The organism is Martinezella miluonensis (assembly GCF_900094545.1).
Taxonomy (GTDB): Bacteria; Pseudomonadota; Alphaproteobacteria; order Rhizobiales; family Rhizobiaceae; genus Rhizobium; species Rhizobium miluonense.
Map to the genome: position 1 here is coordinate 56310 of NZ_FMAH01000021.1, position 47576 is coordinate 103885.

Consider the following 47576-nt stretch of genomic DNA (forward strand, 5'->3'; position numbering starts at 1 on the left):
TGACGGAATCCATCAGCGCCTGGAACGACGCATCGATGATGTTTTCGGACACGCCGACCGTCCACCAGCGCACGCCGTCGCTATCGGTGGACTCGATAAGGACGCGGGTTATGGCCTCGGTGCCGCCGTTGAGGATGCGCACCTTGAAGTCGGCCAGTTCCAGATCGTCGATCTCGTGCTGGTACTTGCCGAAATTCTTGCGCAGCGCCAGGTCGAGCGCGTTGACCGGGCCATCCCCTTCGGCAACCGACATGATGGTCTGGCCGTCGATGATGATCTTGACCACCGCTTCCGAGACGATCTTCACCCGGCCATGGGAATCGAAGCGGCGCTCGACCATGACGCGGAAGCCGTCGATCGCAAAGAATTCGGGGATGGTGCCGAGCGTGCGGCGCGCCAGCAGCTCGAAGCTCGCATCCGCGCCTTCATAGGCATAGCCCGTCGCTTCGCGCTCCTTGACGATCTGGATGAGCTGATCGAGCTTGGGATCGTCCTTGCCGACCTCGATGCCGCGCCGCTTCAGCGCGTTGATGAAGTTCGACTTTCCGCCTTGGTCGGAAACCATGACCTTACGGAAATTACCGACGCTTTCCGGCGTCACATGCTCGTATGTGCGGGGGTCCTTGAGCAGCGCAGACGCATGAATGCCGGCCTTGGTCGCGAAGGCGGATGCGCCGACATAGGGCGCCTGGTGGTCGGGCGAGCGGTTCAGCAACTCGTCAAAGGCGTGCGAAAGGCCGGTCAAGCCCACCAGCCGCTCGGTATCGATCGTCGTTTCGAAGCGTTCGCTATAGGCCCGCTTCAACGCCAGCGTCGGGATCAGCGTGATCAGGTTGGCATTGCCGCAGCGTTCGCCGATGCCGTTCAGCGTGCCCTGGATCTGCCGCACGCCGGCTTCGACTGCGGCAAGCGAATTGGCAACCGCTTGGCCGGTGTCGTTATGGGCGTGGATGCCAAGACAGTGGCCGGGAACGCCGCAGGCGATGACGGCCTCGACGATGGCGCGGATTTCCGGCGGCTGCGTACCGCCATTGGTGTCGCAGAGCACGACCCAGCGCGCGCCCGCATCATAGGCCGTCTTGGCGCAGGCAAGCGCATAGGCCGGATTGGCCTTGTAGCCGTCGAAGAAGTGTTCGCAGTCGACCAGGGCTTCCTTGCCGGCGCCCACAGCCGCCTTGACGCTCTCGGCGATGCTTTCGAGATTCTCCTCGTTGGAGCAGCCGAGGGCGACCTTGACATGATAGTCCCAGCTTTTGGCCACGAAACAGATCGCGTCGGCCTTTGCCTGCAGCAGGCTGGCTAGACCGGGATCGTTGGAGGCAGAGACACCGGCGCGCTTGGTCATGCCGAAGGCGACGAAAGAGGCCGATTTCGTGCGCTTCTGTTCGAAGAAGGCCGTATCGGTCGGGTTGGCGCCGGGATAGCCGCCTTCGACGTAATCCAGGCCGAACTCGTCCAGCATGGTGGCGATGGCAATCTTGTCCTCGACCGAAAAATCGATGCCGGGCGTCTGCTGGCCGTCGCGGAGCGTCGTGTCGAAGAGATAGATTTTTTCGCGTGTCATACTGTTTCCTCCGGCGAACCGGCTTTTGATATTGAGGTGCCCGGCTCTAGGCTTTTCCTGCAAACTTGTAGGTCGCGCCGATGAGCCGATCCAGAATGCGGGGCTCCGAGTAGGCGTACTCCGCGCCTTCGATCAGGCGGCACTCCGTCTTCGGCCAGGCCCTGTGCAGTCCCCGGTCATATTTTCAGACCACCCGCCGGCCAGGCATCCGTGTCGTGATCGGGATGCTGGAAGGAAATGACCTGCTCCTGCCGGGCATAGAAATCCGGATCCTGAAGGACGGGCTTTTCGAAGATGGTCTCCACCCAGGGCAGGCGATTGGCATGGTTGACCTGGATCTGCGGGGCAAGATCGTCGCGCACGTCGAAGGCGCCGATGGCGATTTCAACGCCGCCCGGATGACGGTAGGTCAGCGGCGTGCCGCAATTCCTGCAGAAGCCGCGGTCGATATTGGCGGAGGATTGGAAATAGGTCGGCTCGCCGCGCGTCCATTCCAGGCCTTCATCCGGCGCGGTCACCAGCGCGGAGAAGAAGCTGCCGAACTGTTTCTGGCACATGCGGCAATGGCAGATCGACGGACGTCCGAGTTGACCACGAATGCGGAACCGCACCGCGCCGCATTGGCATCCTCCGCTTCTGGTGATTTCACTCATGGCGCTTCTCCTCTGGCCAGCTTGAGGTATCGTGATCCGGATGCTGATACGACACAACTTCGAGCACGAAGGGTGCCTGCTCCGCATCTTCTTCCGTCCTGTGTCCCGGCAGCAGATGCAGTCGGTCGACGAAATCGATCTTGGCTTCCGTGCCATATTGCACGACGGGCGGCAGCTTCGAAGGGTCGTCGAAGGCGCCTGCCGCCACGGCAATGCCATCCGGCGCTTCATAGGTCAGCGGCGTTCCGCAATCTGCGCAAAAGCCGCGCTTCACATGGTTGGACGATTGAAACGTCTTCCTCTCGCCGCGTGTCCATGCAAGCGCGGCGCCGCGCGTCGAGACCAGCGGCGCATAATAGGCGCCGAAGGCCTTCTGGCACATGCGGCAATGACAGATCGACGCATCCTTCAATTCGCCCTGCACTTGGAAGCGAACCGCGCCGCACTGGCAGCCGCCGGTGTAAGTCAGGCTCACCGCTTGATCTCCCAGCTCGTCGTTCGCTCGCCCGTAGCCGGATCCTTGCCATCCTTCAACTGAATGCCTTCAGCCAAAAGTGCATCGCGAAGCTTGTCGGCTTCAGCGAAGTTCTTGGCTTTGAGTAACTCCAGACGTTGGCGCACCTTGGCATCGATCTCATTGACAACAGCTTCGTCGACCTCCGCCTTCTTCGGCAGCAGGCCGAGAAGGTTGGCGCTGGCGGCGAAGGTGGGAAGGAGGCTGGCGTCGGCGTTGGCCGCTTGCGCCAGTGCATGCAGTGCCTGAATGGCGGCAACGGTGTTCAGATCGTCCCCGAGGGCGGAAAGAACCGTCGGATCCGGCGAGGCATCGCTAACGTCAGCCGCGGGCCATTTGGCAATCAGCCGCTCCGCTTCCTCGAGGCGCTTCACCGAGAAGTCGATCGGCTCGCGATAATGCGTCATCAGCATGGCAAGCCGCAGCACTTCGCCCGGCCATGTTCGGCCACCGAGTTTGTCCGTCTGCAGCAGCTCGTAGATGGTGACGAAATTGCCTTCCGATTTCGACATCTTGCGGCCTTCGACCTGCACGAAGCCGTTATGCATCCAGATATTCGCCATCGCATGCGTACCATATGCGCAACGTGACTGGGCGATTTCATTTTCATGGTGCGGGAAGATCAGATCCAGCCCGCCGCCATGAATATCGAAGACATCGCCGAGGTAGCGGCCGCTCATGGCCGAGCATTCTATATGCCAGCCCGGACGGCCGCGGCCCCAGGGGCTTTCCCAGCCGGGTTCGTTCTCGTCGGACAGCTTCCACAGCACGAAATCGCCAGGGCTCTTCTTGTGCTCGTCGACCGCAACGCGGGCGCCCGCCTGCTGCTCATCGAGATTGCGCTTCGATAGCTGGCCGTAATCGGCCATCGACTTCGTATCGAACAGCACTTCGCCGGCCGCCCGATAGGCATGGCCCTTGGCGATCAGCGTCTCGATGATCACAATCATCTCAGCGATACTGTCGGTCGCCCGCGGCTGCACCGTCGGCTCCAGGCAGCCGAGAGCTGTGGTGTCCTCGCGATACTGCCGCTCGGTCTTTTCCGTCACCAGCCGGATCGCCTCGTTCAGTGGCAGGTCAGGTTGATCACGCAGCGCACGCGCGTTGATCTTGTCATCGAGATCGGTGATGTTGCGGACATAGGTGACTTGGCTTTCGCCATAGGTCTGCCGCAGCAGCCGGAACAGAACGTCGAAGACGATGGCCGGGCGGGCATTGCCGATATGAGCGAAGTCATAGACCGTGGGGCCGCAGACATACATGCGGACATTGTTGCGGTCGATCGGCTGGAATTCGACCTTTTCGCGCGTCAGCGTGTTGTAGAACTTCAGTTGCGGCTCGGCGGCCATGTCACTCTCCCAAGGCATAAATCCGAAAAAATACCGTCACCGGCAGGCCGGACGTTTGTCATCTTGGATTTTGGGAGACGAAAACGGCCAGGCCAGCGAAACGCTAGCGAATAATCTTCCGGCAGTTAATGCAGATAACCGTTTTCATGGGCGGCTTTATCGCGCGCCGAAAGAATTTGGTCAAGTGGGGAGGAGGCCTCTCCCGTATGGGGAGAGGGTGTTTTTTATTCCGGCATCCGATAGTCGACGAGCCTGTTCTCGCGCACGACGAAGAGCTTGCCGGTTTCGGTGACATCGGGGCCGACGAGCGGCAGGATTGCCTGGGCGACCTCGCGGGGGTGCGGCAGCGTCTCCGGATCTTCGCCGGGCATGGCCTGGGCGCGCATGGCGGTGCGGGTGGCGCCCGGATCGACGCTGGTGATGCGCAGCGGCGTGCTCTGCGTCTCCCCGGCCCAGGTGCGGGCCAGCGCCTCGACGGCGGCCTTGGATGCGGAGTAAGGCCCCCAGAAAGGCCGGCAGCGATGGGCGGCGGCCGAAGAAAGGATGACGGCGCGTCCCGCATCGGAGCGCATCAGCAGCGGCTCGACGGAGCGGATCAACCGCCAGGTGGCGGTGACGTTGATGGTCATCACCTTTTCGAAGACCTTGGCCTCGACATGGCCGATCGGCGAGATCACGCCGAGCACGCCGGCATTGGCAACGAGGATATCGAGCTTGCCCCAGCGTTCGAAGATCGAACCGCCGAGCGCATCGATGGCGTTCATGTCGGCAAGGTCGAAGGGCACGAGCGTTGCAGACCCACCGGCGGCCTTGATGGCGTCGTCCAGCTCCTCAAGTCCGCCGACCGTGCGGGCGCAAGCGATCACATGCGCGCCGGCCTTGGCGAGTTCCAGTGCCGTGAAATGGCCGATACCGCGCGACGCGCCGGTGACGAGGGCGATCTTGTCCTTGAGGTTGACGCTCATGCTGTCTTGATCCGAATGCTATGGGGAGGAAAGGGGCGAAAAAGCGCCCCCTTGTCAGCCGTTACCGCGGGTCAGCCGTTGCTGGCAAGCATGGAGAGCTTGCGCACGTTGCTGGTGCTTTCCCGGTCGAGCAGACGCGTCGGGTAATCGCCGGTGAAGTAGTGATCGGTGAATTGCGGCTGCGCATTGTCGCGTGGCTCGCCGCCGACAGCCCTGTAGAGCCCGTCGATCGACAGGAACTCGAGGGAATCGGCGCCGATGAAATCGCACATGGCCTTCAGGCTGTTGTACTGGTTGGCGAGCAGCTTGTCGGCATCCGGCGTGTCGATGCCGTAGAAGTCCGGATGGAAGATCATCGGGCTGGCGACGCGGATATGCACTTCGCTGGCGCCGGCATCGCGGATCATCTGCACGATCTTCACGGAGGTCGTGCCGCGCACGATGGAATCATCAACAAGCACGACACGCTTGCCCTCTATGATGGCGCGGTTGGCGGAATGCTTGAGCTTCACGCCGAAAGCGCGGATCTGCTGCGTCGGCTCGATGAAGGTGCGGCCGACATAATGGTTGCGGATAATGCCGAGCTCGAAGGGAATGCCGCTCGCCTGCGCATAGCCGATGGCAGCGGGCGTGCCGCCATCCGGCACCGGCACGACCAGATCGGCTGCGATAGGCGCTTCCTTGGCGAGGTTGATCCCCATGTTCTTGCGGGCGGCATAGACGTTGCGGCCGCCGACGACGGAATCGGGGCGGGCGAAATAGACATATTCGAACAGGCAGAGGCGCTCGGGCTGGGAAACTTCCGGTTTGCGGGCGTCGATGGTGATTGAGCCGTCCGGCTGGATCTCGCAGATGATGACCTCGCCGTTTTCGACGTCGCGGATGTATTTCGCGCCGATGATATCGAGAGCACAGGTCTCCGAGCAGAAGATCGGCTTGCCGTCGAGTTCGCCCATGACCAAAGGCCGGATGCCGATCGGGTCGCGGGCGGCGATCAGCTTCGTGCGCGTCATGGCGAGCATCGAATAGCCGCCTTCCATCTGCCTGATCGCATCGATGAAGCGATCGGAAGAAGACGCTTGCTTGGAGCGGGCGATGAGATGCAGGACGACTTCGGTATCCGACGTCGACTGACAGATGGCGCCGTCGGCGATCAGCTGCCGGCGCATGGTCAGGCCGTTGGTGAAGTTGCCGTTGTGAGCGATGGCGATGCCGCCGACTTCCAGCTCGGCAAACAGCGGCTGGACGTTGCGCAGGATGGTTTCGCCTGTCGTCGAATAGCGTACATGGCCGATAGAGCGATCGCCGGGCAGGCGGGCGAGGGTGGCCGGATCGGTATAGTGATCGCCGACAAGGCCCATGCGCCGTTCGGAATGGAAGCGCTGACCATCGAAGGAGACGATGCCGGCCGCTTCCTGGCCGCGATGCTGCAGGGCGTGCAGGCCGAGTGCCGTCAGCGTTGCCGCATCGGGGTGCCCCAGAATGCCGAAGACGCCACATTCCTCGTGCAGAGTGTCGCCGTCGATATCATTCTCGATGGAGAGGGAATGGTTCATGGCTGCTGGCCTTTGCTCTCAACGTGGGCGGAACGGGCGGCGTCACGACTGACTATTAAAATAGCTGAAAATCCGGCCGGAAAATATATCGGGCCGGATTTTCGTTTTTCATGCCGCTCACATGGCGATTATCGCGCGGCGGGTCAAGCCTGTAAACGCCTTGTCAGTGGTTTGTCTGCGGCGCCGGTGCGTCGTCGGAGGGCGCTGTATCGTTCGGCGTGGCGTTGTCGCCGCCTTCCTGAGGCTGCGCATGTTGCTGCTGATTGGGTGCGATCTTGTTGATGATCTCGGGCGGCAGCATCGCCTGGACGTTGTCGGGAAGCGCCGATTTCAGCTTCTCGACCATCGAATCGAGGAATGGCTTCGACTTGGCGTTGTTGACCCAGCCCGGCCGGGCGGCGGGTGCCACGAGCCAGTTCCAGAAGGCGACCACGACAACCATCAGCAGCAGGCCGCGAGCCGCGCCGAACAGGAAGCCCAGCGTCCGGTCGAGCGCACCGATACGGCTGTCGATGATGAAATCGGCGATCCGGATGGTGATAAAGGAAATGATGATCAGCGCCAGCAGGAAGATGACGCCGGCCGAAGCGATCGTCGCGATCTTGGTATCGGCCTTGTACTGCAGCGCATAGGGAAGAAGCAGAGGGTAGAGATAGTAAGCAGCGACGGCGGAGCCGCCCCAGCTGACGATCGAGAGAATTTCGCGGGAAAAGCCGCGAACCATGGCCAGAACGGCGGAAAACAGTAGAACGCCGATAACAATACCGTCGAAAATCGTAATGGGCATGTATAATCCACTTCAAGACTTGCCGCGCCATGTGGCGGGCATCGGCCTCAGTATGAGCCTCTTCTACGTCAAGGACGGCTGAAGTATGGCTCAGTCTTCATCTTCCGCGCGCTTGAGCGCGCCCTTCGATCCGGCTATGCGCGCCACCAAATCCGGCAGGCTTTCGATCTCGCTCCAGCGTCCGCCATTGACCTTCGGCAGGTCGGCGGAAGCGGCAGGCAGAAGGGCCGCGGAAAATCCCAGCTTCTCGGCTTCCTTGAGACGCTGGCCGGTGTGCGCAACCGGCCGGACGGCGCCCGACAGGCTGACTTCGCCGAAATAGACGCAATCGGCGGGAAGGGCAAGACCGGCCAAAGAGGAAACCAGTGCAGAGGCAACGGCGAGGTCTGCAGCCGGCTCAGAAATGCGGTAGCCCCCGGCGACATTAAGGTAGACATCGTGCTGGCCGAGGCGAACGCCGCAATGCGCTTCGAGCACCGCGAGAATCATTGACAGCCGCGCCGAATCCCAGCCGATCACGGCGCGTCGTGGCGTGCCGAGCGATGTCGCTGCTACCAATGCCTGCACCTCGACCAGGATCGGTCGGGTGCCTTCCATGCCCGCAAACACGGCAGCACCCGGCGATTTGGAGTTGCGTTCGCCGAGAAAAAGCTCCGACGGATTGGCCACGTCGCGCAGGCCCATGTCGGACATTTCGAAGACGCCGATTTCATCGGTCGGGCCGAAACGATTCTTCACCGTGCGCAGGATGCGATAGTGATGGCCGCGATCGCCTTCGAAATAGAGGACTGCGTCGACCATGTGCTCGACGACACGCGGGCCGGCGATCTGGCCATCCTTGGTGACGTGGCCGACCAGCACCATCGCTGCGCCGGTCTGCTTGGCAAAGCGGATCATTGCCTGCACGCCGGTGCGAACCTGCGTGACGGTGCCGGGTGCCGATTCGGCGAGTTCGCTCCACAAAGTCTGGATGGAGTCGATGATCACGAGGTCAGGCCGCTTGCCCTCGGCAAGAGTCGCCAGAATGTCCTCGACATTGGTTTCCGCTGCCAGCATGACATCTGTATCGGCGGCCTGCAGGCGTTGCGCGCGCAGGCGAACCTGCGCCACAGCTTCTTCGCCGGAGACATAGACGATCTTGTGCCCGCGGCGGGCAAGCGCCGCTGCCGCCTGCATCAGCAGCGTCGATTTGCCGATGCCCGGATCGCCGCCGACGAGAACGGCCGAGCCGCGCACGAAACCGCCGCCTGTGGCTCGGTCAAGTTCGGATATGCCGGTATGGATGCGCGGCGCTTCCTCGATCTCGCCCGAAAGCGAGGTCAGCGTTACGGGCTTGCCCTTCCTCGGCGTCCTGGCCGGGCCGCCGCCGATCCCGCCCATGGGATCTTCCTCGACGATGGTGTTCCATGCGCCGCAGCTGTCGCACTTGCCCGCCCATCGGTTGTGGACCGTGCCGCAGTTCTGGCAGATGAATTGTGTACGGGCTTTAGCCATCGAATGCTGTTCTCAAAGTTCAATTGCTCCGCTTTTCGCAGCGAATCGCGTCGGCCGCCAGATAATGTCTTTCGCGGCCTATCAAAACTAATGATTTCCGTATCAGCGGCGATCGTGCGAACCTTTATGCTGGCCTTTTTACGGATGATGACGGATGTTCGACTACTCGCTTGCCCACTGGATCGCTTTTCTGACCGCCGCGACGCTGCTCAATCTGTCGCCGGGTCCGGACATCGCCTTTATTCTAGGTCACACGATCCGAAGCGGCATGCGCTCCGGTTTCGCGGCTCTGTTCGGCATATGGAGCGGCGCATGCCTGCATGTGCTGATGGCGGCTGCCGGCCTGTCGGCGATCCTGGCCGCTTCGGCGCTTGCGTTCTCGACGGTCAAATGGGTCGGTGCCGCCTATCTCATCTGGCTCGGCATACAGGCGCTGCGCTCGAAGGGTGAGGGGCCCTGGATCAAGGAGGCCGGCAAGGCCTTATCCTTTGGCCGCATCTATCGCCAAGGCATCATGGTTTCGTTGCTCAACCCGAAGGTCGCAATCTTCTTTCTCGCGTTCCTGCCGCAGTTTGTCGTCGAAGGCGCCGGCCCGGTCTGGGCGCAGCTTTTGCTGCATGGCAGCCTGATCATCGTCGTTGCTGCCTTCATCGAGCCGCCGCTCATCCTTCTCGGCGGTCGCCTGACCGAGGCCCTCAGGCGCAATCGCAGCCTCGGGCTTTGGCTCGACCGCGGCCTTGGCACGTTGTTCGTCGCGCTCGGCGTCCGCTTGGCAATCAGCGCTCGCTAGAGCGCTGACCACGAAGTGGGTAGCGGTTTCCGCCTCGGCGGAAATGCTTCAATAACAGGGCTATTCCTCGATTTCTTCCGAGATATACCGCCGCTCGTGCCGCAGTCCCATGCTCGTCAGCATCTCGTAGCCGATCGTGCCGGCTGCTCGAGCTGCATCGTCAACCAGAACGTTGCTGCCGAAGAGTTCGATATAGTCGCCGGCACGGACCAGGTTTTCCGGCAGGTCAGTCACATCGAAGATGGTGAGGTCCATGGTGATACGGCCAGCAACCGGCACCTTGTGCCCGGCAACGAAGCCGTGACCGGCAGCGACGTCGGTTTGCCGCAGCGGAACGCCGGCGCTTGACAGGCTGCGCATGTAGCCGTCCGCATAACCGGCAGAGACGATCGCCAACCGGCTATCGCGCGTCAACCGAAGCGCACGGCCATAGCCCACCGTCTCACCCGCCTTGACGGAGCGGGTCTGGATGATCCGAGCCTCGGCCGTTGCCACCGGGCGCATCGGATTGGCGATACCGGGGACGGCTTCGCCGCCATAGGTGGCGATACCGGGGCGCGTGAGATCGAAATGATATTCCGGCCCAAGAAAGATGCCGGCTGAATTGGCAAGGCTTGCCTCGATCCCCTCGAACGCGGCGCTCACCTTGCGGAAGGCCTCGAGCTGCTGCCGGTTCATCGGATTGGAGGGATCGTCGCCGCACGCAAGGTGGCTCATGACAAGCACCGGCGCGAAGCTTGCCGGGCGGGAAACGTCATCGGCAAGCGCGATCGCATCCTCCATCGGCAGGCCGAGCCGATTGAAGCCGGTGTCGACCTGCAATGCGCAGGGATAGTCGCCATACTCTGATAGCACCGACATCCAGAAGGTCAGCTGCTCTTCCGAGGCGATGACGGGAACCAGATCGTTTTCGAAGAACGTCCGTTCCATCCCCGGCCAGATGCCGCAAAGCACGAAGATCCGTGCTTCCGGCGCGTAGAGCCGCAAGGTCGCGCCTTCATCGGCGGTGGCGACGAAGAAATCGCGGGCGCCGACCGAGTAGAGGGTTTCGCCGACGTCCTCGATCCCGAGCCCGTAGGCGTCGGCCTTGACGACGGCGGCGGTGCGGGCTCTTCCCGATCGGTAGGCCATGTCGCGCCAGTTTTCGACGAGAGCGCCGAGATCCACCGTCAGTCGCAGGCCCGCGGAAGCGAAAGCGTCATAGTCATCGAAATTGTCTGTCATGGAGCCGCCTTAACGAAGAAATGGCCGGAGGTGATGTCGCTCCGGCCAGGATAATGATCATCGATGAAAAGAAAAAGTACTGCGGCGCACATATGCGCCGCCAAGCGCCTTTGTCAGTGCTCTTCGTATTGAATGAACGAAGAATCGGCGAGATCGGCAAAGCGGGTGAATTCCGACTGGAACGCGAGCCTCACGGTGCCCGTGGGTCCATGGCGCTGCTTGGCGATGATCACGTCGGCCGTACCCTTCACGCGCTCGAACTGGGCTTCCCATTCGGCATATTTAGGATCGTTGATATCGCGTGGCTCGGCATTCTTGACGTAGTACTCCTCGCGGAACACGAAGAGTACGACGTCGGCGTCCTGCTCGATGGAACCGGATTCACGAAGGTCGGAAAGCTGCGGGCGCTTGTCTTCGCGGCTTTCGACAGCACGTGAGAGCTGGGAGAGCGCGATGATCGGAACGTTCAGCTCCTTGCCGAGCGCCTTCAGGCCGGTGGTGATCTGGGTGATTTCCTGGACGCGGTTCTCGTTCGACTTCCCCGAGCCGGTCATCAGCTGAACGTAGTCGACCACCAGAACATCGAGGCCGCGCTGCCGCTTCAGACGGCGCGCGCGCGCGGACAATTGTGCGATCGAGATACCGCCGGTCTGGTCGATATAAAGCGGCACCTTCTGCATCATCATCGAGCATGCCACCAGCTTCTCGAAATCCGCATCGTTGATGTCGCCGCGGCGGATTTTCGACGAGGAGACTTCCGTCTGCTCGGAGATGATACGGGTGGCGAGCTGTTCAGAAGACATTTCCAGCGAGTAGAAGCCGACGACACCGCCGTTCTTAGCCTTGGTGGAACCATCCGCCTGTACTTCGCCTTCAAAGGAGGCGGCGATATTATAGGCGATGTTGGTGGCGAGCGAGGTCTTGCCCATGCCGGGACGGCCCGCAAGGACGATCAAGTCGGAGCGCTGCAGGCCACCCATTTTGCTGTCCAGCGAGTGGATGCCGGTGGAGATACCCGATAGACCGCCGTCTCGCTCCTTGGCGACTGCCGCCATGTCGATCGCCAGCGCCACGGCATCGTTGAAGGCCTGGAAGCCGCCGTCGTAGCGGCCGTTTTCGGCAAGTTCGAACAGCCGTCGCTCGGTGTCTTCGATCTGCGTCTGCGGCGGCATGTCGAGCGGTGCATCGAAGGCGATGTTGACCATATCCTCGCCGATGGTGATCAGCGCCCGGCGCAGCGCCAGGTCGTAGATGGCGCGGCCATAATCCTCGGCATTGATGATCGACACGGCTTCGACGGCGAGACGCGCCAGATATTGCGCGACCGTCATGTCGCCGACCTTTTCGTCCGCAGGCACGAAGCTCTTGATGGTCACCGGATTGGCCGTCTTGCCCATGCGGATGATGTCGCCGGCGACCTCGAAGATCTTCCGGTGCAGCGGCTCATAGAGATGGATTGGCTTCAGGAAGTCGGAGACGCGGTAATAGGCATCGTTATTGACGAGGATGGCACCGAGCAGAGCCTGCTCCGCCTCGATATTGTTGGGCGCTTCGCGATAATGCTGTTCGGCGGGAGCAATGGCGGCGAGCTTGCGCGCAGCTTCGTTCATTTTCCATCTCTTCGTGCTTTAGGGTATAGACTGGTTTGCGATGATCCGGTGTCATGGTCAACCGTGCAAATGTGCGGTCATGCCAAGCGGGATGGATAGGCCCGGCCTATCAACGTTGTTCCACTCGTCCACAGGGACAAGCTTTCGTCACGTAAAAAATCCCTTGTGACCACTTTGCAACGCAAAGACCGACACACGAATCACTTATGCAAATCGTCCGTGGGGAATATTTTAGCCGGGTCTTTCGCTGCACGCATCAACTGTTGCAGCTATCATGCTTGAAAAACTACGAAAATCCGGGTATTTCCTATAAATAGGGTAGGATGCTAATAGTATAAAGTTGCAATAATGCCAGGTGCGCCATCAAGACAAGAACTTTTCGACGATCTTTTTGCATTCAATCGCAAGCTGAGGGCCGCGTTTGATGCGCTTGTTCGCGAACAGGGCATGACGCTGTCGCGCGCCAGGGTTTTTCGCAAGCTCTCCCGCAGGGATGGGATCAACCAAAGGGAGCTCGCCGACGAGCTGGAGCTCGAGACGCCGACGCTCGTGCGCATCCTCGATGCCATGGAAGCGCAGAATTTCATCGAGCGTCGCGCTGCACAGTCGGATCGTCGCGCCAAGCAGATCTTCATGACGGAATCGGGAAAAGTCGTAGCCGCAGAGGTCGAGGCTCTTGCCACCGGTGTGCGTGCGGATATCTTGGAGGGAATTTCGGACGAGGATATCGGCGTGGCGCTCAAGGTGATCCGCGCTATGACGGCCAACGTCCAAAACGTGGGCAAATCATGAGGTAGTGCATGAGCGGTGATTCGGGCCCGGTCGCCAACGCGGAAGCCAACGCCGTCCCACCCGCACCACCGCCTATGCCAGGCTGGAAAGTGCCGCTCTATATTGCGGCATCCGTCATGTTTTTTCTGACCCAGGGGCTGGGTCTCAATCTCGCCTTCGCCAATCTCACGCAGATCCAGGGAAGCATCGCGGCAACGACCACCGAGTCCGTCTGGCTCTCGGCCGCCTACATGGCGCCCAATGTCAGCCTCGCCATCGCGCTGGTGAAGATCCGCCTGCAATACGGCGTGCGCAACTTCGCTGAAGTCAGCATTCTCGGCTTCGTGCTCGCTTCGCTGCTCAATCTCTTCGTCTCCGATCTGCATTCGGCGATCGTCGTCCGCTTCCTGAGCGGCATCGCGGGCGCACCGCTCTCGACGCTCGGCTTCCTCTATATGCTGGAGGCTTTCGAGCCGGCGAAGAAGCTTACGGTTGGCGTCAGCCTGGCGATGACGAATACGCTGCTTGCCGCTCCCATCACTCGTCTCGTCTCGCCATCGCTGCTGGATTACGGCGAGTGGCGCGGCCTTTATACGCTCGAGATGGCGCTGGCGCTGCTGGTCATGCCGATCATCTATCTCCTGCCGCTGACGCCGCCGCCGCGGGTCAAGGTGATCGTTCTCGGCGATATCTTCAGCTACCTGCTTGTGGCGATCGGGTTCGGCTGTCTGGCCGTCGCCCTTTCGGTCGGGCGACTTTATTGGTGGCTGGAGGTGCCCTGGCTCGGCGTCGTGCTGGCGGTCGGCATCGCTTCGATCACCGCGGCAATCGTCGTCGATCTGAGGCGGGCAACGCCGCTGATAGACGTCCGCTGGCTGCTGCGGCCGGAAATCCTGCATCTGACGGCGATCCTTCTGATCTTCCGCCTGATCGCGGCCGAACAGACCTACGTCGTCATGACGCTCTATCAGAATGCGGTCGGCCTTCTCTACGATCAGCTAGCCATGCTCTATTGGATCATCCTGGCCTTCTCGGTCATTGGCGGGCTCATTTGCACAGTATTCATGAATTATGGATTCGGCTGGCAGATCCAGTTCGTCGCGCTCATCCTGATGGGCGCGGGCTCGCTGATGGATGCGCAGGTGACGAACCTCACCCGGCCCGAGCAGATGTATCTCAGCCAGGCGCTGGTTGCGGCCGGCGCGGCTCTCTTCCTGCCGCCATCCATGTCGGAGGGCTTCAAGGCGGCGCTGAGCAAGGGGCCGCCCTATCTGGTGACCTTCTTCGTCGTCTTCACCTTCACGCAGAGCATCGGTGGGCTCATCGGCTCCGCCTTCTATGGCACGTTGATCATCATTCGCGAGAAGTTCCATTCCGCTGTATTGGTCGAGCGCGTGCTTCTGACGGACCCGCACGTGGCTCAACGCGCCAGCCAGCTTTCGTCCGCCTATGGCAAGGTGATCGGGGATAGCGCGCTCCTGAAGGGGGAGGGGCTGGCGCTGCTCGGCTCGCAGGTGAGCCACGAGGCCAACATGCTCGCCTATGGGGACGCATTCTTCGTCGCCGCTGCAATCGCTTTCCTGTCGCTTGCCGGCCTCTTAATCCATGTCTTCTTCCGCTTCATCAGATCACGTCTGGCTGAAGAGCAGACGCAGGTCGCGACATCCAACCCATGAGGATATGAAATAGCTCCATGCCGAGGCTCGTTCGCTCCCCAATCGAAGTCATCGCCGTTCTCGCCGGCATCGGCGGCGTCATGCTGGTACTCTATGCCTGGCACCTGCCGCCGTTCAAAACCTCCGTCGAGACCACTGACGACGCCTATGTCAAAGGCTATGTCACGACGATCAGCCCGCAGGTCAGCGGCTATATTACCGACGTGCCGATCAAGGACTACAAGCTCGTCAAGGAGGGCGAGGTGCTCGCCCAGATCGATGATCGCATCTACAAGCAGAAGGTGGCGCAGGCGCGGGCGACGCTTGCCGGACAGAAGGCGGCGCTCGCCAATTCACAACAGCAGGAGCAGGCGGCGAAGGCTGGCATCGCCTCCAGCCAGGCGCAGATCGACAGCGCCAATGCCGCGCTCAAACGTGCCCAGCTCGCCGCCGATCGTGTGACGACGCTGGTCTCCAGAGGTGTCTCGACGACAAGCGATTCCGAACAGGCGCAGGCGACGCTGCAGCAGGCGCAGGCATCAGTCAATCAAGCCAAAGCCGGCCTCGACGTATCCCAGCAGAACCTGACGACGATCATCGTCAACCGCGCTTCGCTAGAGGCCGGCGTCAGCGGTGCGGAGGCTGCTGTGCAGCTTGCCGATATCGATCTGGACAATACGACGATCAGGGCGCCGCGCGATGGCCGGGTCGGCGAAGTCGGCGTGCGTCTTGGCCAATATGTGACGCCCGGCACACAGCTCATGGGGCTCGTGCCGAAGGACATCTGGGTTATCGCCAATTTCAAGGAGACCCAGCTTGACGGCATGAAGCTCGATCAGCCTGCGACGATCTCCGTGGATGCGTTCGGGCATCGCGATATCAAGGGCCGTATCCAGCGCTTTTCTCCGGCTGCCGGCTCCGAATTCGCCGTCATCAGGCCCGACAACGCCACGGGTAATTTCACCAAAGTCGCCCAGCGCATCGGCGTCAGGGTCAAGATCGAAGATGATCAGCCCGAGGCAAATGGGCTGGCGCCCGGCATGTCCGTGGTCGTTTCGATCGACAAGGATTCGGCTCCGCTGCCGGAGGCCAAGGCCGGCGACTGAAGTAAGAGTTCGCTTTATTCCCTGCAGGCAAACAAAAAAGCCTGGGTCGAAAGACCCAGGCTTCTTCATTCGCAATGCTGCGAAGGCTTGAAGATCAAGCTTCGTCTTCGGCGTCGCGTTCAGCTTCCGGATCGAAGAAGTCTTCCGGACGCAGGGCGTCTTCGTCGATGCCGTAGATGGCGTCGGCAGAGGTGAGGGTCTCACCCTTGGACTGACGCTCGGCTTCTTCAGCGGAACGGGCAACGTTGAGCTCGACGTTGATTTCGACTTCGGCATGAAGAGCGATGGCAACGTCGTGCAGGCCAATAGCCTTGATCGGCGTGTTCAGGTGAACCTGGCTGCGGCCGATGTTGAAGCCTTCGGCTGCGAGGATTTCAACGACGTCACGAGCAGCGACCGAACCGTAGAGCTGGCCGGTTTCGCCAGCCGAGCGAACGACGATGAAGGACTTGCCGGCGAGAACGTCGGCAACCTTCTGGGCTTCGCTCTTGCGCTCGAGGTTACGTGCTTCGAGCGTTGCGCGCTCGGATTCGAAGCGGGCCTTGTTGGCGGCGTTGGCGCGGAGTGCCTTGCCGAGCGGCAGCAGGTAGTTACGGGCAAAGCCGTCGCGAACCTTTACGGTTTCGCCCATCTGGCCGAGCTTGGAGATGCGCTCGAGAAGAATGACTTCCATTTTCTTGTTCCTTTCGATGTCAGATTTTCGTGTCGGTTGGTTTGGATGTTTCGGCATTCTTGTTCGGGGTCAGCGATATCGCCTTGCGCGTATCGTAAAGGCCAAGAACAAGGATGATGAAGAGCGGCAGCGTCAGCAGGAAGGACGTCAGGTAGCAGAGGACAAGCACGGGGATGCGCCAATCCTTGCCACGCGTGCGATAATGCAGCGACGCGAAGCCGGAAACGATGAAGCCCGCGCCGAAGGCGCCGAGCACGGCGGCGGCGATAAGGGCCGGTATGCCGCCGAAGAAGATGACGACGATCGCCCCGAGAAAGACGAAGATCGCATTGCGGTTCATACGTAGCGATGAGGGGATATCCTCGCGCGGACGCAGATTGTGCTTCGAGGCCGTGACAATCCGTGTCGCCACATAATAGGCGGCGAGCATCATCATGACCCAGATCATGCCCCAGGCGATCGGGATCGCATAGAGCATAAGAAGTTTGGTCTTCGCAATCGCGGCCTGATCGAGCTGCAGCGCCGGCTGCTGCTGATTCATGACCTTGACGTATAGGTCGATCACCTGGCCAACAAGATCGGCGCTGTAGCCCATGATCGCGCCGACGATGACGATGACGACGGCTGCAAGGCCGCAAAGATGCAGCATGATGTCAGAGAGCGGATACCATGCCATCAGGTGATCCGGTCCGCCGAGTTCGGAGGCAGGACGCGCCAGATTGGCGAGATGGCTGAGCCATGCCGGGATCAGCGCCAGCAGAATGACGAACAGGCCGAAATAGGCCGATTGCGAGATCGTACCGACGATACCTGCGGCCACAACGGCAACGATGACGGCTACGTTGCCCCAGCCGAGGCCGACGATCAGGATAGGAAGAGCAGAAAGTGCGCCAAAAAGGATGAATAGCAATGGCTGAAGCGTCGCGCCATACACGAGTAGGGCGGCGGTCAGACCGGCGAGCGCGCCGATGCCAAGCTCTTTTGCGTTCAACTTCTTCACGTCGCTGTCCTGCTTCGTATCGAGCAGTTAGAGGATGCTTCCGAAACTCGGTTCTGAAAGCCGTCCCCAACATGGGGTTTCAAGGTTCCGATCCGCGCCCATCGCGAAAGGGAGAAGGGAAGGCATTGCTGCCTTCCCTCTATTCATTCGGCGTCGATTAAGCGACGACGTAAGGCAGCAGGCCGAGGAAGCGGGCGCGCTTGATCGCCTGGGCGAGTTCGCGCTGCTTCTTCTGGGAAACGGCCGTGATGCGGGACGGAACAATCTTGCCGCGCTCGGAAATGTAGCGCTGCAGGAGACGGACGTCCTTGTAGTCGATGCGCGGCGCATTCGCGCCCGAGAACGGGCAGGTCTTGCGGCGGCGATGGAACGGACGGCGGACCGGTGCGGAAGAAACTTCAGACATCTCTCAAATCTCCTTATACGCGGTCTTCGCGCGGACGGCGCGGACGGTCTTCGCGGTCACCACGATCCGGACGCGGACCACGGTCACGGTCGCCGAAGCTACGCTCCGGACGGTCGCCATCGCGGCGCGGACGGTCGTCACGGTCGCGCTTCTGCATCATGGCAGACGGGCCTTCTTCGTGCTTTTCAACAGCGATAGTCATGTAACGCAGGACGTCTTCGCTGATGCGCATCTGACGTTCCATTTCCTGGATCGCAGCGGCCGGAGCATCAATGTCCATCAGGGCATAATGAGCCTTGCGGTTCTTCTTGATGCGGTAGGTGAGGGACTTGAGGCCCCAGTTTTCGATACGCCCGACTTTACCGCCGTTAGCTTCGATAACACCCTTGTACTGTTCTACGAGGGCATCGACCTGCTGAGCGGAAATATCCTGTCGAGCAAGGAATACATGTTCATAAAGAGCCATGGATAGCTTTGCCTTTCTTGCGTTGATCTGACCCGATATTCGGCGGCTAAGCCTCAACGACTGCTCCTGAGAGGGGTAAACCCAAGCAAGAAAAGCGTTTCCGAGACGGTCGAGAGCGGAGACACGGGAGGCTGGAACGCTTCCGTTCCGAACGATTCCCCTCACGGAAAACCGGCCCTCCGTTCAGCCACCAGCCAGAAGACCGGGTTGCGAACAGGGCGGCTTATACGGATTTTTGCGGAAAAGGCAAGGGGAGCGACGAAATTCGAAGAACGCCGCCATTGAGGCCCGATGGCGAACGTCGCTCACTTACTCGACAACAAGTCGCCGCAGCAGACTTCCCGGACATAGGTATTGCCGTAGGTGACGAAAGCGCTTTTCGGGATCGTATTGTTCGTACTCAATATCTGGAGCAGGGAGCTTTGGATGTCGCGGCTTCCTGTCGCGTTGACTGTAACGGCAAACCTACCATTCGCCGTAAGATGCACCGCCAAGGGAATTTTCGAATCTAAAACGAAAGACCGTGCCGTCTCCAAATCATCGACGCTCTTGATCTGAATGTAGCTCTTGCCGAACTGCCTTTCTTCGAACTCTCGAACCCACACCCAGGCTTGGTGCATATATCCTCTCTGCCCGGCGATCGACACCTGATACCATTCGCCGTCACTGGCTTTGATGTCCAGTCCGCTTCCATTTGCAAAATCGGCAATTGTTTTTGAATTTGCGCTGGCATTGGCCTTCAGTGGCGCAGTGCCCTTCAGATGTTGGACAATTCCGCTTTGCGCCACGGGAATTTGAAGATCGGGGGATTTGCTTTCGGGTGCTTGCGACTCCGTTATCGGCTCATCCGCATCAGGCGTCGTCACGCGATACAGCTTCATCTCGCTTGCCGACAGGTAGCGCATATCATCGGAGTCATATTGCAGGGAGAGTTTTAACAGTCCGGGATCGGCGCCCATATCAGTCATGTAGGATATGACGTCGGCTGTTATCGTCTGGACCGCTGCGACGGCCTCTTCAACGCGCATGCCCTTCGTGTCGCTAAACGAGGTCTTATGGACACCGATTGATCCGGCGTCCGCCAAACGAACGACGCCGCCAAGGAATGCCAAGGAGCAAGCGGATGCGCATTCTTGCACACGTACGGCGACCGTGCTCAAACCCAGCGACCTGATCAATCTTCCGAGCTCGATCGCCTTTTGGACATTTCCGCCAGGGCTATCGAAGGTAACTGAGTTCGCCCGGTACGAATTCACCGCCTTGCGAAATTTGCTCAAATCGTCGTCTGCCTCAAACGAGCCGTTCACGATGACGTAACGTCGCCCATCATCTGTCACGAGATTGCTGTAGCTGAGACGCGCAGCCGCATCGCTTGCGAAAAAGGTGACGCCCAAAACGAAAGCGCAGCCTATTTGAAATGCCCCCACCACGCTCACTCCCCAATGGAAGAGAATGAATTTCACAGGTTTTGAATTTCCACAAGGCCGGCGTTTATCTTTGAATTCCATTAGTGTTTAGATTGCAGGAAGCGGCTGCAACTTAGGGCCCATGTATTCTGCCGCACACATTATTTCGGCCCTGCTTTCAACGCTCTTGGCACGAATATGGTCCGCCATTTCACGTCGAATTGGAAGAACTCACCCACGCATGTATTCGCCGCCTCATTGCGTGTGGCCCGCTCTGCGGTCATGATGTCTTGGTATCAATAGCGGCAGCACGGACTGTTCATGCGTATCTTCCTCGTCCGGCACGGCGAATCCCTCGGCAATATCGATGACCAGGCCTATCGGCAATTCGGCGATCACAATGTTCCGCTGACCGAGTGGGGGTATCGCCAGGTGCTGGAGGCCGGGCAGGCCATCGCCACTCATCTCAAAGGACTGCCGACCGCTGAGTTGCGCAGGCTGAGCGTCTGGTATTCGCCGTTCTTGAGGACGCGGCAGAGCAAGGATGCCTTGCTGGAGGTTCTGCCGGCCGATTTGATTGAGGATGTGAAAGAAGATTATCTGCTGCGCGAGCAGGATTTCGGGCTCTTCACCGAAATTTACGACCATGCCGAGCAGAAGCGGAAATTCCCCGACGAATTCGAGAAATGGGCGAGGCTGCGCAACAATAACGGCAAATTCTATGCGCGGCCGCCGGACGGCGAGAGCCGCGCCGACGTCGCCCAGCGCGTGCGCCTGTTCCTGCAGACCGTCATGCACGATGCCGAAAACGGGAAAAACAATGTCCTTATCGTCGGCCATGGTGTGACCAACCGAGCCTTCGAGATGAATTTTCTGCATCATCCCGTCGATTGGTTCGAACGCTCGGACAATCCGGGGAATGCTGATGTGACCTTGATCGAGGGCCGGCATTCCGAAGGTTACAGATCGATCCTGCTCCACAAGTCTGTGGACCGTGTGCAAGGGCAGGAGGAGTTGAAGGAGGCTTATGGCACCGAGCTGACGACTGCGCCCAAGGCGGTCCAATAGAGCATCTGCGGACCGCTTTCCGCTCCGCATGCATATGCTGGGGTATCCGTGAGCTAGATGCACTTTTCCAGAATCTCATCCACGACGCGTTCGATCGGCGCAGTCGCGTCGATGACGACGCCACCCTTCGGAACATCTTCCTTGGTGGCATGCAACCGCTCGATGAGTTGCCGCTCGGCAGCTCTTCCGCCCCATTCGGTTTCCGGCCGCTCGTCAAGCCGTCGGGTCAGCGTGTCCAGATCGACCTCGAGAACAAAGACCTGATCGAACAGATCAATGAAGCTGGAGAAATTCCTGGAGCCGCCGCAGAAGAATGATGCAGGGTGGCTCTGGTCGGCCACCAGCGCTCTGACCCTATCCACGTCCCAAATATGATGCTCATGGGCAAGCCCATCCAAGGGTTCTCCCGTCTTTGGATCGCCCTGATAAGCCAACTCAGTATCACCATTGATGGCATGGCAACCGCGCTGCCGCAGCTCGCGGCAGACGGATGTCTTGCCGGTGCCGGAAACACCTTCGATCAAATAGTTTCTGACGCCCATCCTATTGCTCTTGGTTAGAAAAACCATCGCCGAAGCGGGCGGTGTGTCCACAGTCAAGCACTATACCAGCTCGCTCGATTGCGACAATTTACAGAAGTGATAGCAGCGATCTTCATCATGAAGATCGCTGCTAGGGGCGCAACGTTATAGTCACGATTGGCGGCATCCGTTGCCGAGTCCGGCGCGTTCCGGCCTTACATCGGCATCGGATACTTCCGGTGCACCTGCTCGATCTCCGCCAAGGCCTCGGGTGGCAACGTCACATAAGCGGCGGCCACATCAGTTTCGAGCTGCGCCATCGTCGTTGCACCGATGATGACCGAGGTCATGAAGGGCTTGGTGAGGCAATAGGCGAGCGCAAGCTTCGATGGGTCGATGCCGTATTTGGCTGCGATTTCCAGATAGACCTTTACCGGCGGTTCCTGCAGCGGCTGCAGGCGGCCGCCGATATCGGTGTTGATCGAGCCGCGTGAGCCGGCCGGACGCGCTCCGCCGACATATTTGCCGCTGAGGATGCCGCCGGCAAGCGGCGAATAGGCGAGCAGCCCGACATCTTCGTGATGCGACAGTTCCGCCAGATCGAGGTCGAAATGCCGGTAGAGCAGATTGTATTCGTTCTGCGTGGTCGCAACGCGCGGCAGGCCATGCTGCTCGGAAATCGTCAGATACTTCTGGATGCCCCAGGTCGTCTCGTTCGACAGGCCGATGGCGCGGATCTTGCCGGCCTTCACCAGCTCGCCCATCGTCTCCAGGATCTCGGTGATATCGGCGACGGCTTTCTCGCGGTCCTGCGTGAAGGGGTTGTAATGCCAGTTCTGGCGGAAATGAAAATGGCCGCGGTTCGGCCAGTGGACCTGATAGAGATCGATATAGTCGGTCTTCAGCCGCTTCAAACTGGCGTCGATCGCTGCATTGATATTGGCGGCATCCGGACCCTGGCCGCCGCGAAGATACTCGCGGCCGGGGCCGGCGACCTTCGTGGCAAGCACGATATCCTTGCGCTTGCCGGTCTTCTCGAACCAGGTGCCGATATATTCTTCCGTGCGCCCTTGCGTCTCCGGTCCCACAGGTGTTGTCGGGTACATTTCGGCAGTGTCGAAGAAATTGATACCCTTATGGACCGAATAATCCATCTGCTCATGCGCTTCGGCTTCGCTGTTCTGCGTGCCCCAGGTCATCGTGCCCAGGCAAATCTGCGAAACGGAAATATCAGTGCGGCCTAAATTCTTATATTTCATAGGAAAACCTTGGGGGATGGGAGAAAGTAAAAATGAATGAGGTCGTGCAAATTTAGGCCCGATCTGAGCAAGCGCAAGAAAAAAATCATTGCGTCTTGCAGGCGCAAAAGCCTGTGGCTGCGGGGCTTGCGCTATTGACTCCGGCGCAAACAATGTCATTGGGAAGCAAAACGACCCCTAAAAGGACGCTTTATAATGACTGTTGCTTTCACATTTCCCGGCCAGGGCAGCCAGGCCGTCGGCATGGGCAAGGACCTTGCCGACAATTTCGCCGAGGCGCGTGCCGTCTTCGAGGAAGTCGATGAAGCGCTCGGTGAAAAGCTCTCCGACGTCATCTTCAACGGCCCGGAAGACAAGCTGACATTGACGGCCAATGCGCAGCCGGCGTTGATGGCCGTGTCGCTCGCCGTCATCCGTGTGCTGCAGGCTCGTGGCCTGGACTTGAAGAGCAAGGTCGCCTATGTCGCCGGCCACTCGCTCGGCGAATATTCCGCGCTTTGTGCCGCCGGCACCTTCTCGCTTGGCGACACGGCACGGCTGCTGCGCATCCGCGGCAACGCCATGCAGGCAGCAGTTCCCGTCGGCGTCGGCGCCATGGCTGCGATCATCGGGCTTGAACATGCCGATGTCATCGCAGTCTGTGCGGAAGCGTCCGCTCTCGGCGCCTGCCAGATCGCAAATGACAATGGCGGCGGCCAGATCGTCATTTCCGGCGAGAAAGCTCCGGTCGAGAAGGCTGCTGAGCTTGCGACCGCCAAGGGCGCCAAGCGAGCCATCCTGCTGCCGGTCTCCGCACCTTTCCATTCCGCGCTGATGGCCCCGGCTGCCGAAGCGATGCGCGAAGCGCTCGCCGGCGTCGCCAAGAACAATCCGGTCGTGCCTGTTATTGCCAACGTCAAGGCGGCTCCGGTCACGGATGCCGACGAGATTGCCGGGCTGCTGGTCGAACAGGTCACCGGCCAGGTGCGTTGGCGCGAGACGGTGGAATGGTTTGCCGCCAACAATGTCACGACATTGTATGAGATCGGCGCCGGCAAGGTGCTGACGGGCCTGGCTCGCCGCATTGACAAATCGGTCAACGGCATTGCCGTCAACAATGCCGCTGATATCGACACGGCGCTTGCCGCACTGCTCGGCTGAAAAAATTAGAAGCGAGGGACACACATGCTTGATTTGACCGGCCGTAAGGCCCTGGTAACCGGCGCATCCGGCGGCATCGGCGAAGAAATCGCCCGGCTCCTGCACAAGCAGGGCGCGATCGTCGGCCTGCACGGCACGCGCGTCGAAAGGCTGGAGACGCTGGCGTCCGAACTCGGCGATCGCGTCAAGATCTTCCCGGCCAACCTGTCGGATCGCGACGAGGTAAAGGCGCTTGGCGCCAAGGCCGAAGAAGAGCTCGGCGGCGTCGATATCCTCGTCAACAATGCCGGCATCACCAAGGACGGCCTCTTCGTGCGCATGAGCGACGACGACTGGGATGCCGTGCTGGAAGTCAACCTCACGGCCGTCTTCCGCCTGACGCGCGAGCTGACCCATCCGATGATGCGCCGCCGCTATGGCCGCATCATCAACATCACCTCGGTCGTCGGTGTCACCGGCAATCCCGGCCAGGCGAACTACTGCGCCTCCAAGGCCGGCATGATCGGCTTTACCAAGTCGCTGGCGCAGGAAATCGCCACCCGCAACGTGACCGTCAACTGCGTTGCCCCCGGCTTCATCGAAAGCGCGATGACGGGCAAGCTGAATGACAAGCAGAAAGAAGCCATCATGGGCGCCATTCCCATGAAGCGCATGGGCACCGGTCTGGAAGTCGCTTCGGCGGTCGCATATCTCGCCTCTTCCGAGGCAAGCTACGTCACCGGCCAGACGATCCATGTCAACGGCGGCATGGCGATGATCTAACGGAATTGCTATTGGAGGGAACTTTCCCTCCAATAGCATGTTGAGCAACCCGGAGCCGGCTATTTTCTGGCTTTGCGACGGACTTAAACCGTGTTAAGCGGGCCATGACTGTGAACAGTCGTCCGGAAAATGCAGACGGACTGGGCCGCATTCAAGGCGCTGGACCGGATCTCAATGCCGGGTTGAACGGGTTTGCCAGCGGTGTCAGGACAGACGCTGCAGGTTTGAATAGGTAGGGATGTCACAGGGCATTCTGATCAGGATATAAGGTCGAGGAAACCGACATGAGCGATATCGCAGAACGCGTAAAGAAAATTGTTGTTGATCATCTTGGCGTTGACGCCGACAAGGTTGTTGAAAGCGCAAGCTTCATCGACGATCTGGGTGCGGACTCGCTCGATACGGTCGAACTGGTCATGGCTTTCGAAGAAGAATTCGGCGTTGAAATCCCTGACGATGCTGCTGACTCGATCCTGACCGTTGGCGACGCGGTAAAGTTCATTGAGAAGGCTCAGGCCTAATCTCTTGCGCTTTTTGAAGGGGCGGGCTGAAGAGTCCGCCCTATTTCGTCCGGCGAAGCCAGGCGAACAATGTTCATACGCATATCATCATAAAAAGACGGGGGTCTGCGGGCGATGAGACGTGTCGTTATCACGGGTACCGGCATGGTATCACCTTTGGGCTGTGGCACGGAGGTGTCCTGGACGCGTTTGCTCGCTGGGCACAACGGCGCGCGCCTCGTGACCGAATTCGAGGTCGAAGATCTCCCCGCAAAGATTGCCTGCCGCATTCCTGTCGGCGACGGCACCGACGGCACCTTCAATGCTGACGATTGGATGGAGCCGAAGGAGCAGCGCAAGGTCGACCCCTTCATCGTCTACGGCATGGCAGCCGCCGATATGGCGCTGGCGGATGCCGGTTGGCACCCCAAGACGGATGAGGATCAGATTGCCACGGGCGTCATGATCGGCTCGGGCATTGGCGGCCTCGAAGGCATTGTCGAAGCTGGCTACACGCTGCGCGACAAGGGTCCGCGCCGCATCTCGCCCTTCTTCATTCCGGGACGTCTCATCAATCTCGTTTCCGGCCAGGTCTCCATCCGCCACAAGCTGCGCGGCCCGAACCACGCGGTCGTTACCGCATGCTCGACCGGTGCGCACGCCATCGGCGATGCTGCCCGCCTGATCATGCTTGGCGATGCCGACGTGATGGTCGCGGGCGGCGCGGAAGCTCCGGTCTGCCGTATCTCGCTTGCGGGCTTCGCCGCCTGCAAGGCGCTGTCGACGGACTTCAACGACGCTCCGCAAAAGGCTTCGCGCCCCTATGATCGCGACCGTGACGGCTTCGTCATGGGCGAGGGCGCCGGTATCGTCGTTCTGGAAGAGTTGGAACACGCCAAGGCGCGCGGCGCCAAGATCTACGCTGAAGTGGTCGGCTATGGCCTCTCGGGCGACGCCCACCATATCACCGCCCCCTCCGAGGACGGCGAGGGCGCATTCCGTTGCATGACCGCTGCGCTGAAGCGAGCTGGCCTAACCGCGGCTGATATCGACTACATCAATGCCCACGGCACCTCGACCATGGCGGATACGATCGAGCTTGGCGCTGTCGAGCGTCTGGTCGGCAACGCCGCGTCGAGGATCTCGATGTCATCGACCAAGTCGGCGACCGGCCATCTGCTCGGCGCTGCCGGCGCGATCGAGGCGATCTTCTCCACGCTCGCCATCCGTGACAATATCGCTCCGCCGACACTAAACCTCGATAACCCCGAGCGCGAGACCGCCATCGATCTTGTTCCGCACAAGGCCCGCGAGCGCGAGATCAATGTCGCGCTGTCGAACTCCTTCGGCTTCGGCGGCACGAACGCGTCGCTTGTCCTGCGCCGTTATGAGGCATAATAACAGCGCGTAACTGCTAAAGCGGGAGTGTTCTTCGGCAAGCCGGCGCGCCGTTCCCGAATGTTACCGTGCTTGTGTGCATCTCCGCGATGCGTCGCGGTAATGTCTGATCGGTCTAAGTCGGAGCCCTGAGCGGGTTCCGCCTTATCTTCTGAACCTGTTTTTTGCCGCATTGCTTGGCCAAAGAGCAGGCAATAGAAAAAGGAAGGGATTGCCGGTGAGCGATACGAACCAGAGCAACGGAACTCCGAACGGACAGAAGGGGCCGATCATCCCGAAATCGGCAAGCGAAGCCCTGCGTCCGGAGCGTGTTCCGGATCCGCCGAAGCGTTCGCGCAAAGCCCGCAGCCAGATGGTGATCTTTCTGAACTTCCTGATGACGCTGGTGGTTTTCGTCGTCATCGCGGCTGTTGCGGGCACCTATTACGCTTTCTCGATCTATCGGAGCCCCGGTCCGCTGACGACCAACACGAATTTCATCGTGCGCAACGGCGCAGGTCTGAACGAGATCGCCAATCGCCTCGAATCAAACAACATCATCACCGATCAGCGCATCTTCCGTTGGCTGACGACCACTTATCTGCATGAAAATGAAACGCTTCGGGCCGGTGAATACGAGATCAAGGCCGGCGCTTCCATGAAGGACATCATGGAACTGCTGAAGTCGGGCAAATCCATCCTCTATTCGGTGACCCTGCCCGAAGGGCTGACGGTTCGGCAGATTTTCAACAAGCTGCAAGCCGATACCGTGCTGGAAGGCGATTTGCCGTCGGCGTTGCCGGCAGAGGGTAGTCTGAGGCCCGATACCTACAAATTCACGCGCGGCACCAAGCGCACCGAAATCGTCGAACAGATGGCGGGGGCGCAGCAAAAGCTGGTCGAGCAGATCTGGGGTAGGCGCGATCCAAACGTGCAACTGGCGAACAAGCAGGATTTCGTGACGCTCGCCTCCATTGTAGAGAAGGAAACCGGCCTTGCGGATGAGCGTGCTCATGTCGCCTCCGTGTTCCTCAATCGTCTCGGTAAAGGCATGCGTCTGCAGTCGGATCCGACGATTATTTACGGTCTCTTCGGCGGGGAAGGAAAGCCGTCCGATCGGCCGATCTATCAGTCGGACCTGAAGAAAGAGACGCCTTACAACACCTATATCATCAAGGGTCTGCCGCCGACGCCGATCGCAAATCCGGGCAAGGATGCGCTCGAAGCCGTCGCCAACCCCTGGAAGACGCAGGATCTTTATTTTGTCGCTGACGGCTCGGGCGGTCATGTCTTCGCCGCAACGCTGGAAGAGCACAATGCCAACGTCAAGCGCTGGCGCAAGCTGGTCGCCGAGAAGGGCGAAGATCCGAGTGCAATTGCCGTCGACGGTCAGCCCGACGATGCCACGACAGCTCCGGGCTCTGGCACTCAGCAAAAGAAGAAGACCAACTGATCCTTGTTGCGCCATGGCTTCGATGAAGCCATGGCGCGGCTTCACTTTACATTGATCCCCAATCCGATGATTTTCGATCGATTGGGGACAGGAATTTTCGGAGGCTTGCATGGTATTGCAGTCCATGACCGGTTTTGCCCGGCGTGAGGGAACGAGCGGGCGCGGTCGCTGGGCATGGGAGCTACGGTCTGTGAACGGCAAGGGCTTGGATGTCCGGCTGCGCCTGCCGCAAGGGCTTGAGCGGCTGGAGACGGATGTCCGCAAGCTGATCTCCGACCGGTTCTCCCGCGGCAATCTCCAGGTCGGCCTGTCGCTGTCCGTCGAGGAAAGCCGGGTCGAGGTCGTCGTGAACAAGGATGCGCTGTCGGCTCTGCTCGCGCTGCGGGATCAGCTCGCAGGGATTATCGACCCCGCGCCGCTGCGGCTGGATAGCCTTATGGCGGTTCGCGGCCTGGTGGAATTCAAGGAAGCCGAAGAGAGCGAGGAGGTGGTTGCCGCACGCGATGCCGACATCATGGCTGGCTTGACGGCAGCTCTCGCAGATCTTCACGACATGCGTGGACGGGAGGGCCAGGCACTCGGCCAGATCTTGCTCGGCCAGGTCGCCACGATTGAGACGCTGACGAGCACAGTCGAGCTCGATCCCTCGCGCTCGCCGCAGGAAATCGTAACGCGGCTGGCCGCACAGGTCGCGATGCTTCTTGAAGGATCGTCTGGCCTCGACCGCGACAGGCTGCATGCGGAAGCGGCCCTTCTTGCGACCAAGGCCGATCTTCGCGAAGAGGTCGATCGCCTGCAGGCTCATGTGGCGGCAGCACGCGATCTTATTTCCAAGGGCGGGCCTGTTGGCCGCAAGCTTGATTTTCTTGCACAGGAATTTAACCGGGAATCGAATACCATCTGTTCCAAATCGAATGCCGCTGCGGTCACTGCCGCCGGTATCGAGCTGAAGGTGGTTATCGACCAGTTCCGCGAACAGGTCCAGAATTTGGAGTAGGCCATGAAGCCGGCGACATCCACATCCATTCCGATTGCCCGCCGGGGGCTGATGCTTGCCATCTCCTCTCCATCAGGCGCAGGCAAGTCGACGATCGCGCGCACATTGCTGGATAAAGACAAGCAGGTGAGCCTTTCCGTGAGCGTCACGACGCGGCAGCGCCGCCCGAGCGAGATCGAAGGAGTGCATTACCATTTCGTCTCGCAGCGCGAGTTCGAGCGCCTTCGCGATTCCGACTCGCTGCTCGAATGGGCCGAGGTGCATGGCAACTTCTACGGCACGCCGCGCGAGCCGGTGGAAACCGCGATGTCGGAAGGCCGCGACATGCTTTTCGATATCGACTGGCAGGGTGCGCAGCAGCTGCAAGAGAAGATGCCGGCCGATGTGGTCTCCATCTTCGTGCTGCCACCGACCATGACGGAGCTGCAATCGCGCTTGCATCGCCGCGCTGAAGATTCCGAAGAAGTCATCGCCATGCGTCTCGCCAATTCTCGGGCCGAGATCGCTCACTGGCGCGAATATGACTATGTCATCATCAATGATGACCTGAACGTTGCCTTCGACGCAGTCCAGTCGATCGTCAAGGCGGAGCGGCTGCGTCGCGATCGCCGGCACGGCATCTTCGATTTCGTTCGGGATTTGCTGGAAGAGACGCCGAAGCTCTGAGGCCGGTCGGCGGCTCCGATCCAATCACAGGCAGTTCGCCAACCGGCAGAATTCTTCCACGGACAGTGTTTCCGCGCGGCGCTGCGGGTCGATCTCGGCCTTGATAAGCAGCGCCTCGCCGCCGAGCGGCTTCAGGCTCTGGCGCAGCATTTTCCGCCGCTGGCCGAAGGCTGCCTGCGTCACCTTCTCCAGCTTGTCGACAGCGCAACGGATAGGGTTTTCCTTCGGCGTCAGATGGACCACGGTCGACGTTACCTTTGGCGGCGGCGTAAAGGCCTGCGGGGATACGTCGAAGGCCATACGCGCCTCCGAACGCCAGCCACAGAGCACGCCGAGCCGGCCGTAATGATCGTCATCTTCCTGCGCCACGATCCGTTGTCCCACCTCTTTCTGGAACATCAGGGTCAGTGACTGCCAGAAGGGCGGCCACTGCGCCGGCAGGAGCCAGTTGACCAGAAGCTGCGTGCCGACATTGTAGGGCAGGTTGGCGATGATCTTGACCGGTCCGTCGGGCGCAAGGGCAGCAAAATCCGTCTTCAGCGCATCGCCCTCGATCACCTCGAGCCGGCCGGGATAGTGATCGGCAACCTCTGCCAGAGCCGGCAGGCAACGAGCGTCACGCTCCACCGCGATGACCTTGGCTGCGCCAAGCGCCAAGATGGCTCGCGTCAGGCCGCCAGGCCCAGGCCCGACTTCGAAAACGGTGGCGCCTTCAAGCGAACCCGCGGTCCTCGCAACCTTCTGCGTCAGGTTGAGATCGAGGAGAAAGTTCTGGCCAAGCGCCTTGCGTGCGTCGAGGCCGTGGCGCTGGATCACATCGCGGAGGGGAGGCAAGCCATCGAGAGCGGCCATTAGGGATTGTTTCCGGTCTTGCTGCTGATCTCGCTTGCCAGCTTGAGGGCGGCGACAAGGCTGCCTTCCTTGGCGACACCCTTGCCGGCGATGCCGAAGGCGGTGCCATGGTCCGGGGAGGTGCGAACGAATGGCAGTCCGAGCGTGACGTTGACGGAGTCGTCGAAGCCGAGCGCCTTGGCCGGGATCAGCGCCTGATCATGATACATGCAGATGGCGACATCGTATCGGCGGCGAGCCTCGTCATGGAACATGGTGTCGGCGGGCAGGGGGCCGAAGGCATCGATACCCTCCGAGCGAAGCGCGTCGATTGCAGGCCTAATGATCTCGTCGTCTTCCTTGCCGAGCGCACCGTTCTCACCGGCATGCGGATTGAGGCCAGCAACCGCCAGGCGTGGCTTGGAAATGCCGAAACGGGTTCGCAGGTCATGGTCGGTGATCCTGCACGTCTCGATGATGAGATCGGTGGTCAAGGCCTGCGGCACATCCTTCAGCGGAATATGGATGGTGACCGGGACGGCGCGGAGCTTGGGGCCGGCCAGAAGCATGACGGGCATGACCGGCCTGCCGGTCGCGCGCGTTGCGAGATCCGCCAGGAACTCGGTATGACCGGGAAAGCTGAAGCCCGCATCATAGAGGACCGATTTGGCGATCGGGTTCGTGACGACCGCCGACGTCTTGCCGCTCATGCTGAGCGAGGCTGCCATTTCGATGGCGGCGATCGTCCCTTTTGCGGTGGCGACATGCGGCTCGCCGGCGACGACGCTCATTCCAGCCTCGATCGGCAGGATCGGCAGGGCATCGCGGAAGATGTCGCAGGCGGTGGCCGGATCGGCCTCCTTCAGAGGCACGTTCAGGCCCAACTGCGAGGCACGCGTCCCAAGAACACCTGCGTCGCCGAGAAACAGAAAAGGCGGCAGATCAAGCTCGCTGCGACGCAGCCAGGCGGCGAGCGTGATATCGGGACCTATGCCTGCCGGATCCCCTTGCGTGAGCGCCAGGGGGATGGATGGGCGCGACGGCATCGGCGATCAGCGATAGACAATCTGCGCCTTGGTGCGCAGTTCATCCATGTACTTCTTATCGTTGGCGCTGACGCCCTGGGCGTTGTTCTTGCCGATATCCTCGGCACGGAAGACGGCTGCTGCGGCGACGTCATCGTTGACCTGACGCTGCGAGCAGATTGCGATATATTCGACACCGCGGTCGGTGACGACGGACGCGGTCGTGTTGCCGGACGCCTTTTCGAGCAACGGCTTCCAGACTTCCGGAACGTCGGGTGCGAGCACGCGGCCAAGATCCTGAACGGAAACATCCCGCATGGTCGCTGCAAAAGCTTTCGCCTGATCGCAACCAGGGAACTTGGAGCGCGATGCATCAGCTTCGGCCTTGCGCGACTTCAGGATGGCATTCCGCTTTGCTGTCGGAACAACGAAAACCATCTGCTTCAGGAAGTATTCCGTCGTGACCGGCTTCGTCTTGTTCTCCGTCATGCGGGTAACGAGAGCGTCGTTCGAGAGACGGCCGCTTGAGCCGAAGCGGGCATTCACTACGCGCGGCCAGCTCATGGAAATGGCGATATAGGATTTGAAGTGCTCGACGGTCACGCCCATCTTTTCGAGGATCTGCCCGAGCTGCTCCGTCGACATCTTGTTGCTAGAGGCAAAGCGGCCAAAGGCAGCATCGACGTCAGATGTCGATACCGACATGCGCAGGCGCGCGACTTCCGCACGCTTCAACGTCTCGTCGACAAGTTGTTCCTTTGCGAGCTTGTTCAGGTCGCCCTTCTGGCGCTGCAACTTGAGGAAGTTGACTCGCTTGGCGATATCGCCCGATGTAATGACCTGGCTGTTGACAAGGACTTTGACCTCACTTGCCGCAAAGGCGACATCGCTGCTCGGTACGGCGAAGCTTGCCATAACCAAGGCTGCGGCTCCGAACAGTGCAGCGCGCATCGGTGTCTTTCCAGAAAACATCAACTACCCCTTCCCAAAGGTCTTTCTGTCGGCATGTGCCATGTCGGCACGCGCCATAGGCGCAATACGGCAACTTTGCGCCATCTGTCTACATCAAGCGCGATGAATTGCAAAATCCTTGCGGCGAAACAATGACGCAAACGGAATGGCGGCCCGCATTGAAATAATAAAGCCGGCGATGAAGCCGGCTTTATCTAATCTTTATAGCAATCAGAATGTTGCGTTCTGAACGTTGCCGAGGTTGACATCGCCCAGCGTACGGAAGGTCAGGCGGGCGCCGACGGACCAATCACTTGCGGCCTGCGCAGTCGAATCCTTCTTGTTCAGGAACGAGACGGTGAAGATCGTGCATTCGTCCTCATATGAGACGCCGACACCCTGACGGGTGAAATCACCGCTGTTGATGTCATAGCTGACCGTTCCGAAGACCGACCAGTATTCCTTGAACTTGACCTGTGCGCGCGACTGAATTTCGTCCTGATTGCTGGTGAAGCCATATTGCGGCTGAGCGGCGATATGGGTGTAGATCAACGACGTCTGGAATATATCATTCGAGAAGCCGACCGATGTGTCGCCACGACGGAAGGCAAAGTCCTTTTCGTCGAAGCGATAGGACGTCGCGAGCGAGATGCCCTGCGGCGTCGTCAAGCCGAACATCGTGACATAGTCGGATCGAGTGGTTTCAAGGCCAGAATCCGACCCTACACCGGCAAGATCGGTGGTCGCGAAGGAGTTGCGGCCGCCAAGCTGATAGGACTGGCCGAAGATGTGCTGCAACTTGTAGCCGTTGTCGAAGCTGCCTGTGTAGCGCCAACCCACGTTTGCTCGCGTGCCACCTTCGACGCGGTCGAAACCGGAGAACTTGTCACGATCGAACAGATTGGTCGCATCGAAAACGAAGCTCTGCGCATCTTCGTTCGGCAATCGGCCGGCAAGTTGCTCGTCGGGCCGCACATAAATCTGCGCGATCGGTTCGAACACATGCGTGCTGTTGCTCGTAGTAATGAGGAACGGATATTTCGCCTCGAGACCCGCGGTGACCATACCGCGCGTCGCATAGTCGTTGTTGTCGTAGTTGCCGGAATAAGTGCCGGCCCCCGGTGCATTCATATCGAGGCCGTAGACGTCGCCTCGAGCGGCAGCCAACGGCGTCAGCACCAGACCTTGATCGGTGGTGAAGGTACGCTGCCACTGCAGCTCAGTGCTCAGACGCGTATAGTTTCCGGAAAGACCGAGATAGCGGTCGTTCAGGCTGGAATCGCCAAGAGCAGTGGTGGCGTCGAGCACGGAGGTCTTGTCACGCGATAGGTGCGTGAAATTCATCGTCGCTGACAGCTCGCCGCCCAAAACCGATTTCGGATCGACATAGTGATAGTCGATGCTTGGATAGACATATGCCTGCTGTTTCTCGGCAATGCTGCTGTCATCCGCGTTTTGCACATTGTAGTAGAAGGCGCGCATATCGAAATAGTTGCGCTTTCCGAGGCCGGTCAGGTAGGCTTGGTTCGTGTGCGTGCTCTGGTTGACACCTTCCAGGCCATAGGTGCGCGAGAAGTTGTTGTCGCTCTGCAGCATCACGTCCCAGCCGAAGGTCCAGCGTGGATTGATCCTGAAGTCCGCCTTGGACGAGACCATCCCGCGTAAGTCATGCTCGGCATCGCTAGAGCCGGCATTGAACTTGCTGGAATTCATCTGGTCGATGCCTGCGACGCGCAGAACATGCGTACCGTTCTCTAAACGCTGACGGAACTCGCCTTCGAGCAACAGGCCCTGGTTGGTGAAGCCGGTGGCAGTCACCGTCGCATCCATGCTGGGCGATATGACGTAGTAGTAAGGGACCTTCAGGCCAACGCCGAGGCGCTGCGAGATGCTCGCCGACGGAAACAGGAAGCCGGACTTGCGTTTTACCGTATTGTCGGGAACTTCGATCCACGGGATGTAGGCGATCGGCTGACCGAACAGCTCGAAGCGGGCATGCTCGAGACGCACGGTATGCGTGACGCCGTTCTGGACGACGCGCTGTGCCTTGACCTGCCACAGCGGAGCTCGGCCCTGCTCGGAGCAGGCCATGCAGGCGGTGTAAACGCCCTTCGACAGAATCATCTGCGTGCCGCCGACCCGCTCGCCCTTTTCGGCGGCAAGACGGGTATTGTCCGGCATTTCGATGCGCAGGGCGTTCACGAAGCCATCGGAAAAACTGTCGGTGACATCCATCTTGTCACCGTACATGCGATTGCCGTCCGGAGTGATCAGCTCGACATTGCCGAGAGCCATCATCCGACCGGATTTCTGATTGTATTCAACCTTCTGGGCGACCATTCTGTAGCCGCCGTAGTTGATCTGAACGGCACCGGTGGCGGTGACGATCTGTGCGTCCTTATTATAGGTCAGTTCGTTGGACGAGAGGACGAGTTTAGAGCCCTCCGGCACGTTGACCTTAATGGGAGAGGTCACAGCGCCAGTACCGCCATTGTTGTTGGCCTGAGCGTACACGACGACTGGGCTCATAATATATGCGCATGCGGCCGTGCCCGTAACAAGGGCAGCCACAATCTTCCTGATACTCTTGCGGTTGCCTGCCGCCACTAGCCGTCCTCCTGATGAAGCAGGATCGTTGCTCCGAATGCCAATGCGACGATCACGGGTATCCATGCCGCCACGAAGGGAGGAACCACTCCGCTGCTCCCGAATGCCTTTACAAGCACGGTGACAACATAAAGCACGAAGCCGGAGAGGATTCCACCTAGAATCACGGAGCGCGATTGGTTGAATCTACTGAATTTTAGAGACACAGTTGCTGCGATCAGCGTCATTGCCACCAGAAGGAAAGGCTGTGACAGCAGCGAGTGAAATTGCGTTTCGAGTGCATTGGTCGAGATGCCGAACGAGCGTGCGACCTTTATTCGATTAGAAAGATCATAAAAAGCAATGGTTTCCGGCTGCGCCAGGCGCTGGGAGACAAAATCCTGTTTCAGATTCGTACGGACCTGTACCGAACTCTTATGCTCCGGCATTTCACCGGGTCGCCGCTCGACGACACCGTTAAGAAGCCAGTAACCATTTTCCAATTTTGCCGACTCCGCATCCTGGCGGAGAACGATATTTCCCTGTGAATCGAAGTGGATAAAGACAACGCCCATCAGCGTCGTTCCATTGTCCAGAATGGCCTTGGCACCGATGATCGTATCGTCCTTGCCGCTCGATTGACGCAGCCACGGAACCGAAAGCTTGTTGTGATAGGAAGGATCGCCGCGCAGATCCGCTTCCATCGTTTCTGCCTGGCGCTGGCCCCATGCGGCGACCGGGTTGAGGGCGAGCATGGTCGCCAGTCCCACGCAAAAGGCGCCCACAATGAACGGCGTCATGAATTGCCAGACGGAAATGCCGGCTGCGCGCGCGATGACAAGTTCGCGGCGGCGATTGAGCGCGATCAGCACCGTCATGCCGACGAAAAGTGCAATGAACGGCACCGTCTGCTGCAGAATGAACGGCAGCCTGACGGCCGTCATCACCAGGCCGAGCGAAACCGTATAGCCGGGGAGCCCGGATAGCCGGCCGGCATTCTCGCTGAAATCGACGAGATAGACGATCGAGACAACGCCCAGGAAAAACCAGAGCGTCGTTATAATGTAACGACTGAAGAAATAGCGCCCGAGCGTGCTGAAAATCATGCACCGCTCCCGTTCGGTCCGCCCGGCGCCGTCGGCAGGCGGTCCTGGATTCTTTGCCGCCAGCTGCTGAGACGGTTCCGGATCGTTAGCGGCACCGTCATTTTGCGATTACGCAACAGCAGTGCGATGGCGACAGCAGCCGAAATGATGTTGATCGCGTAGAGAACGCCGACGAACTTGGGATTGCTGTCGATCTGGTTTGCGGCATAGAAATCGGCCCAGCGCAGCGCGAAGGCGATCGTCAATGCCGACACCATCGGATGCAGCCGCGCTTCGCGATGCGAGCGCGCATCCCCGGCAATCACCAGAGAGATCAGCGCAAATATGGCGGGCAAGGCCCATTCATTGAGGCGGCGATGTAGTTCCGATCGATAATTGCCTGGCCGTGCTTTGACGTCTGGATCATTCGGATCCGGATTGAACAGGAAGGCGAGGCTGCGGTCGCTGGCGCGCAGGGTCGCCTGGCCGCGGCTCTGAGTCATGTCGGAAAGATCGAAGGAATAGGAATCGAATTTGATGACCGAGACGCTGCCGTCGGCCGTCTTGCGATGAACTTCGCCGTCCCTCATTAGCAGGGACGTGCCGCTCGGATCGACCGCGCCTTCCTTCGCATAATAGATCAGGTCGAAGGCTGGGTCGCGGGAATCCACGACGAACAATCCCTTGAGGATACGCCCTGACAGGCGCTGCGAGATCTGAACGTAAAGCCCGTCTTCGATACGCCGGAAATTCTTCTCTTCGATAACGGTCGAAAGAAGGTCGGCATAGGCTTCCGCCACCATTTGGCGGGCAACGACGCGAGCCTTGGGTTCGACCACATTGTCGACGAAGAACGAGAATGTGCTGATCGCGATGGCGAGAATCATGATCGGGCGGATGATGATGCTGCGCTTGGCACCCGCCGCTTCCATGACCGTCAGCTCGGAATCGCTGTTCATTTGCGTCAGCGTCTGCGTGATGCCGATAACCAGAGCGAAGGGCAGAACGATTGGAATGATGGTCGGCAGAATGAGGGTCGCGAGCTTCGCGAACGAGCCCATCGACTGGCCGCTGTCGGTCACGAGATTGATGCGCTGCAGGACCTGCGTGGTCCAAATAATGGCAAGCACCGGCAGCAGGGCCACCAGGAACATCATACCGGCACGCCGTACGATATATATCTCGAATAACTTCATGCCGGCCCTTAAACGCAACACTCGCCGGGCAAGCCGACAGAGATTCATCCTCCTCTACGCTGTTTGCGTTTTTTTGGCGACAACCAACTCGCAAAAAAATCGTTAATTTTCCGAGATTCTTCTGTTGTGTGTCGTTTGAGATAATGCCAGCAGCGCGGCGAATACGACGACCGAAGACAGCCAGCCGAGGACGGCGTCGGAGAGGTAGTGCGCGCCAAAAGCCACTCTAAGCGCCGGAATCAGGAGGGAAACGGCGGTAATCGGCAGAGCCACGGTGAGACGCAGCGGCTGCGGTATGATGAAGATCAGGCAAAACAGCCAACCTGCAGACGCAGCCTCGCCCGAGATGAAGGAACAGTTGCTGACACATTTGCCGGCAAACGATCCCGCATGCACGAAATCGAGCGTGCCGCCGAACAGATCCGTTTGCCGCGGCCGCGGACGGCCCGAGAAGGCCTTTAGCCAGAGATTGACGATTAGCACCGGCCCGATCAGCAAGGAGCCGAGCGCGACCTTGAGATTGCGGGCTCTGAGCGTGTTGAAGGTCGCCCCGTGATGCTGCCAGCATCGAAGCAGCATCCACACCAGCACGGCGGCGACGACGTAGGGAATCTGGAAGAATATCTCCCGGAGCAGCTTCATGCTCGGATCGTCGCTGTATGGGAAATTGCCGCAGATCTGATCGGGTTTCGCAAGGGCAAGGCACTGCTGCGGCAGGAAAAACATGTTTGCGACAGCGAGGTCGATCTGTGGGAAAAGCGCAAATAGTCCAAGCAGCGCCCACCAGAGGCAGAAGAGGGTGATGAAAGCATCGCCGGCGGTGCGCGGGCGCAGAATTCCGGAAAAGGGATCTCCGCGGTTCGAGCTGTTGAAGTTTACGATCAAGATGGCTTTCCGGAAAAGATAAGGCCACTGGGCGGCGGCGAAACGGCGTGGCTTTGGTGTGGCCGCGCTGAATGATCGGAATTTGAAGTCGCCAAAATCGCTTGTCAAGGGAATGCTTCGCCAATCGCTTGTATTCCCTAGCGAAACCTTGAATGATGATTGCAGCAAGTACTCTTTATTACCATGCGTGATTATCGGAGCAGAAATGTCTGTGAAATTCGAGATTTCCTTCGCCAAGTCGGCTCGCCTCAGCGGTGGTCTGGCTATCCTCCTGAAAGGTACGGACGGGGACCTGCCGGCGGGCGCCGAGAGCGCCGATCCGGCCAATGTTTTCGCCAGAGCCGCGCCCGTATCGGGCTTCAAGGGCAAGGCGCTGAGCAGTCTGGATATCATCACTCCCGAAGCTGCGCCCGTTGATCGGATCATCGTCATCGGTGCCGGCAAGGCGAAGGATCTGAGCGCTCATGACTGGCTGAAGCTCGGCGGCGGCGCGGCTGGAAAGGTCCGCAATGTCGAAAAGGTTGCCATCTTCCTCGACGCGCCGGGCATCGAGGTCGAAGCCAAGCAGGCTGCCGATTTTGCCCTGGGCATGCTGCTGCGTGCCTACAGCTTCGATACCTACAAGACGAAGAAGGTGGAGGATGACGAGAAGAGCGGCTCCCGCAAGGCCGTGAAGGTCACGATCGTCACCCAGCATGCGACTTCCGCCAAGAAGCTCTTTACAGCGTCCGAAGCCATTGCAGGCGGCGTGATCCTTGCGCGTGACCTCGTCAACGAACCGCCGAACGTGCTCGGCCCGGTTGAGTTCGCCGCTAAGGCCAAGGAGTTGGAGAAGCTTGGCGTCGAAGTCGAAATTCTGACGGAGCGCGAAATGCGCCGGCTCGGCATGGGCGCGCTGCTCGGCGTGGCGCAGGGCTCAGCCCGCCCGCCGCGTCTGGTAATCATGCAATGGAAGGGCGGCAAGGCCAAGGATAAGCCGGTCGCCTTCGTCGGCAAGGGCGTCGTATTCGACACTGGTGGCATCTCCATCAAGCCGGCCGCCGGCATGGAGGACATGAAGGGCGACATGGGTGGGGCCGCTGCCGTTACCGGCCTGATGCACGCGCTCGCCGCGCGCGAGGCCAAGGTCAACGCCATCGGCGTCATCGGCCTGGTCGAGAACATGCCTGACGGCAATGCCCAGCGCCCGGGCGATATCGTTACCTCCATGTCCGGCCAGACGATCGAGATCATCAACACGGATGCCGAAGGCCGGCTCGTGCTCTGCGATGCGCTCTGGTACACGAATGACCGCTTCAAGCCGCAATTCATGATCAACTTGGCGACCCTGACCGGCGCCATCCTGGTCGCCCTCGGCAACCTGCAGGCAGGCCTCTTCTGCAACGACGACAAGCTGGCGAACGAATTGACGGCGGCCGGGCTTATCACCGACGAGCGCCTGTGGCGGATGCCGCTCGGCAAGGACTACGACAAAATGATCGACAGCAAGTTTGCCGACATGAAGAATACCGGCGGCCGCCACGCCGGCTCGATCACCGCCGCGCAGTTCCTGAAGCGCTTCGTTGGTGAAACGGCATGGGCGCATCTCGATATTGCCGGCACCGCTATGGGTTCGGTTCAGGACGAGATCAATCAGTCCTGGGGCTCCGGTTTCGGCGTGCGCCTGCTCGACGAGCTGGTCCGCGCCAACTACGAATCGTGACCAGCCGGGTTTTGTGAGATAGAGGAGGCGGCATGACAGACGTTCTCTTCTATCACCTGACCGAATCGAAGCTCGAAGACGCCCTGCCACCGCTGATCGACAAGAGCGTCGAGCGCGGCTGGCAGGTCGCCGTGCAGATGCGGGAGCCGGCGCGGCGCGATCTTCTCGATACCCATCTCTGGACCTATCGTGAGGACAGTTTCCTGCCGCATGGCACCGATGAAGGCGAGATGGCGGAGCGGCAGCCCGTATTGCTGACAGTCTCTCCCGACAACATAAATGACGCCACCGTGCGGTTTTTCATCGATGGCGCCGAGGCGACGGATGTCGGGGCTTACCAGCGTGTCGTGCTGATGTTCGACGGCTATGATCAGGAGCAACTGGAAAGCGCCCGTGCCCAATGGAAGCGCCTGAAAGGCGAGGGGCATAATCTCACCTATTGGCAGCAGACGCAGGACGGTCGCTGGGAGAAGAAGGCTTAACGCTTCTCCCGCTTTGCCGGGTAGGCAAGTCTAAAGCATGTCGCGCAAAAGTGTTTCGCGGTTTTGCGGTAACGACATGCAAAAGATCAAAGGCCTAAAGCGCAAGAAGCGAATCTGAGGGATCGCGATGCGCTTTAGTCGCCTTCCGAAAGGATCTTCTGGATAAAATCCTTCTTCGCCGCCGTATAGGCTGCGCGATCATTGGCATACTTTGCCGCCAGCTCGATCTTCAGCGCCTCATAGGCATGAGCCAGCTCCGGTTCCTTGCGCAACCGGTCGCGAAAGATCAGGAAGTTGCGCCAGGTCGGGCCGTCATATTCGACCACATGCACCAGGTGCGTGCGGGTGTTCCCTTCGATGTCACGGCCAAAAATATGATCGTCGGGAACGATATTGCTGCCGGCGTAGACGTAGCCGATGGATGCCATCGGTTCGACGCAGGCGAGGCCGTCGTCGAAGAGTCGAACACCCACCGCAATGTCGATGATCGGCTTCGCCTTGATCTCCGGAATGGAGGTGCTGCCGAAATGCTGGATATCGACGACAAGGTCGCCAAGAGCGCCGCGAATGGCGGCTTCCTCCAGCAAATAGGCTTCATGCCAGCTTTGATTTGGCTCGGCGAGCTTGACAGATTTGTTGCCGACGCCGAGCCCGAAGGATTGTTCATGTTCCGATGCCATAGGCATCATCTCCGATGAGGACGATGTGCTACGCTAGCACGTTGCGGATCGAATTGTCTTCACCGGGAAATGCCTATCAATCGTAAAAAGCTTCGACGAATTTGCGCTTGCCGAGCATGAAGGCATCGGCGACGTGCCGCAACGGCGAAACATCGACGTCCGAAGTGCCGGCTTTGACGATCTCGGCGAAACGGCGGTAGAGCGAAGGATATTCGGCTTCCGGCGCGGAGAAGTTCGGTTCACCGTTGACCGAAAGCTTGGAGCCGCCCTCGGCAAGAACCATCTGGCCAGCATCCGTCTCAGCGACGATGTCCCAGCTCTGTTTGCCGGTCTGGCGCCAGTCGAATTCGGCATGGACGGGAAGGCCCGCTCCGCTCTTGAAGTGCAGGTCGGCGGCGATCGGAGAATCGCGGTTCTCCGGAAATTCCAGCGTCGCGCTGGTCAGGAAGAGCGGCGGCAGGATATGGGTGACGATCGACAGCGCGTTGATGCCGGGATCGAAGACGCCAAGGCCGCCGGCCTGCCAGATCCATTCCTGGTTCGGATGCCAATGGCGGACATCTTCCTTCCAGATCACATGGGCGCTGCGGATGGTCGTGCCGGCAAGGAAAGCCTTGGCAGCTTCCACTGCGGGCGCATAGCGCGAATGCCAGCTTGCAAAGAGAGAAACCCCCTTTGCCTTGGCGAGATTTTCGAGATCCGCCACTTCGCTCAAGGTCGCGCCCGGCGGCTTTTCCAGGAAAACATGCTTGCCGGCCGAGAGCGCCTTATAGGCCGCTTCGTAACGATATTGCGGCGGCATGCAGAGCGAGACCGCGTCGATTGCTGGCACGGCATCGAGCATGGCTTCGATGGCCGTGAAAGACGGAATGCCTTCGACCGTACCATGGCGGCTTGCGGTGGCGATCAGCTCGAAATCCGGATTATTCGCGATAGACGGAAGATGCTGATCACGGACGATCTTGCCGACGCCGACAATAGCGAGCTTGATGGGGGACATGGGTGTCTCTCGATTAGTATGATTATTGATCCGATCTTTATCAGAATAGCGCCGATGGGCAAGGGCGGTTCATCGCAAATGCGGTCGCGCACTCCGCATCGAAGCCCGACATCATCTGTGCCTCTTCGACTGGAGCACCTTTTCGGCGACAAATTGCAGAGAGTGAGCGGCCGTCCCCGCGTTCGAGACGACGATGCATGGGCAGCGGGAGCGAGGTGCCGTGGATGACGGTAACGTCTGTGCCCAAAACAAAATATGGCCTTGGAGGTAACCATGCTTCCGAGGCTGTATCTCTCATGCAGTCTTGAGGCGGTGATCCGCCTCAACGCACCATTGTGGTTTCGGCCTGGGCGACAAGACTGGATGCTGGGGTCGGCTTGCTCTTGTATTTCAACGTAACGACCTTGTAGCCTTCTTTTTCGAGACGGCTCAGGAGAACAGGCAGCATCCTGACCGTGCGCTGGTGGATATCGTGCATCAGAACGATACCGCGACCGCGCTGATGGAGCTGCTTCATGGTTCGATCCACCACCGCAGCAGGCGTCGAGCTGAAATAATCCTTGCTGTCGATATCCACATCCATGACGATCATGTCGCGGGCGGCGATAGCGTTGCGCAGGCGCTTGGAGTCGGCCAGATAGGGAAAGCGGAAAAAGGGCACGTCCGTGCCGATCGCCTTGGTGACGGCGTCCTTGCCGCGGGCGATTTCGGTCATGGCTGCGTCGAAGGTCATCTTGTCGAGATCGGGATGGCGGAAGGTATGGCTGCCGATCGCGTCGCCATGCGCGAGAACCTCGCGCGCGGTCGCCGGATGAGCTTGCGCCATTTCCCCGACCATCATGAAGGCAGCCTTCACGCCGAACTTGTCGAGCGCGGCGAGAATGCGGTCCGTCTTGCCGGGGGCAGGGCCATCATCGAAGGTCAGGATGATTTCCTTGTCGGCAAGCCTGATGTCCTTGAGCGAAGCGACTTCCAGCGTTCGGCCGGCGAGGCTGTGAGGGCCGTTCATGCTTTCCAGCTCGCGCGTCTCCAGATCGGCGACGAGCCATTTCTTCGGCTCCATATCGACGGGATCGTTGGCTTTCAGCGGCTTGTGCCGCGGCTCCTCGGCCGCATAGCCGGTCTTGAGCGATGCGTCGGTGGCCGGCTTCGACGCGCAGCCTCCCAAGGCCAGGGACACGGCTAGGCCAGCCAGTAAAACACGGTAGTTCATGGGAATCGCTCAACACTCAATGTCAATGAAGGTTGAGCGCACTTTCCGTAATTATGGTTAATGATCGGTTAGGATCTGTCTCGGAACCGCTGAGAATTCACTGAGATCAACCGGCCATCGCGCTTTCATATTCCGATGAAAGTTCCAGCCATTGTTCCTCCGCAGTGGCGAGCTTTTCAGCCGCGTCAGAGCGCTGCTTTGCCTTCTCCGCAGCCTTGGCGGGCGCCTTCTCGTAAAGGGCGGGATCCGCAAGTTCCGCATCAAGCGCCTGAATCAGTTTTTCAAGCTTGCCGGTCAAGGATTCGATTTCGTTGATCTTTTTCTTGAGCGGCGCCAGCGAGGCGCGGCGGTCGGCATTGAGCTTGCGCTGATCCGCCTTGGAAACGGAATCGTCGCTGCCGTTCGCCTTGGCCTTGTCGTCCCTCGGCTTCGGGCTTGCAACGACGAGGCTGCGATAGTCTTCGAGGTCGCCGTCGAAGTTCGAAACCGTGCCGTCGCGCACCAGCCACAGCCGGTCGACCGTCGCCTCGATCAGATGGCGGTCGTGCGAAATGAGAATGACGGCGCCGGGATAGTCGTTCAGCGCCTGGATCAGCGCGTTGCGGCTGTCGATATCCAGATGGTTCGTCGGTTCGTCGAGGATCAGCAGGTTCGGTGCGTCGAAGGCGGCAAGGCCCATCAGCAGGCGAGCCTTCTCGCCACCGGAGAGATCCTTGACCTGCGTGTCCATCTTCTCTGTCGCCAGCCCCATCTGCGCGACGCGGGCGCGCACCTTCGCTTCCGGCGTTTCGGGCATGCGGCGGCGCACATGCTCGACGGCCGTCTGGTTTGGCACGAGGTCATCGAGCTGATGCTGGGCGAAGAAGCCGATCTTCAGGCTCGGCGCCAGCTTCACATCGCCGCTCTCGGCATCGAGCCGGCCGGAGATGAATTTCGCGAAGGTTGATTTACCGTTGCCGTTCGAGCCGAGCAGGGCAATGCGGTCATCGGCATCGATGCGTAGGTTCAGGCGCTTCAGGATCGGCTTTTCAGGCTCATAGCCGACGGCACCGCCGCTGACTGCGATGATGGGTGAGGCTGGCTGCTTCTCGGGTTCCGGAAAGCTGAAGCCCATCACATGATCTTCGATGACGGCGGCAACAGTCCCCATCCGTTCCAATGCCTTGACGCGCGATTGCGCCTGTCGCGCCTTCGTTGCCTTGGCTTTGAAACGGTCGATGAAGCTCTGCAGATGCTTGCGTGCAGCGTCGTTCTTCGCTTTGGCTTTCGTCTGCAGTTCGTCGGCCTCGGCCTTCTGCCGCTCGAACTGGTCGTAGGAGCCGCGATAGAAGGTGAGCTTCTTCTGATCGAGATGGACGATCGCATTAACAGCCGTGTTTAGAAGGTCGCGGTCGTGTGAGATAATGATGACGGTGTGCGGATAGCGGCGGATGTAGTCCTCCAGCCAGAGCGTGCCTTCGAGGTCGAGATAGTTCGTCGGCTCGTCAAGCAGCAAAAGGTCCGGCTCCGAAAATAGCACCGCAGCGAGCGCCACGCGCATGCGCCATCCGCCGGAAAAGGAGGAGGCGGGGCGCTTCTGCGCCTCGTGGTCGAAACCGAGACCGGCAAGGATGCTGGCGGCACGCGCTTCGGCCGAATGGGCGCCGATATCGGCCAGCCGGGTCTGGATATCGGCGATGCGGTGCGGGTCGGTCGCTGTTTCGGCTTCCACGAGCAGCGCCGCACGTTCCTTGTCGGCCGCAAGCACGATATCGATCAACGGTTCCTCGGTGCCGGGCGCTTCCTGCGCGACCTGGCCGATGCGTGCGTTGCGCGGGATCGAGACCGAGCCGCTTTCGGCAGCGAAATCGCCGGTAATGATCCTGAACAGCGTGGATTTACCAGCGCCGTTCTTGCCGACGAGGCCGGCCTTCGTGCCCGCCGGAAGCGTCACGCTGGCATGGTCGATGAGAAGGCGGCCGGCAATGCGGGCGGAAAGGTCTGAAATCGAAATCATGGCGCGGTTTTGGCCGAACTCGACGCCGAAGGCAAGAGTCGAAAGCGTTCAGGCGTTCGTGCTGCGCGCCGGCTTTTGCGGCTTCGCGCAGGTCTTGAGCCTCTCCGTCAGCTCCGTCTCATAGAGCATCAGATTGCTGAGGGATGCGTTGAGGTTGTCGAGAGTAGCACTGACCTTTGGCGATCTTTCGACCTCGCGGGCGAAATGCTGCTTCTTCATCAGCCCCTTGGCAAGTTGATCCGCAACTTCGCGCAGCATTTCCGCCGCGTCGCTTTCGGATTTCCGCGCCACCAGTCCGCAATGGCTGACGAGATGATGTTTCAGACCGATCTCGTCGAGCCCATTTTGCGAGGGAAGGGGACCAAGCGCCTCGATCTCCTCGGCAAGACCTCTGTCCTGTCCGTAAAGCGCCTCATGAAAGAGCTGGTAGTTGCGCGGCAGGTTTTTCACCTTCAGCCGCGTCATGAAGCGGCCGATGATCTCGAGCTCGGTTTCCGTTTCATCGCCGTCGATGGAATATGCCGAAACGCCTGTCTGCGAGTTCTTCATGCCTGCTCATGACCGTGATCTGATATATCTCGTCAATCTGCAGGCCCCCAGGTTAAGGGAACATGAACAAAACGGCCTATTCACGCTGCATCGCAACAAAATGAGGCATGTGATCAACGCTTGAGCGAAGAGGCGAAATGTGAGCTCGCCTCTGGCTTACATCCAGTGCCGTCCTTCGCTGCGCAGGAAGTGGAGGAGATCAAGGACCAGCGAAGGTTTGCCCATGGATGTCAAGATCATGTGGCATTGACCACGGTGGTGGGTGTGGTGGTTGAACATATGTGATACCGCCACATGGAGGGGAACGGTAATGGCGCCCGGTCGCAGGATCGAGGTATAGGTGATGTCGGCGGCGAGAGCATCGGCATCGAGCGTTTCCACCCAGACGATGATGTTTCGATCCTCTGCCTCGCGCGCAGCGTGAAGCCCTTCGAGATCGTAATGCAGGACGACATCAAGTGATGCCGGCACTTCGCCGGCGCCGTTGAAACGGTGCATCCACAACCGGTCCGCTATCAGCAGATGGTTCAGCGTTCCGTGGAGCGAACCGAAGAAGGCGCCGCGGTTTTCGTTAAATTCGGCATCGCTGAGATCAGCTGCCGCGTTGTAGACCTGAACATTGGCCCAGCGATTGTAATCGGCGAGCATCCTGAAATGTTTGAGCATATGGCTTCTCCTCCATGGTGTGACGATGTTGTCGCCAAGTTTGCCAATAAACCTTCGCAGCGCTACTGGGCCCATCGCGAATCGGCCGCTCCGACTGTGACAGCGGCGTGAAATTGGGCGATCCCCCTTGTTTTCGGGCTTTGAGGCAGGTAAACACCGCCCACTTTTCTCTGATTACAAGGAACGGACCCATGGCGATTGAACGTACTTTCTCGATGATTAAGCCGGATGCGACGAAGCGCAACCTGACTGGCGCCATCACCAAGGTTTTTGAAGACAACGGCCTGCGCGTCATCGCCTCCAAGCGCGTCTGGATGAGCAAGCGCGAAGCCGAAGGCTTCTACGCCGTTCACAAGGAACGTCCGTTCTTCGGCGAGCTCGTTGAAGGCATGACCTCCGGCCCGACCATCGTTCAGGTCCTGGAAGGCGAAAACGCCATCCTGAAGAACCGCGAAATCATGGGCGCCACCAACCCGGCCAATGCTGACGAAGGCACGATCCGCAAGACCTTCGCCCTGTCGATCGGCGAAAACTCCGTTCACGGCTCGGACGCTCCGGAAACGGCTGCCGTCGAAATCGCCTACTGGTTCTCCGAAACGGAAATCGTTGGCTGAATCAGTCCCTCAGCTTTCGCGCTGAACGACTTGAATTGACTCAGAGAAAGCCGGGATCGCATCCCGGCTCAGACCGCTGACAAACCCCGTCATTTTTTGGCGGGGTTTTATTTTGTGTTGAGTTTCGAGGTTGACTGGATGTTTTGAACGGGCCGTTCAGATTCCCTCTGCTTATGCGGAGCTCGGTTGGCTGGCCTTGGTGAGGGCCATTGCGATCTTCTTGATGTTCTGGGCGGCTGCGGCCATCAGGCACTGGCATTGGACCCGGATGAGACTTCGGAACCGCGCGTAGCGATGACCATGCAACTGTTTGGCGTCGGCAAACGAGCGCTCGACCGTCTCTTTCCGTCGTTTGTAGATGGCCTTGCCCCAGGGCTTGAGCC

Annotated in this window: 46 protein-coding genes and 1 pseudogene (1 of these 47 only partly in view); 15 read left to right on the top strand and 32 right to left on the bottom strand. The window is 59.8% G+C overall.

The genetic code is table 11. The annotated features are described in order from the left end of the window. The 9 genes and pseudogenes from cimA to radA form a co-directional block, all read right to left on the bottom strand. Positions 1–1564: the 5' portion of a citramalate synthase gene (cimA, locus tag GA0061102_RS17625; RefSeq protein WP_092851512.1), read on the bottom strand. The gene continues 53 nt to the left of window position 1, outside the view; only the first 1564 of its 1617 coding nucleotides appear in the window; it begins with the start codon at positions 1562–1564; its stop codon lies off the left edge, out of view. 46 nt (positions 1565–1610) lie between these two features. Continuing rightward, a pseudogene (locus GA0061102_RS33550) lies at positions 1611–1748 on the bottom strand (prolyl aminopeptidase); the annotation flags it as partial. Continuing rightward, on the bottom strand, positions 1741–2217 hold the full coding sequence (locus GA0061102_RS17630; protein ID WP_092851517.1) for a GFA family protein: 477 nt from the start codon (positions 2215–2217) through the stop codon (positions 1741–1743). The pseudogene GA0061102_RS33550 and the gene GA0061102_RS17630, both read right to left, overlap by 8 nt. Continuing rightward, on the bottom strand, positions 2210–2692 hold the full coding sequence (locus tag GA0061102_RS17635) for a GFA family protein (protein WP_092851521.1): 483 nt from the start codon (positions 2690–2692) through the stop codon (positions 2210–2212). The genes GA0061102_RS17630 and GA0061102_RS17635 overlap by 8 nt, the downstream gene beginning before the upstream one ends. Then, positions 2689–4080 carry a cysteine--tRNA ligase gene (gene cysS, locus GA0061102_RS17640; protein ID WP_092851523.1) on the bottom strand — a complete coding sequence of 464 codons (1392 nt, stop codon included), beginning with the start codon at positions 4078–4080 and terminating at the stop codon, positions 2689–2691. Before cysS ends, GA0061102_RS17635 begins: the two co-directional genes overlap by 4 nt. A gap of 224 nt (positions 4081–4304) precedes the next feature. Next, complete coding sequence (locus GA0061102_RS17645) at positions 4305–5045, bottom strand: SDR family NAD(P)-dependent oxidoreductase (RefSeq protein ID WP_092851525.1); 741 nt, start codon at positions 5043–5045, stop codon at positions 4305–4307. Positions 5046–5116: 71 nt separating this feature from the next. Then, entirely contained in the window at positions 5117–6601 is a 1485-nt protein-coding gene (gene purF / locus GA0061102_RS17650; protein WP_092851529.1) for an amidophosphoribosyltransferase, read from the bottom strand. Positions 6602–6764: 163 nt separating this feature from the next. Next, positions 6765–7388, bottom strand: a complete 624-nt coding sequence (locus tag GA0061102_RS17655) for a CvpA family protein (protein WP_092851533.1) — start codon at positions 7386–7388, stop codon at positions 6765–6767. 90 nt (positions 7389–7478) lie between these two features. Then, entirely contained in the window at positions 7479–8882 is a 1404-nt protein-coding gene (radA, locus tag GA0061102_RS17660) for a DNA repair protein RadA (RefSeq protein ID WP_092851536.1), read from the bottom strand. Between the two features lie 154 nt (positions 8883–9036). Here radA and GA0061102_RS17665 point away from each other — a divergent pair, with 154 nt between their 5' ends. Further along, positions 9037–9672 carry a LysE family translocator gene (locus GA0061102_RS17665; RefSeq protein ID WP_092851539.1) on the top strand — a complete coding sequence of 212 codons (636 nt, stop codon included), beginning with the start codon at positions 9037–9039 and terminating at the stop codon, positions 9670–9672. Between the two features lie 60 nt (positions 9673–9732). On the opposite strand, the gene alr is transcribed toward GA0061102_RS17665, so the two are convergent. Together alr and GA0061102_RS17675 are read right to left on the bottom strand one after the other, a co-directional pair. Next, positions 9733–10896 carry an alanine racemase gene (alr, locus tag GA0061102_RS17670; RefSeq protein ID WP_092851541.1) on the bottom strand — a complete coding sequence of 388 codons (1164 nt, stop codon included), beginning with the start codon at positions 10894–10896 and terminating at the stop codon, positions 9733–9735. A 113-nt stretch (positions 10897–11009) separates the two neighbouring features. After that, complete coding sequence (locus GA0061102_RS17675; RefSeq protein WP_092851542.1) at positions 11010–12506, bottom strand: replicative DNA helicase; 1497 nt, start codon at positions 12504–12506, stop codon at positions 11010–11012. Positions 12507–12854: 348 nt separating this feature from the next. Between GA0061102_RS17675 and GA0061102_RS17680 the strand changes: the two genes are divergently transcribed. Genes GA0061102_RS17680 through GA0061102_RS17690 form a run of 3 tightly spaced genes read left to right on the top strand, consistent with a single transcriptional unit; the run spans position 12855 to position 16038 of the window. After that, entirely contained in the window at positions 12855–13298 is a 444-nt protein-coding gene (locus GA0061102_RS17680; protein WP_092851544.1) for a MarR family winged helix-turn-helix transcriptional regulator, read from the top strand. 8 nt (positions 13299–13306) lie between these two features. Further along, positions 13307–14953 carry an MFS transporter gene (locus GA0061102_RS17685; protein ID WP_092851546.1) on the top strand — a complete coding sequence of 549 codons (1647 nt, stop codon included), beginning with the start codon at positions 13307–13309 and terminating at the stop codon, positions 14951–14953. Between the two features lie 17 nt (positions 14954–14970). After that, entirely contained in the window at positions 14971–16038 is a 1068-nt protein-coding gene (locus GA0061102_RS17690) for an HlyD family secretion protein (protein ID WP_092851550.1), read from the top strand. Positions 16039–16132: 94 nt separating this feature from the next. On the opposite strand, the gene rplI is transcribed toward GA0061102_RS17690, so the two are convergent. The 5 genes from rplI to GA0061102_RS17715 form a co-directional block, all read right to left on the bottom strand. Then, complete coding sequence (gene rplI / locus GA0061102_RS17695) at positions 16133–16711, bottom strand: 50S ribosomal protein L9 (protein WP_092851555.1); 579 nt, start codon at positions 16709–16711, stop codon at positions 16133–16135. Between the two features lie 19 nt (positions 16712–16730). Then, entirely contained in the window at positions 16731–17711 is a 981-nt protein-coding gene (locus GA0061102_RS17700) for a DUF2232 domain-containing protein (protein WP_092851557.1), read from the bottom strand. 157 nt (positions 17712–17868) lie between these two features. After that, positions 17869–18117, bottom strand: coding sequence for a 30S ribosomal protein S18 (rpsR, locus tag GA0061102_RS17705; RefSeq protein ID WP_004122103.1), 249 nt, complete (start codon positions 18115–18117; stop codon positions 17869–17871). A 13-nt stretch (positions 18118–18130) separates the two neighbouring features. Continuing rightward, on the bottom strand, positions 18131–18583 hold the full coding sequence (gene rpsF, locus GA0061102_RS17710; RefSeq protein ID WP_092851559.1) for a 30S ribosomal protein S6: 453 nt from the start codon (positions 18581–18583) through the stop codon (positions 18131–18133). A 305-nt stretch (positions 18584–18888) separates the two neighbouring features. Next, positions 18889–20046 (bottom strand): SH3 domain-containing protein, encoded by a 1158-nt coding sequence (locus GA0061102_RS17715; RefSeq protein ID WP_245298044.1) that lies wholly within the window; start codon positions 20044–20046, stop codon positions 18889–18891. A gap of 264 nt (positions 20047–20310) precedes the next feature. Here GA0061102_RS17715 and GA0061102_RS17720 point away from each other — a divergent pair, with 264 nt between their 5' ends. Then, positions 20311–21057 carry a histidine phosphatase family protein gene (locus GA0061102_RS17720; RefSeq protein ID WP_092851563.1) on the top strand — a complete coding sequence of 249 codons (747 nt, stop codon included), beginning with the start codon at positions 20311–20313 and terminating at the stop codon, positions 21055–21057. A 53-nt stretch (positions 21058–21110) separates the two neighbouring features. On the opposite strand, the gene GA0061102_RS17725 is transcribed toward GA0061102_RS17720, so the two are convergent. After that, the gene (locus tag GA0061102_RS17725) at positions 21111–21599 is read right to left on the bottom strand and encodes an AAA family ATPase (protein ID WP_092851565.1); all 489 of its coding nucleotides are present in this window, start codon (positions 21597–21599) and stop codon (positions 21111–21113) included. Positions 21600–21793: 194 nt separating this feature from the next. Further along, positions 21794–22837, bottom strand: a complete 1044-nt coding sequence (locus tag GA0061102_RS17730; RefSeq protein ID WP_092851571.1) for an aldo/keto reductase — start codon at positions 22835–22837, stop codon at positions 21794–21796. Positions 22838–23032: 195 nt separating this feature from the next. Between GA0061102_RS17730 and fabD the strand changes: the two genes are divergently transcribed. From fabD to gmk, 7 genes are all read left to right on the top strand, one after another. Beyond that, positions 23033–23977, top strand: coding sequence for an ACP S-malonyltransferase (gene fabD / locus GA0061102_RS17735; protein WP_092851574.1), 945 nt, complete (start codon positions 23033–23035; stop codon positions 23975–23977). A 24-nt stretch (positions 23978–24001) separates the two neighbouring features. Further along, a complete protein-coding gene (gene fabG / locus GA0061102_RS17740) occupies positions 24002–24739 on the top strand; it encodes a 3-oxoacyl-[acyl-carrier-protein] reductase (RefSeq protein ID WP_092851580.1) in 738 nt (245 codons plus the stop codon). Positions 24740–25023: 284 nt separating this feature from the next. Continuing rightward, positions 25024–25260: an acyl carrier protein gene (locus tag GA0061102_RS17745; RefSeq protein WP_004122114.1), complete on the top strand. Its 237-nt coding sequence runs from the start codon at positions 25024–25026 to the stop codon at positions 25258–25260. Positions 25261–25374: 114 nt separating this feature from the next. Beyond that, a complete protein-coding gene (fabF, locus tag GA0061102_RS17750) occupies positions 25375–26637 on the top strand; it encodes a beta-ketoacyl-ACP synthase II (RefSeq protein WP_092851584.1) in 1263 nt (420 codons plus the stop codon). Between the two features lie 217 nt (positions 26638–26854). Beyond that, on the top strand, positions 26855–28069 hold the full coding sequence (gene mltG / locus GA0061102_RS17755; protein WP_092851645.1) for an endolytic transglycosylase MltG: 1215 nt from the start codon (positions 26855–26857) through the stop codon (positions 28067–28069). Between the two features lie 109 nt (positions 28070–28178). Then, positions 28179–29066 (top strand): YicC/YloC family endoribonuclease, encoded by an 888-nt coding sequence (locus tag GA0061102_RS17760; RefSeq protein ID WP_092851586.1) that lies wholly within the window; start codon positions 28179–28181, stop codon positions 29064–29066. Positions 29067–29069: 3 nt separating this feature from the next. Next, a complete protein-coding gene (gmk, locus tag GA0061102_RS17765) occupies positions 29070–29732 on the top strand; it encodes a guanylate kinase (protein ID WP_092851588.1) in 663 nt (220 codons plus the stop codon). A gap of 24 nt (positions 29733–29756) precedes the next feature. Here gmk and rsmA read toward each other — a convergent pair whose 3' ends face one another. The 7 genes from rsmA to GA0061102_RS17800 all read right to left on the bottom strand — a co-directional run bounded on the left by rsmA (position 29757) and on the right by GA0061102_RS17800 (position 38291). Then, on the bottom strand, positions 29757–30584 hold the full coding sequence (gene rsmA, locus GA0061102_RS17770; protein ID WP_092851590.1) for a 16S rRNA (adenine(1518)-N(6)/adenine(1519)-N(6))-dimethyltransferase RsmA: 828 nt from the start codon (positions 30582–30584) through the stop codon (positions 29757–29759). After that, a complete protein-coding gene (gene pdxA / locus GA0061102_RS17775; RefSeq protein WP_092851592.1) occupies positions 30584–31609 on the bottom strand; it encodes a 4-hydroxythreonine-4-phosphate dehydrogenase PdxA in 1026 nt (341 codons plus the stop codon). Before pdxA ends, rsmA begins: the two co-directional genes overlap by 1 nt. A gap of 6 nt (positions 31610–31615) precedes the next feature. Beyond that, a complete protein-coding gene (locus tag GA0061102_RS17780) occupies positions 31616–32560 on the bottom strand; it encodes a SurA N-terminal domain-containing protein (RefSeq protein WP_092851594.1) in 945 nt (314 codons plus the stop codon). A 210-nt stretch (positions 32561–32770) separates the two neighbouring features. Then, on the bottom strand, positions 32771–35146 hold the full coding sequence (locus tag GA0061102_RS17785; protein WP_092851596.1) for an LPS-assembly protein LptD: 2376 nt from the start codon (positions 35144–35146) through the stop codon (positions 32771–32773). Beyond that, on the bottom strand, positions 35146–36231 hold the full coding sequence (gene lptG, locus GA0061102_RS17790; RefSeq protein ID WP_092851598.1) for an LPS export ABC transporter permease LptG: 1086 nt from the start codon (positions 36229–36231) through the stop codon (positions 35146–35148). The genes GA0061102_RS17785 and lptG overlap by 1 nt, the downstream gene beginning before the upstream one ends. After that, entirely contained in the window at positions 36228–37406 is a 1179-nt protein-coding gene (locus GA0061102_RS17795) for an LptF/LptG family permease (protein WP_092851599.1), read from the bottom strand. The genes lptG and GA0061102_RS17795 overlap by 4 nt, the downstream gene beginning before the upstream one ends. 102 nt (positions 37407–37508) lie before the next feature. Continuing rightward, positions 37509–38291 carry a phosphatase PAP2 family protein gene (locus GA0061102_RS17800; protein ID WP_092851650.1) on the bottom strand — a complete coding sequence of 261 codons (783 nt, stop codon included), beginning with the start codon at positions 38289–38291 and terminating at the stop codon, positions 37509–37511. 205 nt (positions 38292–38496) lie between these two features. On the opposite strand from GA0061102_RS17800, the gene GA0061102_RS17805 reads away from it, so the two are divergent. Both GA0061102_RS17805 and GA0061102_RS17810 read left to right on the top strand, forming a co-directional pair. Then, entirely contained in the window at positions 38497–39993 is a 1497-nt protein-coding gene (locus tag GA0061102_RS17805) for a leucyl aminopeptidase (protein WP_092851605.1), read from the top strand. 32 nt (positions 39994–40025) lie between these two features. After that, positions 40026–40475, top strand: a complete 450-nt coding sequence (locus GA0061102_RS17810) for a DNA polymerase III subunit chi (protein ID WP_092851610.1) — start codon at positions 40026–40028, stop codon at positions 40473–40475. A gap of 134 nt (positions 40476–40609) precedes the next feature. On the opposite strand, the gene GA0061102_RS17815 is transcribed toward GA0061102_RS17810, so the two are convergent. The 6 genes from GA0061102_RS17815 to GA0061102_RS17840 form a co-directional block, all read right to left on the bottom strand. Next, positions 40610–41155: a GrpB family protein gene (locus tag GA0061102_RS17815; protein ID WP_092851614.1), complete on the bottom strand. Its 546-nt coding sequence runs from the start codon at positions 41153–41155 to the stop codon at positions 40610–40612. Positions 41156–41231: 76 nt separating this feature from the next. Then, positions 41232–42155 carry a Gfo/Idh/MocA family protein gene (locus GA0061102_RS17820; RefSeq protein WP_092851619.1) on the bottom strand — a complete coding sequence of 308 codons (924 nt, stop codon included), beginning with the start codon at positions 42153–42155 and terminating at the stop codon, positions 41232–41234. Positions 42156–42477: 322 nt separating this feature from the next. Then, positions 42478–43368: a polysaccharide deacetylase family protein gene (locus GA0061102_RS17825; RefSeq protein WP_092851622.1), complete on the bottom strand. Its 891-nt coding sequence runs from the start codon at positions 43366–43368 to the stop codon at positions 42478–42480. Positions 43369–43474: 106 nt separating this feature from the next. Continuing rightward, the gene (locus tag GA0061102_RS17830; protein ID WP_092851623.1) at positions 43475–45364 is read right to left on the bottom strand and encodes an ABC-F family ATP-binding cassette domain-containing protein; all 1890 of its coding nucleotides are present in this window, start codon (positions 45362–45364) and stop codon (positions 43475–43477) included. A gap of 48 nt (positions 45365–45412) precedes the next feature. Next, positions 45413–45913, bottom strand: coding sequence for a hypothetical protein (locus GA0061102_RS17835; protein ID WP_092851627.1), 501 nt, complete (start codon positions 45911–45913; stop codon positions 45413–45415). A gap of 156 nt (positions 45914–46069) precedes the next feature. Further along, positions 46070–46579, bottom strand: coding sequence for a DinB family protein (locus GA0061102_RS17840; RefSeq protein WP_092851629.1), 510 nt, complete (start codon positions 46577–46579; stop codon positions 46070–46072). A 191-nt stretch (positions 46580–46770) separates the two neighbouring features. Here GA0061102_RS17840 and ndk point away from each other — a divergent pair, with 191 nt between their 5' ends. Next, positions 46771–47193 (top strand): nucleoside-diphosphate kinase, encoded by a 423-nt coding sequence (gene ndk, locus GA0061102_RS17845; RefSeq protein ID WP_004122188.1) that lies wholly within the window; start codon positions 46771–46773, stop codon positions 47191–47193. A 171-nt stretch (positions 47194–47364) separates the two neighbouring features. Here ndk and GA0061102_RS17850 read toward each other — a convergent pair. Continuing rightward, positions 47365–47576: transposase (locus GA0061102_RS17850; RefSeq protein ID WP_208858660.1), on the bottom strand; the 212-nt coding region annotated here is incomplete at its 5' end.

What these genes read in the sequence shown, in the direction of transcription:
- GA0061102_RS17630 (WP_092851517.1), bottom strand. Translation starts at nt 2,217, where the DNA reads ATGAGTGAAATCACCAGAAGCGGAGGATGCCAATGCGGCGCGGTGCGG.
- cysS (WP_092851523.1), bottom strand. Translation starts at nt 4,080, where the DNA reads ATGGCCGCCGAGCCGCAACTGAAGTTCTACAACACGCTGACGCGCGAA.
- GA0061102_RS17645 (WP_092851525.1), bottom strand. Translation starts at nt 5,045, where the DNA reads ATGAGCGTCAACCTCAAGGACAAGATCGCCCTCGTCACCGGCGCGTCG.
- purF (WP_092851529.1), bottom strand. Translation starts at nt 6,601, where the DNA reads ATGAACCATTCCCTCTCCATCGAGAATGATATCGACGGCGACACTCTG.
- GA0061102_RS17655 (WP_092851533.1), bottom strand. Translation starts at nt 7,388, where the DNA reads ATGCCCATTACGATTTTCGACGGTATTGTTATCGGCGTTCTACTGTTT.
- radA (WP_092851536.1), bottom strand. Translation starts at nt 8,882, where the DNA reads ATGGCTAAAGCCCGTACACAATTCATCTGCCAGAACTGCGGCACGGTC.
- GA0061102_RS17665 (WP_092851539.1), top strand. Translation starts at nt 9,037, where the DNA reads ATGTTCGACTACTCGCTTGCCCACTGGATCGCTTTTCTGACCGCCGCG.
- alr (WP_092851541.1), bottom strand. Translation starts at nt 10,896, where the DNA reads ATGACAGACAATTTCGATGACTATGACGCTTTCGCTTCCGCGGGCCTG.
- GA0061102_RS17675 (WP_092851542.1), bottom strand. Translation starts at nt 12,506, where the DNA reads ATGAACGAAGCTGCGCGCAAGCTCGCCGCCATTGCTCCCGCCGAACAG.
- GA0061102_RS17680 (WP_092851544.1), top strand. Translation starts at nt 12,855, where the DNA reads ATGCCAGGTGCGCCATCAAGACAAGAACTTTTCGACGATCTTTTTGCA.
- GA0061102_RS17685 (WP_092851546.1), top strand. Translation starts at nt 13,307, where the DNA reads ATGAGCGGTGATTCGGGCCCGGTCGCCAACGCGGAAGCCAACGCCGTC.
- GA0061102_RS17690 (WP_092851550.1), top strand. Translation starts at nt 14,971, where the DNA reads ATGCCGAGGCTCGTTCGCTCCCCAATCGAAGTCATCGCCGTTCTCGCC.
- rplI (WP_092851555.1), bottom strand. Translation starts at nt 16,711, where the DNA reads ATGGAAGTCATTCTTCTCGAGCGCATCTCCAAGCTCGGCCAGATGGGC.
- rpsR (WP_004122103.1), bottom strand. Translation starts at nt 18,117, where the DNA reads ATGTCTGAAGTTTCTTCCGCACCGGTCCGCCGTCCGTTCCATCGCCGC.
- rpsF (WP_092851559.1), bottom strand. Translation starts at nt 18,583, where the DNA reads ATGGCTCTTTATGAACATGTATTCCTTGCTCGACAGGATATTTCCGCT.
- GA0061102_RS17720 (WP_092851563.1), top strand. Translation starts at nt 20,311, where the DNA reads ATGCGTATCTTCCTCGTCCGGCACGGCGAATCCCTCGGCAATATCGAT.
- GA0061102_RS17725 (WP_092851565.1), bottom strand. Translation starts at nt 21,599, where the DNA reads ATGGGCGTCAGAAACTATTTGATCGAAGGTGTTTCCGGCACCGGCAAG.
- GA0061102_RS17730 (WP_092851571.1), bottom strand. Translation starts at nt 22,837, where the DNA reads ATGAAATATAAGAATTTAGGCCGCACTGATATTTCCGTTTCGCAGATT.
- fabD (WP_092851574.1), top strand. Translation starts at nt 23,033, where the DNA reads ATGACTGTTGCTTTCACATTTCCCGGCCAGGGCAGCCAGGCCGTCGGC.
- fabG (WP_092851580.1), top strand. Translation starts at nt 24,002, where the DNA reads ATGCTTGATTTGACCGGCCGTAAGGCCCTGGTAACCGGCGCATCCGGC.
- GA0061102_RS17745 (WP_004122114.1), top strand. Translation starts at nt 25,024, where the DNA reads ATGAGCGATATCGCAGAACGCGTAAAGAAAATTGTTGTTGATCATCTT.
- fabF (WP_092851584.1), top strand. Translation starts at nt 25,375, where the DNA reads ATGAGACGTGTCGTTATCACGGGTACCGGCATGGTATCACCTTTGGGC.
- GA0061102_RS17760 (WP_092851586.1), top strand. Translation starts at nt 28,179, where the DNA reads ATGGTATTGCAGTCCATGACCGGTTTTGCCCGGCGTGAGGGAACGAGC.
- gmk (WP_092851588.1), top strand. Translation starts at nt 29,070, where the DNA reads ATGAAGCCGGCGACATCCACATCCATTCCGATTGCCCGCCGGGGGCTG.
- rsmA (WP_092851590.1), bottom strand. Translation starts at nt 30,584, where the DNA reads ATGGCCGCTCTCGATGGCTTGCCTCCCCTCCGCGATGTGATCCAGCGC.
- pdxA (WP_092851592.1), bottom strand. Translation starts at nt 31,609, where the DNA reads ATGCCGTCGCGCCCATCCATCCCCCTGGCGCTCACGCAAGGGGATCCG.
- GA0061102_RS17780 (WP_092851594.1), bottom strand. Translation starts at nt 32,560, where the DNA reads ATGTTTTCTGGAAAGACACCGATGCGCGCTGCACTGTTCGGAGCCGCA.
- lptG (WP_092851598.1), bottom strand. Translation starts at nt 36,231, where the DNA reads ATGATTTTCAGCACGCTCGGGCGCTATTTCTTCAGTCGTTACATTATA.
- GA0061102_RS17795 (WP_092851599.1), bottom strand. Translation starts at nt 37,406, where the DNA reads ATGAAGTTATTCGAGATATATATCGTACGGCGTGCCGGTATGATGTTC.
- GA0061102_RS17805 (WP_092851605.1), top strand. Translation starts at nt 38,497, where the DNA reads ATGTCTGTGAAATTCGAGATTTCCTTCGCCAAGTCGGCTCGCCTCAGC.
- GA0061102_RS17810 (WP_092851610.1), top strand. Translation starts at nt 40,026, where the DNA reads ATGACAGACGTTCTCTTCTATCACCTGACCGAATCGAAGCTCGAAGAC.
- GA0061102_RS17815 (WP_092851614.1), bottom strand. Translation starts at nt 41,155, where the DNA reads ATGGCATCGGAACATGAACAATCCTTCGGGCTCGGCGTCGGCAACAAA.
- GA0061102_RS17820 (WP_092851619.1), bottom strand. Translation starts at nt 42,155, where the DNA reads ATGTCCCCCATCAAGCTCGCTATTGTCGGCGTCGGCAAGATCGTCCGT.
- GA0061102_RS17825 (WP_092851622.1), bottom strand. Translation starts at nt 43,368, where the DNA reads ATGAACTACCGTGTTTTACTGGCTGGCCTAGCCGTGTCCCTGGCCTTG.
- GA0061102_RS17830 (WP_092851623.1), bottom strand. Translation starts at nt 45,364, where the DNA reads ATGATTTCGATTTCAGACCTTTCCGCCCGCATTGCCGGCCGCCTTCTC.
- GA0061102_RS17835 (WP_092851627.1), bottom strand. Translation starts at nt 45,913, where the DNA reads ATGAAGAACTCGCAGACAGGCGTTTCGGCATATTCCATCGACGGCGAT.
- GA0061102_RS17840 (WP_092851629.1), bottom strand. Translation starts at nt 46,579, where the DNA reads ATGCTCAAACATTTCAGGATGCTCGCCGATTACAATCGCTGGGCCAAT.
- ndk (WP_004122188.1), top strand. Translation starts at nt 46,771, where the DNA reads ATGGCGATTGAACGTACTTTCTCGATGATTAAGCCGGATGCGACGAAG.